At 69.3% G+C, this 54,409-nt stretch carries 58 protein-coding genes and 2 tRNA genes (2 of these 60 only partly in view); 19 read left to right on the top strand and 41 right to left on the bottom strand.

What is annotated here, in order from left to right; all coding sequences use genetic code 11:
- The 22 genes from BOQ54_RS06725 to BOQ54_RS06620 form a co-directional block, all read right to left on the bottom strand.
- On the bottom strand, nucleotides 1-593 hold the 5' portion of the coding sequence (locus BOQ54_RS06725; protein WP_063187890.1) for a response regulator transcription factor. 91 nt of this gene lie to the left of the window's left edge; only the first 593 of its 684 coding nucleotides appear in the window; the start codon lies at nucleotides 591-593; its stop codon lies off the left edge, out of view.
- A gap of 123 nt (nucleotides 594-716) precedes the next feature.
- Complete coding sequence (locus BOQ54_RS06720; protein WP_063187892.1) at nucleotides 717-2,252, bottom strand: Do family serine endopeptidase; 1,536 nt, start codon at nucleotides 2,250-2,252, stop codon at nucleotides 717-719.
- A gap of 112 nt (nucleotides 2,253-2,364) precedes the next feature.
- Nucleotides 2,365-3,537: a M20 family metallopeptidase gene (locus BOQ54_RS06715; RefSeq protein WP_071923570.1), complete on the bottom strand. Its 1,173-nt coding sequence runs from the start codon at nucleotides 3,535-3,537 to the stop codon at nucleotides 2,365-2,367.
- A gap of 156 nt (nucleotides 3,538-3,693) precedes the next feature.
- The gene (locus BOQ54_RS06710) at nucleotides 3,694-4,167 is read right to left on the bottom strand and encodes a cytochrome c-type biogenesis protein (RefSeq protein WP_071923569.1); all 474 of its coding nucleotides are present in this window, start codon (nucleotides 4,165-4,167) and stop codon (nucleotides 3,694-3,696) included.
- 4 nt (nucleotides 4,168-4,171) lie between these two features.
- Nucleotides 4,172-6,145, bottom strand: coding sequence for a heme lyase CcmF/NrfE family subunit (locus BOQ54_RS06705; RefSeq protein ID WP_063187900.1), 1,974 nt, complete (start codon nucleotides 6,143-6,145; stop codon nucleotides 4,172-4,174).
- 6 nt (nucleotides 6,146-6,151) lie between these two features.
- A complete protein-coding gene (gene ccmE, locus BOQ54_RS06700; RefSeq protein ID WP_071923568.1) occupies nucleotides 6,152-6,631 on the bottom strand; it encodes a cytochrome c maturation protein CcmE in 480 nt (159 codons plus the stop codon).
- Nucleotides 6,628-7,734, bottom strand: a complete 1,107-nt coding sequence (ccmI, locus tag BOQ54_RS06695; RefSeq protein WP_071923567.1) for a c-type cytochrome biogenesis protein CcmI — start codon at nucleotides 7,732-7,734, stop codon at nucleotides 6,628-6,630. The genes ccmE and ccmI overlap by 4 nt, the downstream gene beginning before the upstream one ends.
- 87 nt (nucleotides 7,735-7,821) lie before the next feature.
- Nucleotides 7,822-9,204, bottom strand: coding sequence for an ATP-binding protein (locus tag BOQ54_RS06690; protein ID WP_063187904.1), 1,383 nt, complete (start codon nucleotides 9,202-9,204; stop codon nucleotides 7,822-7,824).
- Between the two features lie 7 nt (nucleotides 9,205-9,211).
- A complete protein-coding gene (locus tag BOQ54_RS06685) occupies nucleotides 9,212-9,877 on the bottom strand; it encodes a response regulator transcription factor (RefSeq protein WP_071923566.1) in 666 nt (221 codons plus the stop codon).
- 32 nt (nucleotides 9,878-9,909) lie between these two features.
- A complete protein-coding gene (locus BOQ54_RS06680) occupies nucleotides 9,910-10,221 on the bottom strand; it encodes a PepSY domain-containing protein (protein WP_082464798.1) in 312 nt (103 codons plus the stop codon).
- A gap of 83 nt (nucleotides 10,222-10,304) precedes the next feature.
- The gene (locus BOQ54_RS06675) at nucleotides 10,305-11,084 is read right to left on the bottom strand and encodes a glycoside hydrolase family 108 protein (RefSeq protein WP_063187909.1); all 780 of its coding nucleotides are present in this window, start codon (nucleotides 11,082-11,084) and stop codon (nucleotides 10,305-10,307) included.
- Nucleotides 11,085-11,118: 34 nt separating this feature from the next.
- The gene (locus tag BOQ54_RS06670; protein ID WP_071923565.1) at nucleotides 11,119-15,048 is read right to left on the bottom strand and encodes a baseplate multidomain protein megatron; all 3,930 of its coding nucleotides are present in this window, start codon (nucleotides 15,046-15,048) and stop codon (nucleotides 11,119-11,121) included.
- Nucleotides 15,048-15,491: an NlpC/P60 family protein gene (locus BOQ54_RS06665; protein ID WP_071923564.1), complete on the bottom strand. Its 444-nt coding sequence runs from the start codon at nucleotides 15,489-15,491 to the stop codon at nucleotides 15,048-15,050. The genes BOQ54_RS06670 and BOQ54_RS06665 overlap by 1 nt, the downstream gene beginning before the upstream one ends.
- A complete protein-coding gene (locus BOQ54_RS06660; protein WP_071923563.1) occupies nucleotides 15,488-16,381 on the bottom strand; it encodes a DUF2163 domain-containing protein in 894 nt (297 codons plus the stop codon). The genes BOQ54_RS06665 and BOQ54_RS06660 overlap by 4 nt, the downstream gene beginning before the upstream one ends.
- A gap of 22 nt (nucleotides 16,382-16,403) precedes the next feature.
- Nucleotides 16,404-17,045 carry a DUF2460 domain-containing protein gene (locus BOQ54_RS06655; RefSeq protein ID WP_055459100.1) on the bottom strand — a complete coding sequence of 214 codons (642 nt, stop codon included), beginning with the start codon at nucleotides 17,043-17,045 and terminating at the stop codon, nucleotides 16,404-16,406.
- A 10-nt stretch (nucleotides 17,046-17,055) separates the two neighbouring features.
- Complete coding sequence (locus tag BOQ54_RS06650) at nucleotides 17,056-17,628, bottom strand: phage tail tape measure protein (RefSeq protein ID WP_055459101.1); 573 nt, start codon at nucleotides 17,626-17,628, stop codon at nucleotides 17,056-17,058.
- On the bottom strand, nucleotides 17,625-17,873 hold the full coding sequence (locus BOQ54_RS06645) for a rcc01693 family protein (protein WP_019401027.1): 249 nt from the start codon (nucleotides 17,871-17,873) through the stop codon (nucleotides 17,625-17,627). Before BOQ54_RS06645 ends, BOQ54_RS06650 begins: the two co-directional genes overlap by 4 nt.
- Nucleotides 17,870-18,202: a gene transfer agent family protein gene (locus BOQ54_RS06640; protein ID WP_055459102.1), complete on the bottom strand. Its 333-nt coding sequence runs from the start codon at nucleotides 18,200-18,202 to the stop codon at nucleotides 17,870-17,872. The genes BOQ54_RS06645 and BOQ54_RS06640 overlap by 4 nt, the downstream gene beginning before the upstream one ends.
- 7 nt (nucleotides 18,203-18,209) lie before the next feature.
- Complete coding sequence (locus tag BOQ54_RS06635; RefSeq protein WP_063187544.1) at nucleotides 18,210-18,617, bottom strand: phage major tail protein, TP901-1 family; 408 nt, start codon at nucleotides 18,615-18,617, stop codon at nucleotides 18,210-18,212.
- Between the two features lie 35 nt (nucleotides 18,618-18,652).
- Complete coding sequence (locus BOQ54_RS06630; protein ID WP_071923562.1) at nucleotides 18,653-19,069, bottom strand: DUF3168 domain-containing protein; 417 nt, start codon at nucleotides 19,067-19,069, stop codon at nucleotides 18,653-18,655.
- Nucleotides 19,066-19,401 (bottom strand): phage head closure protein, encoded by a 336-nt coding sequence (locus BOQ54_RS06625; RefSeq protein ID WP_071923561.1) that lies wholly within the window; start codon nucleotides 19,399-19,401, stop codon nucleotides 19,066-19,068. Before BOQ54_RS06625 ends, BOQ54_RS06630 begins: the two co-directional genes overlap by 4 nt.
- 1 nt (nucleotide 19,402) lies before the next feature.
- Nucleotides 19,403-19,957, bottom strand: coding sequence for a head-tail connector protein (locus tag BOQ54_RS06620; protein WP_071923560.1), 555 nt, complete (start codon nucleotides 19,955-19,957; stop codon nucleotides 19,403-19,405).
- Between the two features lie 123 nt (nucleotides 19,958-20,080).
- Here BOQ54_RS06620 and BOQ54_RS06615 point away from each other — a divergent pair, with 123 nt between their 5' ends.
- Nucleotides 20,081-20,824: a S1 family peptidase gene (locus BOQ54_RS06615; RefSeq protein ID WP_055459107.1), complete on the top strand. Its 744-nt coding sequence runs from the start codon at nucleotides 20,081-20,083 to the stop codon at nucleotides 20,822-20,824.
- A gap of 288 nt (nucleotides 20,825-21,112) precedes the next feature.
- On the opposite strand, the gene BOQ54_RS20440 is transcribed toward BOQ54_RS06615, so the two are convergent.
- From BOQ54_RS20440 to BOQ54_RS06575, 8 genes are all read right to left on the bottom strand, one after another.
- Entirely contained in the window at nucleotides 21,113-21,415 is a 303-nt protein-coding gene (locus BOQ54_RS20440) for a type II toxin-antitoxin system PemK/MazF family toxin (protein ID WP_432431527.1), read from the bottom strand.
- Nucleotides 21,416-21,624: 209 nt separating this feature from the next.
- Nucleotides 21,625-22,863: a phage major capsid protein gene (locus tag BOQ54_RS06605; RefSeq protein WP_055459108.1), complete on the bottom strand. Its 1,239-nt coding sequence runs from the start codon at nucleotides 22,861-22,863 to the stop codon at nucleotides 21,625-21,627.
- Nucleotides 22,860-23,420: an HK97 family phage prohead protease gene (locus BOQ54_RS06600; RefSeq protein WP_245316314.1), complete on the bottom strand. Its 561-nt coding sequence runs from the start codon at nucleotides 23,418-23,420 to the stop codon at nucleotides 22,860-22,862. Before BOQ54_RS06600 ends, BOQ54_RS06605 begins: the two co-directional genes overlap by 4 nt.
- Entirely contained in the window at nucleotides 23,417-23,596 is a 180-nt protein-coding gene (locus BOQ54_RS06595) for a hypothetical protein (protein WP_063187556.1), read from the bottom strand. The genes BOQ54_RS06600 and BOQ54_RS06595 overlap by 4 nt, the downstream gene beginning before the upstream one ends.
- Entirely contained in the window at nucleotides 23,593-23,784 is a 192-nt protein-coding gene (locus BOQ54_RS06590; RefSeq protein WP_055459110.1) for a hypothetical protein, read from the bottom strand. The genes BOQ54_RS06595 and BOQ54_RS06590 overlap by 4 nt, the downstream gene beginning before the upstream one ends.
- Before the next feature lie 8 nt (nucleotides 23,785-23,792).
- Nucleotides 23,793-25,004: a phage portal protein gene (locus BOQ54_RS06585; protein WP_186438032.1), complete on the bottom strand. Its 1,212-nt coding sequence runs from the start codon at nucleotides 25,002-25,004 to the stop codon at nucleotides 23,793-23,795.
- A gap of 21 nt (nucleotides 25,005-25,025) precedes the next feature.
- A complete protein-coding gene (locus BOQ54_RS06580; RefSeq protein ID WP_432431521.1) occupies nucleotides 25,026-26,294 on the bottom strand; it encodes a DNA-packaging protein in 1,269 nt (422 codons plus the stop codon).
- Nucleotides 26,266-26,652 carry a hypothetical protein gene (locus tag BOQ54_RS06575; protein ID WP_055459112.1) on the bottom strand — a complete coding sequence of 129 codons (387 nt, stop codon included), beginning with the start codon at nucleotides 26,650-26,652 and terminating at the stop codon, nucleotides 26,266-26,268. Before BOQ54_RS06575 ends, BOQ54_RS06580 begins: the two co-directional genes overlap by 29 nt.
- 444 nt (nucleotides 26,653-27,096) lie before the next feature.
- On the opposite strand from BOQ54_RS06575, the gene BOQ54_RS06570 reads away from it, so the two are divergent.
- Together BOQ54_RS06570 and BOQ54_RS06565 are read left to right on the top strand one after the other, a co-directional pair.
- Entirely contained in the window at nucleotides 27,097-27,873 is a 777-nt protein-coding gene (locus BOQ54_RS06570; protein ID WP_055459113.1) for a L,D-transpeptidase, read from the top strand.
- Between the two features lie 56 nt (nucleotides 27,874-27,929).
- Nucleotides 27,930-28,388, top strand: a complete 459-nt coding sequence (locus tag BOQ54_RS06565) for a GFA family protein (RefSeq protein WP_071923557.1) — start codon at nucleotides 27,930-27,932, stop codon at nucleotides 28,386-28,388.
- 57 nt (nucleotides 28,389-28,445) lie between these two features.
- Here the strand turns inward: BOQ54_RS06565 and BOQ54_RS06560 are convergent, their stop codons facing one another.
- Nucleotides 28,446-28,934, bottom strand: coding sequence for a YcgN family cysteine cluster protein (locus BOQ54_RS06560; RefSeq protein WP_071923556.1), 489 nt, complete (start codon nucleotides 28,932-28,934; stop codon nucleotides 28,446-28,448).
- A gap of 192 nt (nucleotides 28,935-29,126) precedes the next feature.
- Here BOQ54_RS06560 and BOQ54_RS06555 point away from each other — a divergent pair, with 192 nt between their 5' ends.
- From BOQ54_RS06555 to BOQ54_RS06545, 3 genes are all read left to right on the top strand, one after another.
- Nucleotides 29,127-31,307 (top strand): transglycosylase domain-containing protein, encoded by a 2,181-nt coding sequence (locus BOQ54_RS06555; protein ID WP_245316332.1) that lies wholly within the window; start codon nucleotides 29,127-29,129, stop codon nucleotides 31,305-31,307.
- A 116-nt stretch (nucleotides 31,308-31,423) separates the two neighbouring features.
- The gene (locus BOQ54_RS06550; RefSeq protein WP_055459117.1) at nucleotides 31,424-31,993 is read left to right on the top strand and encodes a DUF1214 domain-containing protein; all 570 of its coding nucleotides are present in this window, start codon (nucleotides 31,424-31,426) and stop codon (nucleotides 31,991-31,993) included.
- The gene (locus BOQ54_RS06545) at nucleotides 31,990-32,550 is read left to right on the top strand and encodes a DUF1254 domain-containing protein (protein ID WP_141659674.1); all 561 of its coding nucleotides are present in this window, start codon (nucleotides 31,990-31,992) and stop codon (nucleotides 32,548-32,550) included. The genes BOQ54_RS06550 and BOQ54_RS06545 overlap by 4 nt, the downstream gene beginning before the upstream one ends.
- Nucleotides 32,551-32,666: 116 nt before the next feature.
- Here the strand turns inward: BOQ54_RS06545 and BOQ54_RS06540 are convergent, their stop codons facing one another.
- Nucleotides 32,667-32,897, bottom strand: a complete 231-nt coding sequence (locus BOQ54_RS06540) for a hypothetical protein (RefSeq protein ID WP_055459119.1) — start codon at nucleotides 32,895-32,897, stop codon at nucleotides 32,667-32,669.
- A 178-nt stretch (nucleotides 32,898-33,075) separates the two neighbouring features.
- Here BOQ54_RS06540 and BOQ54_RS06535 point away from each other — a divergent pair, with 178 nt between their 5' ends.
- On the top strand, nucleotides 33,076-34,200 hold the full coding sequence (locus BOQ54_RS06535; protein ID WP_071923554.1) for a DUF2336 domain-containing protein: 1,125 nt from the start codon (nucleotides 33,076-33,078) through the stop codon (nucleotides 34,198-34,200).
- A 27-nt stretch (nucleotides 34,201-34,227) separates the two neighbouring features.
- On the opposite strand, the gene BOQ54_RS06530 is transcribed toward BOQ54_RS06535, so the two are convergent.
- The 3 genes from BOQ54_RS06530 to BOQ54_RS06520 are packed head-to-tail and all read right to left on the bottom strand — an operon-like array spanning nucleotide 34,228 to nucleotide 37,062.
- Entirely contained in the window at nucleotides 34,228-34,572 is a 345-nt protein-coding gene (locus BOQ54_RS06530) for a DUF1491 family protein (protein ID WP_071924413.1), read from the bottom strand.
- A 5-nt stretch (nucleotides 34,573-34,577) separates the two neighbouring features.
- A complete protein-coding gene (locus tag BOQ54_RS06525) occupies nucleotides 34,578-35,264 on the bottom strand; it encodes a peptidoglycan-binding domain-containing protein (protein WP_071923553.1) in 687 nt (228 codons plus the stop codon).
- A complete protein-coding gene (locus BOQ54_RS06520) occupies nucleotides 35,257-37,062 on the bottom strand; it encodes a sensor histidine kinase (RefSeq protein WP_071923552.1) in 1,806 nt (601 codons plus the stop codon). Before BOQ54_RS06520 ends, BOQ54_RS06525 begins: the two co-directional genes overlap by 8 nt.
- A gap of 383 nt (nucleotides 37,063-37,445) precedes the next feature.
- Between BOQ54_RS06520 and BOQ54_RS06515 the strand changes: the two genes are divergently transcribed.
- Nucleotides 37,446-37,790, top strand: coding sequence for a hypothetical protein (locus BOQ54_RS06515; RefSeq protein ID WP_063187572.1), 345 nt, complete (start codon nucleotides 37,446-37,448; stop codon nucleotides 37,788-37,790).
- 117 nt (nucleotides 37,791-37,907) lie between these two features.
- Entirely contained in the window at nucleotides 37,908-38,339 is a 432-nt protein-coding gene (locus BOQ54_RS06510) for a SufE family protein (protein WP_071923551.1), read from the top strand.
- Between the two features lie 21 nt (nucleotides 38,340-38,360).
- On the opposite strand, the gene BOQ54_RS06505 is transcribed toward BOQ54_RS06510, so the two are convergent.
- Nucleotides 38,361-39,218 carry a DUF6456 domain-containing protein gene (locus BOQ54_RS06505; RefSeq protein ID WP_071924412.1) on the bottom strand — a complete coding sequence of 286 codons (858 nt, stop codon included), beginning with the start codon at nucleotides 39,216-39,218 and terminating at the stop codon, nucleotides 38,361-38,363.
- A gap of 389 nt (nucleotides 39,219-39,607) precedes the next feature.
- Here BOQ54_RS06505 and BOQ54_RS06500 point away from each other — a divergent pair, with 389 nt between their 5' ends.
- Complete coding sequence (locus tag BOQ54_RS06500) at nucleotides 39,608-40,876, top strand: GGDEF domain-containing protein (protein ID WP_055459125.1); 1,269 nt, start codon at nucleotides 39,608-39,610, stop codon at nucleotides 40,874-40,876.
- Nucleotides 40,877-41,015: 139 nt separating this feature from the next.
- On the opposite strand, the gene BOQ54_RS06495 is transcribed toward BOQ54_RS06500, so the two are convergent.
- Both BOQ54_RS06495 and BOQ54_RS19700 read right to left on the bottom strand, forming a co-directional pair.
- Nucleotides 41,016-41,447: a MucR family transcriptional regulator gene (locus BOQ54_RS06495; protein WP_055459126.1), complete on the bottom strand. Its 432-nt coding sequence runs from the start codon at nucleotides 41,445-41,447 to the stop codon at nucleotides 41,016-41,018.
- Between the two features lie 81 nt (nucleotides 41,448-41,528).
- Nucleotides 41,529-41,831 (bottom strand): hypothetical protein, encoded by a 303-nt coding sequence (locus tag BOQ54_RS19700; RefSeq protein WP_141659675.1) that lies wholly within the window; start codon nucleotides 41,829-41,831, stop codon nucleotides 41,529-41,531.
- Between BOQ54_RS19700 and msrB the strand changes: the two genes are divergently transcribed.
- Entirely contained in the window at nucleotides 41,830-42,282 is a 453-nt protein-coding gene (gene msrB, locus BOQ54_RS06490; RefSeq protein ID WP_055459370.1) for a peptide-methionine (R)-S-oxide reductase MsrB, read from the top strand. The genes BOQ54_RS19700 and msrB overlap by 2 nt on opposite strands.
- Complete coding sequence (locus BOQ54_RS06485) at nucleotides 42,279-44,375, top strand: S9 family peptidase (RefSeq protein WP_071923550.1); 2,097 nt, start codon at nucleotides 42,279-42,281, stop codon at nucleotides 44,373-44,375. Before msrB ends, BOQ54_RS06485 begins: the two co-directional genes overlap by 4 nt.
- A 121-nt stretch (nucleotides 44,376-44,496) precedes the next feature.
- On the opposite strand, the gene BOQ54_RS06480 is transcribed toward BOQ54_RS06485, so the two are convergent.
- A tRNA-Pro gene (locus tag BOQ54_RS06480) sits at nucleotides 44,497-44,573 on the bottom strand.
- Nucleotides 44,574-44,838: 265 nt separating this feature from the next.
- Between BOQ54_RS06480 and BOQ54_RS06475 the strand changes: the two genes are divergently transcribed.
- A tRNA-Gln gene (locus tag BOQ54_RS06475) sits at nucleotides 44,839-44,913 on the top strand.
- Between the two features lie 63 nt (nucleotides 44,914-44,976).
- On the opposite strand, the gene BOQ54_RS06470 is transcribed toward BOQ54_RS06475, so the two are convergent.
- Together BOQ54_RS06470 and BOQ54_RS06465 are read right to left on the bottom strand one after the other, a co-directional pair.
- Complete coding sequence (locus BOQ54_RS06470; protein WP_245316313.1) at nucleotides 44,977-46,320, bottom strand: HTH domain-containing protein; 1,344 nt, start codon at nucleotides 46,318-46,320, stop codon at nucleotides 44,977-44,979.
- A 109-nt stretch (nucleotides 46,321-46,429) separates the two neighbouring features.
- The gene (locus BOQ54_RS06465; RefSeq protein ID WP_063187579.1) at nucleotides 46,430-47,548 is read right to left on the bottom strand and encodes a Gfo/Idh/MocA family protein; all 1,119 of its coding nucleotides are present in this window, start codon (nucleotides 47,546-47,548) and stop codon (nucleotides 46,430-46,432) included.
- A gap of 86 nt (nucleotides 47,549-47,634) precedes the next feature.
- Here BOQ54_RS06465 and BOQ54_RS06460 point away from each other — a divergent pair, with 86 nt between their 5' ends.
- The 6 genes from BOQ54_RS06460 to iolD form a co-directional block, all read left to right on the top strand.
- Nucleotides 47,635-48,453 (top strand): MurR/RpiR family transcriptional regulator, encoded by an 819-nt coding sequence (locus BOQ54_RS06460; protein WP_055459130.1) that lies wholly within the window; start codon nucleotides 47,635-47,637, stop codon nucleotides 48,451-48,453.
- Nucleotides 48,454-48,643: 190 nt separating this feature from the next.
- Nucleotides 48,644-49,588, top strand: coding sequence for a sugar ABC transporter substrate-binding protein (locus tag BOQ54_RS06455; protein ID WP_055459131.1), 945 nt, complete (start codon nucleotides 48,644-48,646; stop codon nucleotides 49,586-49,588).
- A gap of 186 nt (nucleotides 49,589-49,774) precedes the next feature.
- On the top strand, nucleotides 49,775-50,872 hold the full coding sequence (locus BOQ54_RS06450; protein ID WP_055459132.1) for an ABC transporter permease: 1,098 nt from the start codon (nucleotides 49,775-49,777) through the stop codon (nucleotides 50,870-50,872).
- Entirely contained in the window at nucleotides 50,872-51,651 is a 780-nt protein-coding gene (locus BOQ54_RS06445; RefSeq protein ID WP_055459133.1) for an ATP-binding cassette domain-containing protein, read from the top strand. The genes BOQ54_RS06450 and BOQ54_RS06445 overlap by 1 nt, the downstream gene beginning before the upstream one ends.
- The gene (locus BOQ54_RS06440; RefSeq protein ID WP_071923548.1) at nucleotides 51,651-53,564 is read left to right on the top strand and encodes a bifunctional 5-dehydro-2-deoxygluconokinase/5-dehydro-2-deoxyphosphogluconate aldolase; all 1,914 of its coding nucleotides are present in this window, start codon (nucleotides 51,651-51,653) and stop codon (nucleotides 53,562-53,564) included. The genes BOQ54_RS06445 and BOQ54_RS06440 overlap by 1 nt, the downstream gene beginning before the upstream one ends.
- Nucleotides 53,561-54,409, top strand: partial view of a 3D-(3,5/4)-trihydroxycyclohexane-1,2-dione acylhydrolase (decyclizing) gene (iolD, locus tag BOQ54_RS06435; protein WP_063187583.1) — the 5' end (the start) only. Its footprint extends 981 nt past the window's final position; 849 of the gene's 1,830 nt are visible here — the first part of the coding sequence; the start codon lies at nucleotides 53,561-53,563; its stop codon lies beyond the right edge, outside the window. The genes BOQ54_RS06440 and iolD overlap by 4 nt, the downstream gene beginning before the upstream one ends.

The following is a 54,409-nucleotide window of genomic DNA, read 5'->3' as shown; positions in this document are numbered from 1 at the left end:
CGCGAGACGTGCACGTCGATGACGTTCGTCTGCGGGTCGAAGTGATAGTCCCACACGTTCTCGAGCAGCATGGTGCGCGTCACCACCTGGCCGGCGTGCTTCATGAGATATTCGAGCAGGCGGAACTCGCGCGGCTGCAGTACGATCTCCTGCCCGGCGCGGGTTACCCGATGCGACAGGCGATCGAGTTCGAGGTCGCCGATCTGGTAGCTCGTGGGCTCGCCGTTCGCCCCCTTGCTGCGACGGGCGAGAACCTCGACGCGCGCCAGCAGCTCGGAGAAGGCGTAGGGCTTCGGCAGGTAGTCGTCGCCGCCGGCGCGCAGGCCCTTGACCCGGTCGTCCACCTGTCCGAGAGCGGAGAGGATGAGCACAGGCGTATCCACCTTCTGCTCGCGCAGGGAGCGGATGAGCGACAGCCCGTCGAGCTTCGGCAGCATGCGGTCGACGACGAGGACGTCGTAGCCGCCCTCGCGCGCCATGGCATAGCCATCGAGGCCGTCGGCCGCATGGTCCGCCACGTGGCCGGCTTCCCGGAAAGCCTTGACCATGTAGGCGCCGGCCTCCTGATCATCTTCGATGACGAGAATCTTCATGGCGCTCATGGTAGCAACTCCGCAACGCAAACGGCAGGCCGGACGCGGGGGTGTCCGACCTGCCGCCATGCGAGGAGGAGCGACGGGCCCGTGGCGACAGGCGGCCCGCGGCCCTCCCCGAATTCAGGCAAGGGGCAGCGCGACGAAGCGGGCGCCACTCGCCGTCTCGACCTGCATCAGCACGGCTTTGCGCCCCTCCTTGCGCAGCTCCGTGACCGCCTGCCGCACGTCCTGCGGCGTCTCGACCTTCTTGCCACCGACGGTAACGATGACGTCTCCGGTGCGCAGACCGCGCTCCTCGGCCGGGCTGCCGGGCTCGACCCCGACGACGACGACGCCGTCCTTGTCGACGCCGTCGACCGAGCCCGAGGGCGCCAGCGAAAGACCGAGCCTTCCGGCCTGCTCCTCGCCGCTCTCGGCGCTCGCGGTCTTCTCGCCGGGCATCGTCGCCAGCGTGACGGAGATGTCGCTCTTCTTGCCGCCGCGCCAGACGGTGATGTCGACCGTCCGCCCCGGCGCGAAGCCGGCAATGTCGCGGGCGAGCTCGCGGGCGTTCTTCACCTCCTGCCCATCGACGGCGAGGATGGCGTCACCCGACTTGATGCCGGCCTTCGCGGCGGGGCTGCCGTCCTCGACGCGGGCGACGATGGCGCCCTTGGCCTCCTTGAGGCCGAGCCCTTCGGCAATGCCCTCGTTGATCGGCTGGATCTGCACGCCGAGGTAGCCACGGCGCACCGTGCCGTGGTCCTTGATCTCGGCGACGACCTTCTGCACCGTCTCGGCGGGGATGGCGAAGGCGATGCCCACGTTGCCGCCCGACGGCGAAGCGATGGCCGTGTTGACGCCGACAACCTCGCCGGATGTGTTGAAGGTCGGCCCGCCGGAATTGCCGCGGTTGACGGCCGCGTCGACCTGCAGGAAGTCGTCATAGGGGCCGGCGCCGATATCGCGCCCGCGGGCCGAGACGATGCCGGCCGTCACCGTGCCGCCGAGGCCGAAGGGATTGCCGACGGCGAGCACCCAATCACCCACGCGGGGCGTGCCGCTGGCGAAGCTGACGTAGGGGAACTTGCCGCCCTCGTCCACCTTGAGCAGCGCCAGGTCGGTCTTGGGATCGGTGCCGACCACCTTGGCCGAATAGGTCTTGCCGTCGTCAGTCTGGATCTCGACCTCGCGGGCCTTTTCGACAACGTGATTGTTGGTGACGACATAGCCGTCGGCCGAGATGAAGAAACCGGACCCCTGTGCCTCGCCGAAGCGGCGCGGCGCCGGGCGCTGACCGCGCTGGTCCTCCTCGCCGAAGCGGCGGAAGAAGCGCTCGAAGGGACTGCCCTCGGGCAGGCCGAACTGGCGCAGGTCGAGCCCTTCGGCGCTCGCGCCCTCGACCGCGACCTTGACGCGCACCGACACGACGGCCGGCTTCACATGGTCGACGACGTCGGCGAAGCCGGCAGGATTGGCGGTCGGCACCTGGGCCGACAGGTTCTGCGCATAGGCCGGCGCCGGGCCGACGTCGAAGGTGCTCTGCAGCAGCGCACCGGTCGACAAGGCGCCGAGCGCTACGGCACCCAGCAGCATCGACACGCGCCGGCTGGCGCGCTTCGGCGACTTGATGCGGGCCTTCAAGGCTTCGCTGTGGTCATTCTCGTGCATGGCCATCTCCGTTGGCGAACTTTCGGGCCGAACCCGTTATCGCCGCCGACGATGGCTCGCCGCGCCTTACGACAGCCTCACGAGCGCATGAAAACTTCGTAATGGAGGCGGGAGGCCCTCAGCGACCCGCTTCGCAACGCAGCACCGCGCGCGCCAGCGCCTGGGCACGCGGCACGAGCGAGGCCACCTCCATGTATTCTTCCGGGGAATGGGCCTTGCCGCCCACCGGGCCGAGACCGCACAGCGTCGGCGTGCCGACCGCGGCCGAGAAGCCGGCGTCGGAGCAGCCGCCGGTGAACTCGCCGTCGACGTGAAGGCCGGAATCCGCTGCGGCGGCCTTGTAGGTCGCCATCATGCGCTCGCTCTCGGGCGAGGCGACGAGCGGCAGGAAGTCCCCGCGCGTCGTGAAGCGCGCGTGGGTACCGGGAATGGTGGAAGCCGCGACGATCCGCTCGACCGCCGTAACGAGCGCCGCGCGCTGCTGCGGCGTCACATAGCGCAGATCGACCTCGGCCTCGGCGAAAGGCGCCGTCGTGTTGACGGACTGGCCGCCGCGCACGGTACCCACGTTGACGGTGATGCCGGCCTCGAGATCCGTCAGCGCATGCAGCGCAACGATCTTGTGGGCGAGCTCGCCGATGGCGCTCGCACCGTCGGCGAAATTGGCGCCCGAATGGGCCGCCTTCCCGAAGACTTCGAGATTGAGGAAGATGCCGCCCTTGCGGCCGCTGACGATGTTGCCGGAGGCGCGGCCCGGCTCGCCGTTGAAGGCGGCGCGCGCGGCGGCCGCCTCCTCCTCGATGATCGGGCGCGAGAAGGGCGAGCCGATCTCCTCGTCACCCGTCATCAGCGCCACCACCGGGCCGGGGGCAGCGTCCTGCGCCGCAAGCGCGGCGAGGACGAAGGCATTGACGACGAGCCCGCCCTTCATGTCGGCGACACCCGGACCATAGGCGCGACCGTCGACGATCCTGAACGGCCGGCGCCCCGCCTCACCCTTCGGGAAAACCGTGTCGCGGTGCCCCATGAGGAGGACGGGCTTGAGATTGCTGCCGGGGCTGGCGAGCTCGGCGCGCAGGGCGTCGCCATAGGTGTCGCCGCGCCGCCAGGACGTCGGGATGCCATGATCCGCGAAGAAGCGGGCGAAGCGCTCGCCGACCGCATCGACGCCGGCCTTGTCGTAGCTGCCGCTGTCGATGTTCACCACCTCTTCGAGGAGGGCGAGCATCTCGCCCTCCCGCTCCGCCAGCCAGCGGCAGACGGCCTCCTCGGCCTCGGTGCCTCGCGTCATCGCTCCACCCCCGTCAGCGGTGCCGCGCGAGGTGAATCACGCAGCCGGTCAGGGGCGGCAGCATGCGCCATCGCGCCCGCCGGCGCATCTGCCGACAGCGCATGGCGAGGGCCGGGGCCATTCGGGAGAGGATGAGCGCGGGCTCCGCGTCCGCGGTCACAGGTCCTTGTCGCGCCCCTCGAGGAGAGCGGCGAGCCGGGCTTTTTCCTCGTCGCTGAGCGGCGCCGTGGTCGAGACCTCCACGCGTCGGCGGCGCGCCGCGATGGCGATCGCCACAATGCCGGCGAGGAGCACGAGGAACGGCCCGCCCCACAGCAAAGCGGTCTGCCAGTTGACCGGCGGGCGCAGCAGCACGAAATCGCCGTAGCGCGCCACGACGAAGTCGCGCACCTCGCGATCGCTGTCGCCGGCGGTGAGGCGCTCGCGCACGAGGATGCGCAGGTCACGCGCGAGCGGCGCATCGGAATCGTCGATCGACTGATTCTGGCAGACGAGGCAGCGCAGCTCGGCGGAGATCGCCCGCGCCCGCGTCTCGAGCGCCGGATCGCGCAGCACCTCGTCCGGCTGCACCGCGAGCGCGGGCAGCGACAGGGCGAGAGCGACGACGAAGGCAGGCAGGAGGCGCCGCATCGCCCTACTCCGCCGGAACGAGCCGACCGCGCGCGGCAACGGGCGCGGCGACGCGCAGGCGCCGGTCGGTCAGGGACAGAAGCCCGCCGAGAGCCATGATCACGGAGCCGAGCCAGACGAAGATGACATAGGGCTTCCAATAGATGCGCACGCCCATGCCGCCGGAAGGCTGCGGCTCGCCGAGGCTGACATAGAGCTGGCTCGGCCCGAGCGTCATGATGCCGGCCTCGGTCGTCGGCATGCCGCGCGTCACGTAGATGCGCTTCGAGCCCTCGAGCGTGCCGATGATACGCCCGTCCCTGAGGACCGTGAAGCGCGCCACGTCCTCGCGGTAGTTGTGGGCGGTGCGCGGGAAGATGGCGTCGAGCCGCAGGGTATAGGCGCCGGCGTTGACGAGATCGCCGCGATTGACCACGGCCAGCGTCTCGGTGCTCCAGGCCTGGGCGGCGATGCCGAGCACGGTGATGCCGACGCCGGCATGGGCGATGGCGGTGCCCCAGGCCGAGCGCGGCAGGCCGGCGGCACGGCGCAGCATGACGCCGGGCGCGACCCGGCCGCCGCCAGCGCGGTGGTAGATGTCGACGGCCGAACCGGCGAGGAGATAGACACCGAGCCCGATGCCGAGGAGGGCGAGCACCGGTCCGCCGCGGACGAGCGCGAAGATGATGAGCGCCCCGGCAAGGCCGGCGGCATAGGCGGCCCACAACCGCTGCACCGTGCCGAGCAGGTCCCCCCGCTTCCAGGCGATCGTCTGGCCGATCGGGATGAGCGCGAGGAGCGGCATCACAATCGGCAGGAAGGTCGCGTTGAAGAAGGGCTCGCCGACCGAGATCTTGGCGCCCGTCAGCGCCTCGAGCGCCAGCGGATAGAGCGTGCCGATGAACACGGTGGCGCAGGCGGTGACGAGAAGGAGGTTGTTGGCGACGAGCGCGCCTTCACGCGAGATCGGCGCAAACAGCCCGCCCTGGCGCAGGAGCGGCGCGCGCCAGGCGAAGAGGGCGAAGCCGCCGCCGATGAAGACGACGAGAATGGCGAGGATGAAGGCGCCGCGCGTCGGGTCCGTGGCGAAGGAGTGCACCGAGGTCAGCACACCCGAGCGCACGAGGAAGGTGCCGAGCAGCGACAGCGAGAAGGTGAGGATGGCGAGAAGGATCGTCCAGATCTTCAGCGCATCGCGCTTTTCCATCACGATCGTGGAATGCAGGAGTGCCGTGCCGGCAAGCCACGGCATCAGCGAGGCGTTCTCGACCGGATCCCAGAACCACCAGCCGCCCCAGCCGAGCTCGTAATAGGCCCAGTAGGAGCCCATGGCGATGCCGAGCGTGAGGAAGACCCAGGCCGTGAGCGTCCAGGGCCGCACGGCACGCGCCCAGACGGCGTCGATCCGCCCCTCGATGAGCGCCGCGAGCGCGAAGGCGAAGGAGATCGAGAAGCCGACATAGCCGATGTAGAGCAGCGGCGGGTGAATGGCGAGGCCAAGGTCCTGCAGGATCGGGTTGAGGTCCTGCCCCTCGAACGGAGCCGGGTTCAGCCGCAGGAAGGGATTGGAGGTGAACTCGACGAAGGCGAGGAAGGCGAAGGCCACCGCCCCCTGCACGGCGAGCGTCAGGTGGCGCAGGCGTGACGGCACGGCCCGGCGCGACAAGGCGACCATGGCGCCGAAGAGGGTGAGGATCAGCACCCAGAGCAGCATGGAGCCCTCGTGGTTGCCCCACACGCCCGTGAGCTTGTAGATGAACGGCTTCAGCGAGTGCGAGTTCTCGACGACATTGACGAGCGAGAAATCCGAGGTCGCATAGGCATAGGTGAGCGCGGCGAAGGCCAGCGTCACGCAGGCGAAGGCGCCGAGCGCCGCCGGCGCGGCGATGGCCGCGAGCGCCTCGTCCCGCACCGTGGCCGCCCACAGCGGCATGAGGAACTGCACGAGCGAGAGCCCAAGGGCGAGGGTCAGCGCGTAGTGCCCTGCTTCGACGAACATCGGCCCTCACTCACTCGCGACGGTCGCACCGCCACCTTGCGCATCCGTCTTGCCGCCGTGCTGCCACAGCCCCTGCGCCTTCAGGCTGTCGGCGACCTCCCGCGGCATGTAGTTCTCGTCATGCTTGGCGAGCACGCTGTCGGCCCGGAACAGCCCCGCGCTCTCGAGCACGCCTTCGGTCACAACGCCCTGCCCTTCGCGGAAGAGATCCGGCAGCAGCCCCGTGTAGCGCACGGTGATGCTGCGGTTCATGTCGGTGACGGCAAAGGTCACGTTCTGACCTTCGCCCTTCTCGACCGAACCCTCGGCGACGAGCCCGCCGAGACGCAGGCGCGTGCCCGGCGCCACCGTCTTGGTCTCCAGATCCGTCGGCGAATAGAAGAACACGATGTTGTCGCGCATGGCGAACAGCACGAGCCCGAGCGCCACCCCAAGCACGGCGAGAGCGGCTGCGATAAGCGTGAGCCGTCGTTGCTTGCGAGTCACTGTGCTGCTCCGGTCGCATCGGTTTCAAGTGACAGCTGGCGCGCCAGCGCCGCCAACATATCGAGCGAGGCAGGGTCGGCCGCAAGCTGGCGGCGCGCCTTGGCAAGCGCCTCGCGGGCCTTCTCGTGCTCGCCGAGAACGACATAGGAGCGCACGAGCCGCGCCCAGCCGGCCGCGTCCGATCCGTCGGCGTCGAGGCGCGCGGCGAGCCCCTCCACCATGCCGCGGATGGCGAGCGCCTGCTCGCCCTCAGGCAGGGACGTGATCGCGCTCGCGCCCTCGCTCATCGACAAGGCCGCGAGCCGCTGCTCGACGGCGCCGCGCCAGGACGCGTCGGCCGGCGCATCGGCCAGGAGCTTCCGTAACATATCGATCGCCTTGGCGTTGTCGCCGTCCTGGCCCGTGGCGACGGCGAGGTAATACCGCGCCTTGGCATTGGCAGGATCGAGCACGAGCGCCCGCTCGAAGGCTGCGCGGGCCCGTGCGTCGACGATGCCGCCGGCCTCGGCCGTCACGGCCTCGCCGAGATCGGTCAGCCGCGCCGGGCTTTCCCCCAGGATATCAAGGGCGGACTGATAGGCGCGCACGGCATCGCCGAAGCGCCCGGCCCGCAAATAGACCGGCGCCAGTACCTCCCAGCCGCGGCCGTCGCCCGGATGCTGCGCAAGATGTGCCTCGATCTTGGCAACCGCCGCGCCAACGTCGAGCTGGCCGCCGTCCATCCGCGCGGCACGCGGCGCCTGAGGCAGGTGCGGCGAGCCCATGGCCCCATAGATGGCGAGCGCAAGAAGCGGGATCGTGGACAAGGCGATGGCCGAGGCGGCGCGGCGCCGGCGCAGGGCGGGCTCGCCCTCCGGGCCGCTGCGTCCCTCAGCGCGCGCCGCCCGCAGCAGGCGCCGGCCGATCTCGGCGCGCAGCGCCTCTGCTTCACGCTCGGAGACGAGGCCGGCTTCACGGTCGCGTTCGAGGTCCGCCATCTGCTGGCGAAAGAAAGCGGTATCGCCGGTCTCGACCGCGACGGCCGCTTCGGCGCGCGACAGCGGCCACAGCACCGCGAGCACCGCCGCGCCGGTCATCAGGGCAAAGATCAGCCAGATCAACATGGGCATTGTTTAGCGCAAGGCCCGGGGCCCGCTCATGTCACGATACGGCGACATAAGGTCACGCGGCGGGTGCGGCATTGATCGGCCTCAAATGCGCGGGAGCCGCAGGCTGGCGCGCAGGCCACCTTCCGGCGCCACGCCCAGCTCCAGAGCACCGCCGTAGAGCCCCGCCAGCTCGCTGACGATGGCAAGGCCGAGGCCGGACCCCGGCTTGCTCTCGTCGAGCCGGCGGCCGCGCTGCACGGCGGCCTGCCGCTCGGCCTCCCCAAGGCCCGGACCGTCGTCGTCGACGACGATCAGCATCACCGGCGGCTCGCTGTCCGGTACCGCGCTCGCACCGATCCGGACCCGTCCGGCCGCCCATTTGCAGGCGTTGTCGGCAAGGTTGCCGACCATGTCCTCTAGGTCCTGCCGCTCACCGCGGAAGCGCAGGCCGGGCGCAACTTCAAGCGCGAGAGAAAGCCCGCGCCGTTCGTAGATACGCTCCAAAGCCCGCACGAGGCCGGCGACTGCCGGCTGGACCTCCGTCACCGTGCCGAGCGTGCCGGCGAGCGCTGCCGCGCGCGCGCGCTCGAGGTAGTAGTTGACCTGGTCGCGCATCACGAGGGCCTGCTCGCGCACCTTGGCGGCCAGCGCGTCGTCCCGGACGTCGGCCTCGTTGAGGATGACGCTGAGCGGCGTTTTCAGGGCGTGGGCGAGGTTGCCCACCTGCGTGCGCGCCCGCTCCAGAATCTCGCGGTTGCTGTCGATAAGAAGGTTGAGCTCGCCGGCAAGTGGCGCGATATCGTGCGGGAAGGTGCCCGCAATGCGCTCCGCCTCCCCGCGGCGGACGGCGCCGACGGCGCGGCGCAACCGCACGAGCGGGCGCAGGCCGTAGCGCACCTGGAGCAGCGTCGTGAGCCCGAGAACGAGCGCGAGCGTGAGGAACGTGGCAGCCACGACGATTTCGAAGCTGCGGATATCGGCCTCGATGGCATCGGCGGGCGCCGCCACCGCGACGAGAAAGCGCTCGCCCTCGCCGAGGTCGATGACGCGCTCGACCGCCCGCAGCCGGCGCCCGTCCACACCGTCGTAATAGGCCTCGCGCGCACCGCCCTCCCGCGCGGGGGCCCCGAGTTCGGCGAGCGGCGGCAGCCTGCTGCCGAAGAGGGACTTGGAGGCGCGCATCTCCCCCTTGCCCTCCGGATCGACGCGCGTCACCTGCCAGTACCAGCCGGAGAGCGGCAGGTCGAAGCGCGGCTCGCCCAAGGTGCCGAGCGACTTATCGTCGAGCGGCTCGGGACCGGCAAGGTCGGCGACGATATCGGTGAGATAGACCTGCAGGCGCTCGTCGAAGGCTCGCTCGCTGGTGCGGCGATAGACCTGCGACAGCGCCAGGCCGCCTAGGAGCAGGACAAGGACCGTCCACAGCGCTCCGAAGAGCAGCAGGCGCGCGGCGATGGAGCGGCGTTCGAAGAAGCCTGCCGGCACGGGGCGGCTACTCCGCCGGCGGCTCGAGCCGGTAGCCGAGCCCCCGCACCGTCTGGATGACATCGACGCCGAGCTTGCGCCTGAGGCGGCCGATGAAGACCTCGATCGTGTTGGAATCGCGGTCGAAATCCTGGTCGTAGAGGTGCTCGACCAGCTCGCTGCGCGACACCACGCGCCCCGTGTGATGCATGAGATAGGCGAGAAGGCGGTATTCGTGCGAGGTCAGCTTGACGAACTCGCCATCGACCGTCACCCGGCTCGCCCGCGTGTCGAGGCACACGGGCCCGCAGACGATCTCGCTCGAGGAATGGCCCGCAGCGCGACGCAGGAGGGCCCGGACCCGAGCAAGCACCTCCTCCATGTGGAAGGGCTTCGTCACGTAATCGTCGGCGCCGGCATCGAAGCCCTGGACCTTGTCGCTCCAGCGGTCGCGGGCGGTCAGGATCAGCACGGGCATGTCGCGACCGGCCTGCCGCCATTTCGTCAGCACCGACTGGCCATCGAGCTTCGGCAGGCCCATGTCGAGGATGATGGCGTCATAGGGCTCCGTCTCGCCGAGGAAGAGGCCCTCCTCGCCATCATAGGCCCGATCGACCGCATAGCCCGCCTGCACGAGCGCATCGGCGAGTTGCCGGTTGATGTCCCTGTCGTCCTCGACAACCAAGAGCCGCACGCGCGCCCTCCCATCAACAAGCCCGCCGACGCTCAGCGCCCTTCCAGAACCCTGCCGCTGCCGCCGTCAACCACGATTCGCGCGACGCGGCCGTCGCGGCGCAGAACCGAGATCCGGTAGACATAGCTACCGCCCTGCCGGCAGAGCTCGGCCCTGACGACCTCGCCACCCGAAGCCGCGTCACGCGCGGCGGACACGGCCCGGGGCGGCGCGACCACCCCCCCCTGTGCCACGGCGGTGCGCGTCTCCTCCGGCGACAGGCACGTGCCCTGAGCCGCCGTTTCGGACGAGGCGAGTCCAGCAACAAGCACGCTCGCGGCAAAGATGGTCCTAGCTCCCCACATGGCGCCGAAATATGGCGGCCAAGGCCTGAACATTCCCTGAATGCATGGCCGCCACGGACCGATCCGGCAGCGCCGGATCGGCCTCATCGTTCGAGGCGATTGGTTGCCATAACGCGGAAGACGGTGGACGCCACGAAGCTGACGCCGGCGACGATCTGAAGGAGCGCGTCGGTCAGCGCACCGGTGTCGACGCCATCCGTTTCAACTCCGAAGAGCGACAGGAGGATGGCAGCCATGCCGACGGCATTGGCCCAGACCGTGCGGCTCGTGAAGATCGATTTCGTATCGGACATGTCGCTTCCTTTCCTTGCTGGGTGACTGGGTATCGTGCCAGGCCCGACGTCGGCCTGCGTGGCAAGCCGCTTCGCCCGCTCCTCGACGCGCTCGACCCGGCGGCGCCAGCCGCGGCCGAAGACGTGGAAATGGCGCAGCCGCTCCAGAAAGCCGAGGCGCGCGGCGCAGTAGCGCTCGATGAGAAGGTGCGGCACCTGCGCCTCGACCGCCGCGAGCGTCACCGGCCCGATGCGGCCGTCCACGGTGACGCCCGCTGCCTGCTGCAGCAGGCGGACAGCGCGGGCGGGGCCGGAGTTGACGGCGGTGTCGAAGACAGCGAGATCGATGCCGGCGGGCAGTTCGTCGGCGCGCACGGCGTGCCAGTAGTGCTCGCGGTAGATCACCGCCGCCTCGTGCCGGGTCAGCGCCATCACCTCGGCAATGGCGACATCACGGCCGCGCGCCCGTTTCAGCGCCGCCCGCGTGATGCCGAACTTGGTGGCGCCGCCGGGATCGAACGGATGGTTGACGTAGCCTCCCTCGAAGCCGAGGACGGCCTCGAGGGCTTCGTCGAAACTCGCGATGGCCATGGCCGTATCTCGCAAAAGGCGGTCCCGGGAAAGCTCAGCGCACGTCGATTTCGCCGCGCCGGGCAAAGCCGCGGCCGACGACGGCGCTGAGCTGGGCGACGGCGATATCGAGACGGTGCTGAGGACCGCCGAAGTCCGCCAGTTCCTGCTCCGCCGCGTAGAAGACACGCTGCTCGGCTGTGCGCAGTCGGCGCACGAGTTCGCCATCCCGGAACAGGTCGATCTCGTAGGCCTCAACATCCTCGCCGAGCGGCACCTCGACGAGTTCCCACCCGTCGCCGTTGGAGCGCGTGCGCCTGATGAAGGAGATCACGATACCCTCGGCCATGCGCCGCGCCTTCAGGTGCACCGGCGCTAAGGGCCGCAGCGCGAGATCGGTCGCCCCCGCGCCGAAGGCAGCATAGGCAGGATCGCCGTGATCGAGCGTTGCCGGGCCGGCGCGGTAGTAGGCAAAGCGGCCAATGTCATCGAGGCGGCTCGTCAGCGGCACGAGGGCACGATCGAGGAGCACGACCGTCGCGCCAGCAGGCACGGTCCTCGCCGCCAGAAGGTCGGAGCCGGCGAGCCCGCGCAGGAGACGGCCGACGCGGTAGACGTCGGCATCGATGAGCTCGACATCGGCCGCGGCGATGATCTCCCAGGCACCATCCGGGCCGCGCACGGCCATGAGGTTCGCTCCGGACAGGGCCGCGCCTTCGCCGACGCTGGTGAGGACGCCCCCGCCGAGCCGCATGGTCAGCCGGTTCTGCCGGTCCCAGCGCCAGACCGGGCCGGCCGGCAGCGGGTCGATCGTCTCGCCGATGACGGCAGGAAGATCCGCCGCCAGGTGTGGCGCAAAGCTCGCTCCGTCGCTCGACCGCCAGACGGCCACCTGCCCCGGCCACGGATCGGCGACGGCGGCGAGATATTGCAGAACCGGCGGGTCCTGCATCGCCGCCGGCAGGTCGAGCACCACGACATGCGGTCGGCCGGGCAGCACCGGCGGCGGTTTTCCCGGCAAGGGCTGGAAGACGGCCGGCAGGGAGAAGACGGATGGCTCCAGCCTACGGGCCGCCGCGCGCCGGGCCGTGCCGTCTGTGAGCCTGGTGATCTGGTAGGTGCGCGGCGCCGGCGCCGTCGGCAGGGCGACGATATCACCGACTTCGAGGCCGGCGAGCCGCGGCGAGAGCGAGAACTCCGCGCTCTCGCGCCCCACCCACAGGTCCTGCAGCCAGACCTCGGCGAGGCGGGCCGCTTCGCTTGCGCGCGTGACCAGCGCCAAGTCCGCGCTCGCCTCGCGCTCACTTTCCCCGGCAAGCCGGCGCGACCGGGCGGCAGCACGGCGGAAGTCGCGCTCGCTGTCGCTATAACCAATACGCACCTCGCGCGGCAGTTCCGTCTCCTGCTGGCGGTGCAGGACGATGAGGGCGCCGTTCTCGTCCGGCACCAGATCGTCTTCCCCGAGGGTCGCCGCCACGCGACGCGCATGCATAGCGAAACGCAGCACGCCGCCGCTCGCCAGCGCATCGAACCCGAAGGCCTGCGCCAAAGGCTCCAGCACCTGCCGGGCCGCCATCGTCCGGTCCACCACATAGCCGTCGACCATGCCGTCGATGTCGAGCCGCTGCGGCAGATCGACGGAGAAGTCGCGCAAAACGGCGGCGACGAGCCGGTCGAGCGGCACGCTCTCCAGCCGTCCCGTCAGCCAATGGCCGGTCTGCCAGTTGTGCCCGTCGGACCAGACGCCGGTGAGTTCGGGAAAGGCGGGGAAAGGCCGCGCGTCCCAGGCCCAGACGAAGGCATGGCCGGGCGCGACCATGGTGCCGCCATAGACCGGCGAGAGCGGGTTGGCCTCTCCCGGCGCGCCATAGACGGCGAGCATCGCCTCGACCCCGCGGACCTGGATGAGGTCGTCGCGCCCGCCCGAGGAGAACGGCGGGCGCCCGCCGTCGATGGACTTCGGATCGGGAAAGACGTTCGGCGCATTGGTGCCCTTGTCGACGGCGGGGACGCCGAGCTCCGTCAGCCAGACGGGCTTGGCGCCCGGCTGCCAAGCGGTGCGGCCGGTCTCGACGCCATTGACGCGCTCGACGTGTTCATTCGCCCACCAGCCGGCCAGATCCTTCTGCCGGAACAGCCACGGCTTGCCGTAGGCGCCGTCCGTGATGGGGCTGCGGCGCTGGGAGATGCGATCCGCCTCGCTCGCGTAATACCAGTCGTAGGCCTCGCCGGCGGTGAGCCGTCCGCGCAGGTAGTCGCGGTCATAGATGGCACGCGCCTCTCCCGCGTCGGCATGGTCGGTGCCGTCGCGCCAGTCGCTCAGCGGCGGGTAGAAATCGATGCCCACCGCGTCGATGGCGGGCGAGGCCCAGAGCGGATCGAGCGGGAAGCGCACCTCCCTGCCGTCGTCGCGCACATGGGCGCCGTATTCCGTCCAGTCGGCCGCATAGGTGATGGCGGTGCCCGGACCGACGACCGCGCGCACCGCTTCGGCCAATGCGATCAGCGCGGATGTCGCCGGATAGTGGCCCGAGGCGGCGCTCAGCCGCGTCAGGCTCACGAGCTCCGAGCCGATGACGAAGCCGTGGACGCCGCCCGCCGCCACCGCGAGATGGGCATAATGCAGGATCTGCCGGCGCAGGGACCACTGCGGCGGCCCTTGGTAGGAGATGACGTCTCCCGAACGGGTGAAATGCTGCGGCTGGGCATGGCCGAAGAAGGCCTGAACCTGTGCCGCGACGGCGGGGCCGCCGTCCGGCGATCCCGGCCGGCCCGGGGCCGGGTGGCACGTGAGGCGCCCGCGCCAGGGATAGGCCGGTTGCCCGGCGGCGCCCGTCCAGGGATCGGGCAGGCCGTTGCCGGCCGGCACGTCCATCATGATGAACGGATAGAGCACGACCTCGAGACCGCGCGCCTGGAGGTGACGGATGAGGGCGATCACACTGTCGTCCGACGGCGTGCCGCCATAGGCCGGCCGGCCGTTCACATGGCTGACAAGACGCGCCGCCTCGCGCGTGAGCGAAGAGACCCGCCACGGGAGCTGGCCGCGCCCGTCCTCGGTCGCCTTGGCCGCCGTCTCGACGCGCGGCGCAATGGTGCAGGAGCCTACGCGCAGGTCGTCGCCGAACCAGCTGACGACGAGCGCGACGCGCTCGAGGTTGGGGCACAGCGCTGTCAGCATGTCGAGCGAGGCGACCACATCCACGCTGTTCATCAGCTGGTGGCGGTTCTCCGAGCGCGACGCGCCGAAGCCGAGCACCTGCGTGACATGGCCCGGCATGTAGCCGAACTCGCTCGCCCCCGGGATGAGGTTGACCGCCCGGATGGCGCTGCCGAGCCCCTCGACCGGCCGCACCACCTCGAAGGAGAATTGCGGAATGCGGTTGCCGTAGGCAGCGAGCGACAGGTGGTCGAAGACGACATAGGCAAGGCCGCGGTAGGCGGGCGCGTTCGCCGCGCCTTCCTTGGCGATGATGAGCGGATCGGGCGTCTGGCTCTCGCTGCCGCGGTGGACGCGCATGTTGACCCGCGTGAGGTCGATCTCCTTGCCGTCCGCCCAGGCGCGGCGAATGTAGGCGACAGGCCCCTCGCACAGGCCGATCGCGATATTGGCGTAGTAGCTGTAGGTCGTCTCGATCGTTGTCGTCTTCGGGGGCGACCCCTTGCCGCCGGACGAAGGGGTGCGCGTCACGGTGGTGACGGCCTCCTCCTTCAGGCGTGTGGCCCAGATGAGCTGGCCACCGACGCGGGCGCGGCCATAGACGCGGGGGATGGGCGCGCCTTCCGTCGAGGTGATGCCGTCGACATCCTGAAGGCGCGGCCCTTCGACGACACGCCGGGTACCGCCGCCGGTGCGCGAGAGGAGCGCACCGTCGATGGCGGCCCCGGCGAGGCCGCCGAGCGCCCGCCCGACCATGGCGCCGACGGGCCCGCCGACGAGCCCGCCCAGAGCGGCGCCAGCAACCTGCAGGATGATGGTGGCCATCAGTCGGTCACTCCTGGAAAGCGGAAGGCGAAGGCGAGATGGCGCCGCCACCAGCCGCTCAGCGGCACCTCGGCGACGGCGGCGCCGTCATGGGCATGCACCATGCCCGCCGCACCCGTCACGATGGCCGCATGCTTGGCCGGCAGATGCGCGCGCCAGCGAAACAGGAGGACATCGCCCGCGCCGGCATCCGCGGGGGCGATGCGGACGAAATGACGCTCGCCGGCCTCGGCCATCATCTCGCGCAGGCCGGCCTCGGCCCAGTCGGGCGTATAGGGCGGCACCGCCTCCGGTTCCGGGCCTATCACTTCGCGCCAGACACCGCGCACGAGGCCGAGGCAATCGCAGCCGATGCCCTTGAGCGATGCCTGGTGGCGGTAGGGCGTGCCGATCCAGCCGCGCGCCGCGGCGACGATGGCGGCCCGGGCGACGCCCCCGCTCATCGAAAGAAGCTCCCGCCGTCATGCCCCTCGCCCTCGCGCGGATAGGTGACGACGAAGTCGTTGCCCGGCATGTGGGGGAAACCCCGGAAGTTGACGGTGTTGGAGAAGCGGTCCCGGCAGGTGGCATGGCGCTTGTCGCAGCCCGCTGTCACCGTGAAGGCGTCGCCCTCGCCGATGGTCGCAGGCGCCGCGTGCCAGAGCGTCAGGAGATGCCCCCCCTGGTCACGGCGATGGTGCTTGACCTCCACGGCGGCACCGGCGTTGGCGCCGCCCGTCCAGACCAGCCGCCCGCCGGTGAACCAGCCGTCGGCATGGTCGCCGAGGTCGCGCGCCTGCACCACGAGGCGCCCGTCCGTCGCCGTCACGGCGCCTTCGGCCCGGAAGGCCGGCAGGGTCAGGTCGACGCCGCAGCGGGCGTCGCCGAGATCGGCGGCGCAGGCGAGCGAATAGAGCCGCCCTTGGGGCTGATCGAGGCGATGCATGATGCCGCGCAGTTCGGCGAGAAAGGCATGGTCGGTGCGCTTGATCTCGCCGATCGAGGCGACGTCGACGAGGAGGCGCTGCGCCTCCGGATCGGCCCAGTTGACGAGCCAGGTCTCGACGGTGGCATCGTCATAGAGCCCGCCGACGATATCGGCCTCGGTCAGCGACACCGCGCTCAGCGCGCCGGCGACCTCGCTCGTCGCGACGGCGAAGCCGAGCTCCGCCGAGACTTCGGACGGCTCGAGCCCGCTGCGCGCCGCGAAGGTGACACCGCCGAAGGCGAGATCGCGGTCGTGATCCGTGAAGCCGAAGACGGCACCGTCGCGGCGCAGCAGCTTCCAGCAATGGCTGAGCGTCGTCGCGCTCGCCGCAAGATGCTCGGCGAACGCGGGGTCGATGTCGCGCATGGCAATGTCCTTGAAGGCCCTGTCAGGGGACGATCTCGATCACCGGCAGTTGCGGGATGGCGCCGGCGGAGAAGGCCGCGAAATCCACCTCGAGCCGGTCGGTATCGAAGCGGACCGGAACGTCGAACAGATAGCCGGCCGTCACCGCCGTATCCGGCGCCGGAACGCTTCCCTCGGCGAAGGTGACGAGGCCCGTCGTTGCATCGCAGGTGAACTCGAGACCGGCCGTCAGTTCCTGTCCGTCGACGGCAATGCGGACGCTGCCGTCGACGGGTTTGGCGATGGGGCGCACATAGGGCGCATGGGCGCCGCCGTATTGTTTGACGAGCTGGAAGCTCGCCCTCTCCCCATCCCCGGTCCCGATCGCCTGGTCGGTCGGCGCAGGCTCCTGCGACGGCAGGCACGACTTGAAGTCGAGCCGGTCGCGCCAGCGGAAGCCGTAGAGCCGGCCGCGCCGCTCCTCGAAGAAGGCGACGGCCGCCGCCAGCGCGTCGAGCGTCTTGATGCCATAGCCGGCCTCGTAGCGCCGGCGCGCGTGGTGCCAGCGCGCATTGCGGCTCTCGCGTCCGGAGCCGAGGAGGACGATGTCCGTGCGCCGCTCCGGGCCGCCGCTGCTCGCGAGCGAGATGTCGACGGGGAACCTAACTTCGTGGAACGAGCTCATCGCTTCTCCCTCACAGCGCACGCTGGCCGCGCGCGACGGCACGGGCGAGCGCCGCGGACACCTGCGCTTCCGAGCGCCGGAAGCTCTCGGCATCGTTGGTGCTGATGTTGACGGTGACCTGCGCCACGGGTCCGCCCTGCGAACCGGCCGCGCGCACGCCGAGCCGGCCGTCCGGTCCGCGCGCCAGCGGCATGATCGCCTCGGCGCCGCGCTCGCCCATGAGGCCGAGCCCGCCGGCGAGCGGGAAATAGGTCGGTGCGGCGACGACGCCGCCCTGGGCGAAAGGCTGCACGAGACCGCGCGAGATCACGCCGCCCTTGGCAAAGGGCAAGGCGCTCGACAGGCCCGAGAACAGGGATTCGAGGCCGCTGCCCAGCGCGCTTTCCAGCGGTTTCGTGGCGGCTTTGAGGGCAATGTCGATGAGGCGCTGGCCGATGCTGCGCAGCACGTCCTCGAAGCGCCGGCCCTCGACGACGCTCGACGAGAAGGCCTTGACGAGCGCCGCGCCGAAGCTCGTCGCCAGCCGGTTGGCCTCGCGCAATTCGTCAAGGTCGATGCGCAGGTCCTGCGGATCACTCGTCATGGCGTTATGGCTCCCGTTGAGGCGGCCGTGTCGGGAAAGGCGCGCATCAGCGCGGCGAGATCCCGACGCGCCGGGGTGGCGCTGCGGCCGAGGCCGAGGGCACGCGCCGTCGCCGCGATCTCGCGCGGCGTCAGGCGCCAGAAGGCGTCCGGACCGAGCCGCAGAGCGCCGAAGCCGAAGGCCTGCACCTCGTCCCACGGAAAGGGCGAGGCGGCCGTGGCTTCAGGGCGCCCTGCGGCGGTCAAGGGTTTGGCGGCGTGGCCTCCCCGGGGCCGAAGGTGACGGCGAGCAGCCGGGCGATGATGGCGGCGAGGTTCTCAAGCCCCTGCCCGATCGGCAGGGCTGCGACCTCGCGGTCGCTCATCGCCCCGCCACCGCCGCGGATGGCGGCGCCGATGAGGCGGATCATGTCGCCGGCCGACAGGCGCCCGCGCGCGAAGCGCTCGCCGAGCCCGGCGAGATCCTCGACCCCGAAGGCGTCCTCCAGCTCGGCCAGCGCCCCGAGCGTCAGGCACAGCACGAAGGTCTCACCGCCGATCTCGGCCGTGATTTCGCCGCGTCTCAGATTGGCCATGGCCGCCTCACAGGGTTGAGAAGGCGAGCGCGCCGGCGGATTCGAGCGCGAGCTCGAAGGTGACCTCGCCGGCGTGGTCGCCGCGGTATTCGAGCGCGGTGACCTGGAAAGGCCCCTCGATCGTGCCGAAATCCGGCACCACGACCTGCCAGGGGCGGATGTCGTCGTCGAAGAAGAGCTCGCGGACATAGGCGTCGGACGCCTCGTCCTTGAAGATGCCGGAGCCGCTGATGCCGGCCCGGCGCACGCCGGCACCGGCGAGCAATTCGCGCCAGCGGCCTGCCGATTCCGCGTGCGTGACGTCCACCGTCTCGGCGTTGAAGGCGATCTGCCGGGCCCTGAGGCCCGCGACCGTGACGAAAGTGCCGCCGATGTCGAGCTTCAGCAGCAGGTCCTTGCCTTTCTGGGCACCCATGTCGTGTCGTCTCCGATTGGTCGATGGCACCGGCGTCACGGCGCCGGCAGGCGCTCCGTCACCGCCCTGAGGCGCAGCGTCACGCGCGAGCGGTCGGCGCGCTCGTCGCGGCGCGCCTCCGTCTCGACGGTGCGCAGGTTCACGAGCCGGTGGCCGTCGAGTGGCAGCGATATTTCGCTGAGCAGCGCGTCGATGCGCCCGGCGCTTTCGAGGGCGCTGCGTGCGCCGCCGGCCCGAGCCCAGACGGTGAGCGTGATGTCGTGCTCCTCACCTCGATCGGTGCCGGTCGACCAGTCGCGCGCCTTCCAGGAACCGATGACGCAGTAGAGCCCGTCGAGGCCGCGCGGCGTCTCGTCGAAGATGCGCGCTCCGCCGAGGCGGGCGACGAGGTCGGCGTCGCCAGTGAGGCGCGAGACGATCGTCTCGCGCAGCGCGATGTGGGATGGCTTCACGGCATCACCTCCTGCAGCATGCACACGAGCCGGCGCCGGCGCCCGTCGGGATCGACGGCCGACAGCACGGCGAAGGACCGCCCGCCGATGGCGAAGCGGCAGGTGCCGTCGACATCGCCGCGCCAGCGCATCTCGGCCCGGAAGCGGGCGGCGAGATCGCGTCGGTCGGCGTGCTCGCGCTCGTCGCTGCCCGCCGTCACGCCATCCAGCGAGCACCACAGATGACCGGCCGGCTCGAAGGCGCGAACCACACCGCCGGTACCGTCCGGCGTCTCGCGTGGCCGCAGCAGCGCCGCACGGCGGCGCAGGCGGCCGAGGGGAAGGTCGGCCATGTCACAGCCTCATCCGGCGCCAGGGGGTGAGAAGGGCGACGACATCCGGCGGCAAGGGCGGCTTGCCCGCCGCCGGCGCATCGCCCCGGTTCTCGAACCAGTGGGCGGTCAGTAGGCGCACGGCCTGGCGCAGCGGCCCGGGCACATCGGCGGCGGCGCCATAGCCCAGCCGCACGTCGACCTCGACGGCGGCGGGCGAAGCTGCGAGCCGACCGAAAAGAAGGGCGTCGCGCTCGACGGCGGCGGCAGGCGCAACGATGCCGTCCGGCAAGGCGAGCGGGGCACCGCCCGCGTCGCGACCGTGCACGGCCAGCACGGCATCGACCGGGGCCATCGGCAGGCGCAGCACGCCGGCCCCGGGCCAGGCACCGAGCACGAAGCGCCAGGTCTGGGAGACGAGCGCGAGCCCGCTCACGGCCTCGACCGTCAGCCGCGCCGAAGTGACGAGCGCCGCGAGGAGCCCGTCCTCAGCCGTGTCGTCAAGGCGCAGGAAGGCCTTTGCCTCGTCGAGCGGCACCGGCTCCTCGGCCGGCGGCTGCAGCAGAATGGGTGTCATGGAAACCTCAAAACTGTATGCACCCCCTTGCGCCGGCCGGAGCCGCCGCTAAGGCTGGCGCAGCCAACGAAAGGACTGCTCGTGCAACGGCTCTTGCCCCGCGCCGCCCGACGGCTCGCCTGGATGACCTGCGTGTTCGCCGGCCTTCTGGTCTCCGCACGGATGCCGGCCGAAGCCGTCATCGGCGGGCGGGAGGATGCGGGACCGCTCGCTGACGCGAGCGTCATGGTGCTGAACGCGCGCGGCGGCGTGTGCAGCGGCATCGTGCTCGCGCCCGATGCGGTGCTGACCGCAGCCCATTGCGTGACGGGGGCCGACGCCTATCGCGTGCATTATCGCGACGAGGCCGGCGAGCCGGTGCTGATCGTGCCGCGGGAGGTCGTCGTCCATCCGCGCTACGACCGTGACGCCATCAAGGCCCGGCGGCAATCGGTCGATCTCGCCCTCGTGCGGCTGCCGGAGCCGCTGCCGGCCACGTTCGCGGCGGCGACCCTGTCGCGCGCGGCGGCGCCACGCGAGGGCGCCCGGATGACGCTCGGCGGCTGGGGCGTCGCCGCCGAGGGCGACCACCGCAGCACCGGCACCTTCCGCGCGCTCGACATGTCCGTCGTGGAGCCCTACGGGCCGGGGCGGATTCTCGTCTGGCTCGGCAACGGGCCGAAGCGCCGCGCCGGTGCCTGCGACGGCGATTCCGGCGGCCCCATCGCCGATGCCGCAGGGCGCGTGGTCGCCGTGACGGGCTTTGCCCGCGGCGAGGGCCGCGACCGCTGCGGGCTTATGACCCAGGGCACGCTCGTCGCGCCCGAGCGTGCCTTCATCGACGGTACGCTCAGGCACTGGGGACGCGAGGCCAACTGGGCCGAGTGAGGTAGCCAGTTTCGCAGGTCGCCGGGATGAGCCGTGATGCCTCTGCTTGCGGCCTGGAAAGGCAAAGCCCCGCCGTGATTAGCGGCGGGGCCTCAAGGTCGTGCAGCGAGCTTGTCATCGCCCGTTCGCACGACCGCCTCCGAAGAGGTCTTGAAAGCCTGATGCCATAGGCAGCGCAGGAACGATGTAAAGATGGCTACTCGGACCGCTTTGTCAATCCGGAAAGCCCGAGAGCGACAAGCACGCAGTGCTGAATTCTCGCCAGTTCCACCGGGGCAAGCACAGGCGTTAAGTATTTGCGTTTCCGTATTGATCACGTCCCGTACGGACGAGCTCAAGCCTCTGGAAACCAACCGTATAGGGCATGTCGGCTTTCACCCAAGCGGTCGGTGAATCGAAGGGCGTCGGCAGGGGTGGCTCCATCCGAACTTCGCAATGATAGTCCTCGATGGGATCGGGCGGCGTCGTGCTTAGCGGCACCACGGAAACCAATCCGGTACGCCGTTTCAGCCGCGGGGAAATGACCACAACCGGCCGGCGTTTGACCATTTCAGGCTCGCGAAATCCACTATCGAAGTCGCAAATTAACACTGTACCCGGCTCAGGGTGAAACTTCAGCGGCAAGGCGCCCCTCGACGAATCGAATAAACTATCGCAGCCAGTATGGCTGAAGTCTCACGTTCAATACGAGACAGGTAAACCTCCTGTAACTTGCTCTTCGCCCGCCCCTCAGCTGCGCCGATGATCGGCCAGTTATGCCAAGCGAGGAAGCGGGCGATGCGCAAAACGCGCCTGTCCTCTTACGCCGAGAAGGTCAACAGCTTGATGGCGTCGAAATCCTGCACGCCGCCGCCGACACGCTTCGTCGTGTAGAAGAGCACGTAGGGCTTGGCGGAATAGGGATCGCGCAGCACGCGCACGCCGGCACGGTCGACGACGAGATAGCCGCGCCGGAAGTCGCCGAAGGCGACCGCCGCGGCATCGGCCGCGATGTCCGGCATGTCCTCGGCCTCGACGACGGGGAAGGACATGAGCGACGCCTGCTGGCCGGCACCGGCCGGCGGCTGCCAGAGATACCGGCCCTCCTCGTCCTTCATCTTGCGGATAACGCTCTGCGTCTTGCGGTTGAGCACGAAGGAGGCGTTCTGACGGTAGCCCGCCTTGAGCGCGTGGACGAGGTCGATGAGCACGTCGGCCGGCGCCTCTTCCCAGAAGGCACCGGCGACCCCGGTCGCGATGGTGCCGATACGGCCCCAGCTCCAGTTCTGGTTGGCGACGCGGTCGTAGGCGAGGAAGCCCTTCGGCTTGTTGATGCCGTCGCCGTTGACGAAGGCCGCCCCCTCCTGCTCGGCGAAGGCCGTCTCCACCTCCTCGGCGAGCCAGGCGTCGATGTCGACCACAGCGTCGTCGAGCAGCGTCTGTGTCGCGGCCGGCATGGCGTAGAGCTCCATGGCCGGGAAGGACTGCTCGGCGAGCGTCGGGCCGCTCGTCTGCGGCCGGGGCGCCTCTTCGCCCACCCAGCCGGTGGCCGGCCCCGCCGCGGCAACGGCGCGCTTGTAGGTGCCGGTCGAGATCACGCGCACCGAGGCGATGGCGCGGATGGGGGAGACGGCAGCGAGGCGGCGCAGCACCTCGCTTTCCACCTGCGCCGGCACCAGATAGCCGCCGTCGGGGCCGGAGCCGGCGCTGAGCGCCTTTTCCTCCAGTGCCTTGAGGCCTCCGGCCTCGCCGGTACGGACATAGGCATCGAAGGCGCTCTTGTGCTCGCCCACCAGGGGCGCCGTCGGCTCGCTCGTGCCGCCGAGCGGCGGCCGGCGTGCATCGAGGGCCAGCCGGTCGAGCCGGCTCCGGGCCTCATCGAGCGCCGCATCGATGCGGGCGAGTTTCTCTTCGACGAGCACGTCGACCGGGCGCCGGGTCTCCAGCGCGGCGAGGCGCTGGTCGTTGGTCTCCTTGAAAGCCTCGAAGGCGCGCGAGAAATCCTCGAAGGCCGCGCCGACATCGATGCCGAGCGCCTTCGTTTCCGGAGCGTTGTTCATGCAAGGGTCCTTTCGCTTGGATTGATGCGGCGTGCGGCATCCCGGACAAGGCGCGCGAGGCCGCCGGCATCGGCGCCCTGCGCCGCGGCCTTGTGGTAGCTGGGGCGCGCGATGACCCGCGCCCCCAGTTGCATGGGAAACGTGACGAGCGAGATCTCCCACAGGTCGAGCTCGAGGATGCGGCGCACGCGGCCGGGCGCATCGTTGACGGCCCGTCGTGTGCGGAAACCGATGGAAAGACCGTCGAGAGCGCCCTCCGCGATCAGGCTCGCAATCTCGCGGGCGCGGGCGACACCGGCATTGAGCCGTCCGCACACGAAGAGGCCGTGCACGTCCTCGCGCAGGGCCAGCCAGGTGCCGACGGGCTGGGCGGCATCGTGCTGGAAGAGCATGCGGATGCCGCCGGCACCGCGGCGGGCGAGGCTCGCCGCGAAGGCACCGCGCTCGACGACGTCCCGGCCGAGGTCAGGCACGCCGAAGCGGCTCGCATAACCCTCGAAGACCAGAGGATCGTCGTCCGGCCGGGAGGGGCCCGGCGCGATCACGCCGGCGCTCACGTGGCCGGTCCCGGTTGAGCGGGAGGCGTCGCGCCGCGACGGCGCTCGCCGTCGAGCCTCTCGAGCGTGCGGACGAAGCCGGCGATCGTCTCCTTGAAGCGCGCCTCCCCGGCGCGGGCCGTCACCTGCGGCTCGGCGCGCGGGCGCGCCGGGCCGTTCGATCGCTTGCGGCTCATGGATCGTCTCCCGAATAGCGTCTGTTGAAGCGCGCGAGCTCGCGCACGAAATGGTCGAAGCGCCGGTTCGCCGCCGCGAGCTCGCGCAGCACGATGGCGAGCATGGCGGAGGCGCCGCTCGCCCACAGGAACAGCGCCAGATGGGCGAGGTCGCCGCGCGCGATGATGCTGTCCGTCACGGCGTCCATCGCAGGCCTCATTCGTTCTGGGGAAGGCGCTCGCGCCGCCCGTAGCCGACGGCCTCGCGCTTCTCGTCCTCGCTCAGGAAATCGGCGGAGGAGATGCGCCGCCACAGGGCCTCGCGCTCGCCCGCCAGGGCGTCGATGCGGTCGAGGTCGATCTCGAAGCGCAGTTCGCCGCCGAAGGCGGGGGCGAGCCAGTGCGCGACGCTCGCCGCCGCGCGCTGCGCGAGCGGGATGACCGTCTGGCGCCAGAAGGAGCGGTTGGCCTCGGCGAAATTCGCGTAGGTGTTGTCGCCGGGCAGGCCGAGCAGCATCGGCGGCACACCGAAGGCGAGCGCGATCTCCCGTGCTGCCGCCGCCTTGGCCTCCACGAAATCCATGTCCTTGGGCGACAGCGACAGCGGCCGCCAGTCGAGACCGCCGTCGAGCAGCAATGGCCGGCCGGCATTGTCGCGCCCCTGGAACTGCTGCTCGAGCTCGCCCTTCAGGCGCTCGAACTGCGCGTCGGTGAGGCCGATACCGTCCGGCCCCTTGTAGACGAGGGCGCCGGAGGGGCGGGCTGCGTTGTCGAGGAGCGCCTTGTTCCAGGCGCTTGCGGCATTGTGGATGTCGATGGCACCGGCCGCCGCCTCCATCGGCGAAAGGCCGTAGTGGTCGTCGACGGGATTGAACAGGCGCAGATGCAGCACGGGCTCGACGGGACTGCCCTCGCGGCGCGCCAGGCGCACCGTGCGTCCACCCACCGTATAGTCATAGGCCGCGGGCCAGCCGTCGCCGCCGGGCACCACGCGCACGCGGTCCGGCCGCAGCACGTAAAGCTCCCGCGGCGTTTCGCCGATACAGACCGCCTCCGCATAGGCATTGCCGGCGACGAGCAGGTGGCTGAACAGGCTCTCCAGGAACGAGCCGCCGTCCTCGCGCGGGTTCGGCCGCCGGACGAGATCGAGCAGCGGGTGCCGCTCGGGCTCCGTGGCGCCGTCGTGCAGGACCCACGGCACCGAGGCGGCAGCCTCCGCCACCAGCTTCACGCAGCGGTGCACGACGGGATTGCGCGAAAAGCCCTCGCGGGCAAGCGCCTCGAACTCGCGGGGTGTCCAGACCGGCCGGCCGACGCCATAGATGGCGAGGAGCGGTGCAACGCGCGAGGCTTTCGTCTCGGGAACTGTGGCGGCAGGGCGCGCGGGGGCGCGCCGCCGCGTCCAGCGGTCGATCCAGGCTGCCATCATGTCGTCTCTCGTTCGGTAGCGTCAGATGCGGCGTACGCGCGGCCCCGAGCCGCTGGTGCCGATGAGGGCGGTCGCCGCCCAGACCATCGCGTCGAGCCGGTCGGGTGAGCGCCCGCTCGTCAGGCCGCCCGGGCCGAAATCGGTCATCTCGTCCTCGAGCGCCGGAAAGGCGCCACAGAATTTCAGCCGTCCCTGCGCCGACAAGGCGGCGATGGGCTCGGCCCGCAGGTACTTGCCGCGCGTCGCCCTGACGCTGGTGACCGGAACGGTGGGATCGACGTCGCGCAGCACGGCGGCGGCCATCTCGCCGCCCTGGTTGACCTCGACGACGAGGGCGTCGGCCTCATGTCTATGATAGGCGGCGATGGCGGCTTCGGCCCAGGCGAGCGGCCTCGCGCGCGGCAGCGTCGCATCCTCCAGCACATAGATCGTCCGCGCGGCATCGCAGCCGGCGGCTACGATCCCGCAGGCATCCGCCCGCCGGCCGGACGAGGCCGGCGGATCGACGGCGACGACGACCCGTTCCAGGGGCGGCGTCTCGTCGATGCGCGCGGCCTCGATCATGGCGCGCGACCAGAGGGCGTCGGCCCTCTCCTCGATGAGCTCACCGTCGAGCTCCTGCCGTCCGAGGCGGGTGCCAGCGTAGCGGCCGACCACCGCCTCCAGGAAGGCAGGCGCAAGGTTCAGTGCGTTTTCGTGCGTCGCCGCGCGGGAGAGCGCCGTGCGCGCATCGCCCATCAGCCGCTTCAGGAGCGGCATGGCACGGGGCGTCGTGGTGACGACCTCGCGCGGGCGCGTCCCGAGGCGCAGGCCGAACTGCAGCATGTCCCACGTCTCCTCGGCATGGCGCCATTTGCACAATTCGTCCGCCCAGGCCGCGGCGAACTGCGGTCCCCGCAGCGCGTCCGGATCCTCCGCCGAGAAGACCATGGCCAACGCCCCGTTCGGCCATTCGAGCCGGCGGCGGGTGGGGATCCAGTGCGGTCGCTCGTCGCGCGGGTGCACGGCAAGCAGGCCGGAGACGCCCTCGACCATGACGTCGCGGACGTCGGCCATCGTCTCGCCGACGAGGGCGATCGGCGAGACGGATGCCCCGTTGCGGCCAAGGGCCTGCGCCCTCACCCATTCGGCGCCTGTGCGCGTCTTGCCCGCGCCGCGCCCGCCGAGCACCAGCCAGACCGTCCACTCGCCGGGCGGCGGCATCTGGTCCGGCCGGGCGAAGAAGGGCCAGTGATGCGCGATCCAGCGCAGCAGCGGCTCGTCACAACGGCTGAGCAGGGTCGGCAGCACCCCGCTCCTCGCGCAGTCGATCAAGCTTGCGCGCAAGCTCGCGTCGGAAATCGTCGAACTCGCGGAATGCAGCGCCATCCTCGTCCCTTTCCCGCCCGGCCGCCACGCCGCCGGGCTCGGCAGAGAATTCCGTCAGTTCGCGCAGGGTGCGGGCCAGCGTCGCCAGTGCCCGGGCGTCGCGCTCGGCCCCGGCGGCGTCGCCGCGCACCGTCTTCGCTCGCGCCTCGATCTCGCGCACCTGCCGCTCGGCAGCGCGCCACAGCCGTGCCACAAGCGTCGAGCGCCGCCTCGTCTCGCCGGTACGGCGGCTTCTGCCGGCGCTCCTCCGGCCGGCAGCGTCATCATCATCTGTCGTCATGCAGGTTCGGCCTCCGCGACGATGCTCGACCGCCCCCCGGAGGGCAGCGAAGCGGCATCGGCGATGGGAAAGGAATGAACCGCCCGGAGGAGCGCCGTCGGGCGCAGAACCGGAGCATGCTTGAACACTATCCTATCACCGCGCGCAAGTCAATGATTAAATTCCTATCAAGCAATCGCGCGTTCACGTTCGGGTGAATCCACGATGGTTTGGACTTGCGCGACGAGCGCGCCGCAAGGTTCGGTCAATGCGCGACGTTCAAAGGTCATCAGCGCTCGGTGCAATGTCGCGGCATTCGGTGAGGGGCATGGTTCGAGCCGCCACGGCCTGGAACTTTCCCGCGGCGTGGGCCATTCATCATCCCGGCCGGGCCTCCACCCGGCCCCATTGTCGGCATTTTCACGTTCGATACGAACCGAAAGCAATGATCGAGGTGACAATCACATGCATTCCATCAGCCGCCGCTCGTTCCTGATCGGCGCGCCCGCAGCGCTGGCCGCCTGCACGACGACGGCTCCGCCCCCCGTCGCTCAAGGGCCCCGCATCGACCCGATGTACTTCGACATGTACGACGAGATCACCACCGAGCCTTATTCGGTTCCGGCGGTCGACCTCACGCAGATCGACCCCATCTTCCTGCGCCAGGTGGTGCCCTTCGCCGGCCCTCAGGAGGCCGGGACGATCGTCGTCGATCCCTATCGCCACTTCCTCTACCTCGTGATGGAAGGCGGACAGGCCATGCGCTACGGCGTCGGCGTGGGACGCGAGGGCTTCGGCTGGAGCGGCAATGCCACCATCCGCCGCAAGGCCGCCTGGCCGACCTGGACCCCGCCCGCCTCGATGATTCGCCGTCAGCCGGAACTCGCCGAATGGGCCAGCGGCATGCCCGGCGGCATGGACAACCCCCTCGGCGCGCGCGCCCTCTATCTCTATCAGGGGGACCGCGACACGCTCTACCGCATCCACGGCACCAACGAGCCGTGGTCGATCGGCCAGTCCGTATCGAGCGGCTGCATCCGTCTCATCAACCAGGATATCATCGATCTGCACCGCCGCGTCCCCATCGGCACGCGCGTCACGGTGCTTGGCTCGGGCAGCCCACGGGTGGCATCGCACGACGCTGTGGCGCCCTTCCCCGGCGACGATGGCGTCAACCCCGACCTCGCCGTCACCGACCTTCCCGAGATCGACGGCCAGGCGCAGATCGCCGTCTGGCGTTGAAGCCGCAGCAAGGTGGCTCGGTAGGCTATACTGGTCGCCCACATCGGGAGATTGCCATGAAACCGATTCCGTTGCCGCTTTCCGGATCGTGCCGCTGTGGGCGCGTGGAAGTCCGCTTGACGAAGCCGCCGCTCGCAACCGGCGCCTGCCACTGTCGGGGCTGCCAGAAGATGTCGTCCTCGGCCTATTCCCTGACGGCAATCATGCCTGCCGACGGCTTCGCGGTGACGAAGGGCGATCCGGTGATCGGCGGCCTGCACGGGCCCGACGTCCACCATTATTTCTGCGGCCACTGCATGACGTGGATGTTCACGAAGCCGGAGGGCATGGACTGGTTCGTCAACGTGCGGCCGACGCTGTTCGACGATACCAGCTGGTTCCGGCCGTTCATGGAAACCTACACATCGGCGAAGCTGCCGTTCGCGGAGACGGGCGCCGTGGAGAGCTTCGAGACCTTCCCGGAAATGGACCGGTATCAAGGGCTGGTGAAGGCCTATGCGGAATGGGCGTCGTGAGGAGGGTCGCAAGCCTTCATGCCGCCTGATTTCCGCGCCGGTCAAGGCGACTTTCCATCATGAGCGCGGCCCGGACCCACAGGCCGCCCTGGGTACGCGCATCGGCCACGTCACGATATGATCGACCATGTCGTCGAGGCTGACGTCGTCCTCGCTGGCCGAGACGCGGCCGCGCACGGAGACGCCGGCCAAGTGCACCGTCTCCGGATCGCCCGAGACGAGCGGATGCCACCAGTAGAGATCCCGGCCTTCGCGCACCAGCCGATAGGCGCAGGTCGGCGGTAGCCAAGTGAGCTTGCGCACCACCTCCGGCGTCAGGCGCACGCAATCGGCGACGATGCCCTGGCGCTGGGGGTAGTTGCGGCACCGGCAGCTCTCACCGTCGAGCAGCGTGCAACCGACATCGGTGAAGAGAATCTTGCCGCTGTCCTCGTCCTCCAGCTTGACGAGGCAGCAGCGACCACAGCCGTCACACAGGCTCTCCCATTCGCCGGCCGTCATCTCCTCGAGCGTCTTGAGGCGCCAGAATGGCGTGTCGTCCTTCATGCCTGTCCGGCCGGCCTCTGGCCGCCCCCTTCGTTGTCCTGAATGTGCGAATGCACCTTTTGCTTTAGCCTCCGTCGCGCAATACGATTAGCGCTACTGTCAGCAGCATGGGGCGCCCGATCGGCGCCTCCCATCTGCGCCCGGACTTAAGAGTAGACCATCGTGGCATTCTTCGGCGAGACGACGCTTCTGATGCGCATCAAGCGCGCCGCGCTCGCCGTCGATTCGTGGATCGACGCTTCCCTTTACACCGCCGGCCAGCGCGCGGGCGAGGCATGGGTGAATTTTTCCGGCCTCTTCGACCGTTTCGCCGTGCGAGGCGGCTGGCGCCTTGCGTTCGAAGGGGCCAGCGAGGCCGTGAACATCGGCACGGCCGGTTGCGTCGTCATGCTGGCGCTCGCCATACCCGCCTTCCGCGAGACGAGCGAGGACTGGCTTAAGCAGCAGGAGCTCGCCGTCACATTCCTCGACCGCTACGGCAACGAAATCGGAAAGCGAGGCATCCTGCACGACGATTCCCTGAAGCTCGAGGAATTGCCCGACCACCTCATCAAGGCGGTGCTGGCCACAGAAGACCGGCGCTTCTACAGCCATTTCGGCATCGACGTCATCGGCACCATGCGCGCCCTGTCGGCGAACGCCCGCGCCTCCGGCGTGGTGCAGGGCGGCTCGTCCATCACGCAGCAGTTGGCCAAGAACCTCTTCCTCAACAACGAGCGCTCCATCGAGCGCAAGGTCAAGGAAGCCTTCCTCGCCGTCTGGCTCGAGACGCGCCTCACCAAGAACGAGATCCTCAAGCTCTATCTCGACCGGGCCTACATGGGCGGCGGCACATTCGGCGTCGCGGCGGCGGCCGAATTCTACTTCGGCAAGAATGTCAAGGACATCAGCATTGCCGAAGCCGCGATGCTGGCGGGCCTCTTCAAGGCGCCTACGCGCTTTGCGCCACACGTCAACCTCCCGGCGGCACGCGCCCGCGCCAACGACGTGCTCGCCAACATGGTGGAAGCCGGTTTCATCTCGGAAGGCCAGATGCTGTCGGCGCGGCGCAATCCGGCGACCCCCGTCGACCGGCAGCGCGACCTCAGTCCCGACTACTACCTCGACTGGGCTTTCGGCGAAGTGCAGAAGATGGCGCGCGACGGCCTGTTCGGCCATGAGCGCGTGCTCACCGTCAAGACGCCGCTCGACCCGGCCATCCAGAAGCGCGCGGAAGAAGCCCTGGAAAACGGCCTGCGCCAGCACGGCAAGACCTATGGCGCGAAGCAGGGCGCCATCGTCGTGCTCGACCCGGATGGCGCCGCCCGCGCCATGGTCGGTGGCCGGGACTACGGCACAAGCCAGTTCAACCGGGCGACGGATGCCCTCCGCCAGCCCGGGTCCGCCTTCAAGCCCTTCGTCTACACCGCGGCGCTCGCCGCGGGGCTCTACAAGCCGAACAGCACGGTCGTCGACGCGCCGGTGTGCATCGGCAACTGGTGCCCCAACAATTACACCCGCTCCTATGCCGGGGCGATGCCGCTCACTTCGGCCCTGGCGCGCTCGATCAACACCATCCCGGTGCGCATGTCGCTGGCGCTCGGCAAGGGCAATGCCAAGGCCGGGCGCGCCAAGATCATCGAGATGTGCCGGGCCATGGGGCTGACGACCGAGCTGAAGGATACGACCTCCCTGCCGATCGGCGCCGCCGAGGTAACGGTCCTCGACATGGCGGCCGGCTATGCGGTCCTCGCCAATGGCGGCCGACGCGCCCGGCCCTATCCCGCGCTCGACGTGCGCAACAACCATGGCGAGACGATCTGGCGTCACGATGCCAATGCGAAGCCGGCCGAGCAGGTGGTGGCGACATCCGTCGTGGCGGACATGAACTTCATGCTGAACAAGGTGGTGGAGGCCGGCACCGGCCGCCGCGCGATCATCGAGGGCGTGCAGGCCGCGGGCAAGACCGGCACGACCAACGCCTATCGCGACGCCTGGTTCGTCGGCTACACTCGCCGCCTCGTCACGGCCGTCTGGTTCGGCAACGACGACTACACGTCGACCAACCGAATGACGGGGGGCACGCTGCCGGCAATGACCTGGCACGAAGTCATGGCCTTCGCGCATCAGGGAACCGAAACCGGCCCGCTGCCCGGCCTCGAAGGAACGGCGGGCGCGGTCGCCCAGGCTGGCGACAACCGCGACGCGGATGCCGCGCAGTCGAGCGGCGGCAATCTCTCGCGCCGCTCCTTCGAGGTCATCGAGAGCATCGGCAACCTCCTGCGCCGGCCGGCACGTCCCGACCGGCAGGCCACAGGCGGGGGGAACGGATACCCCGCCCAGATCGCCCAGGACGGCGTGCGGGCGCTCGGCGGCCGCATCGCGTTACCCTGAGAGCTGCGGTGATCACCCGAGCCGATGCCGGAAAGGCCCCTGCGAGGCGGTTGACGAGGAGCCGTTCCACGGGCTGGTATGCGCACCTCTTCGCCGTCCCTCACGCCACGAGACCCGTGCCCGCCATCCTCTGCATCCTCGTCGCTTTCGCGATCGGCGCGCTGACCGGCGTCACGAGCGCGGACTGGGCGACATCTGGCCGCCCGCCGCTGGGCGCCCTGACGATCGGCTCCTGGGTCACGTGGCCCGCCCTCGGCGGGCGCGACGTCGACCCCTATGCTCGGGCGATCACGGTCCGCTCGGGAACGCTGCCGCTCGGTGCCGGCGAGGGCCTTGAGTTTCTCGCCGCACGGGACGATGCGGGACGCCCTCTGCAGGCCTCTTGCAGTTACACGGTCGCCGGCGCCATGCCGGCCGCCCGCGCCTGGACGCTGACCGTCTACGATACCGCCGGCAAGGCATATGGCGAGCGCGCCGGCTTCACGTCGGCAGAGGTGCTGCGGGCGCCAAACGGCGAAGCGCAGATCGTGCTTTCGCGCCGCGCATCTCCGGGCAACTGGCTGCCGCTGCCGGCCATCGGACGCTTCGTCCTCGCCCTGAGGCTCTATGACTCTCCCCAGTCGGCCGATGCAGCGGCCATCGAGCCGGCAACCATGCCGCGCATTATCCGCGGGGATTGCTCGTGAGGCGCCTGGCCGGCTCCCTCGGGATCGCGCTCGCGGCCGGGCTCCTGCTCGGCGGCATGACCCATCTGGCGATCATCCTCGCCATGCCGACGCTGGCAGGCAACAGCGCGTTCGACCGCCATGCCGCCGCCCTGGCACCCGGTGAGACCCGGCTGCTCGCCGCCCAGCAGAACGAGACGGCTGTGCCCTTTGCCGATCCTGCAATGGCAATGGCGGTGTGCGCGTTCGATATCAGCGACGCGCCCTTACGCGTGGAGGCGCCGATGCCCGAGGGCTTCGGCTCGCTCTCCGTCCATGGCCGCGACGGCACCGTTCTTTATTCCGTGACGGACCGCACAGCGGTCGACGGGGTCGTGACCCTCATCGTCATGACGCGCCAGCAGCACGACGAGGCACTGGCCAGAGGGCGGGGCGATGACGCCGGCTCGGAACTGCGCTTTGTCTCGCCGCGAGTGCAGGGGCTGGTGCTGGTGCGAGCGCTCGCCGCCTATCCGAGCGGCCTGCCCGAGGCGCGCGAGCGCGCGGCGGCGATGGAATGCCTGAGCGAGTCGGACTAGACCCGGATCCGATCGGGTTGGGCCAACCTGATCGGTCGATCCGTCTCTGAACGCCAAGAAACAGACCGTTCTGCGGATCGGATTGCACAGCAATGTGATCCGAACGGGCTTACGACTCAAGATCCGCGAACGAGACTGCGCCCGGCCCGCTGCGAGCGACCCGTCGTCGCACCGCCGCCGGAGCGGCCCGCCGGGTCGGCATCGTCGCTGCCCCAGCGGCTGTAGCGCACACCCGTGAACAGCAGGACGGTACCGCACTCCTCAGGCGGAGCCGGAGCCCGTTCGAGGCGGCGCGCCATCGGAAAGGCGACGAGGTTGTCTCCACTGTGGCCGGCGATGTCGCTCATTTCGCCCTCCAGGCCGGTTCGAGGATCCCTACGCCGACATCCTCGGCATTAAGCCTTCGTCAAGGTTAACAAATCGTTGACACGTCTCGTGTGGCAACCGGGCCCGCGATGGTTAACCCGACGCTAAGCAGCAGGCTGCCATTATCGAACGCCGCGTTCACCGTTTTGTTTCACGCTCATGGATAAGGCTTCGCTGCGCGATCGTGACCTGTCGGGCCTGGCGGATCTCGCCGGCTCCGGCGCGGCCGAGGCGCGCCCGACATTGCTGCGTGTTCGTACACGGCTGTTTCTCGACGCTGCCTCCCATTCGCGAGACGACATCGCGACCTTCACCACCCTGGCATGCGGCCTCGTCCCCCTCGTCGACGCCGACACCCGCGCCTTCGTGGCACAGGCGCTCGTCGGCCATCCGGCTGCGCCGGCAGCGGTGCTTGAAGCGCTCCTGCGCAGCGGCGGCGATGCGGCGGCAGCCGTCATCGCGGCGATGCCCACACTGCCGGAACGGTGGCGCGAAGAGGTGCTGGCGTCGGGAGACCGGCAGCTTCTCGCCGCGCTGGCGACGCGCGCCGACCTGCCAACCGCCGTGGTCCGGGACCTTGCCGCCCGGAGCGACGAAGCGATGATGCTGGCCATCGCGCGCAACAGCGCCACGCCTCTGCCCGACGCCGTCATCCGGGACCTGACCATCCGGGCGCGCCGGCACGTCCCGCTCGCCCGCGCCCTGCTCGCGCGGCCCGATCTGCCGGCAATGGACGCAGCCTCGCTTCTGCCCTTGGCTCCAGTCCGCCAGCGCAAGGCCATTCTCACACGGCTCGCCGAACAGGCGCGTGTCGCGCCACGCCGTGCCCGCCCCGCAGGCTCGGCCGTGACCCGGGCGCTCATCGATCACGCCGCCGACCACGACAGGCTCGGGTTCGGCGTTCTCATCGCGAGAGCCATCGGGCTTGATGCGGAAGGAGCCGCGCGGGTACTGACGGACCCGACCGGCGAGCTTCTGGCGCTGGCTCTCATCGTCGCCGGTCTGACGCCGGACGAGGCAGTGCGCATCTTCCTCACCCTGGAGCCCGCCATCGCCCGTTCGGTGGAAACGGTCTTCACCCTGACGGAGCGTGTTCGCACCACCGACGCCGAAACCGCCCTCCTCGCGCTCGAGGCGTGCCTCGGCAAGCGCCTCGACCGCGCCGGCGGCCGCGGCGCAGGCCATGTGCCGGCGATGGCGCCGTCGCGATCACCGGAGCGCGCGGCGGCAGACGCCTCGCCGTCTGTGAAGGGCGAAAGGGAATCGGTGCGCCGGCAGGGCTGACCGCCCGCGCGTCGCCCGGTGAATGCCTCAGACTTCGACGACGTTGAGGAAATGGCGCCCGGCCCGATCCTCGACCTCGACCACCCACAGGTCGGGATCGAAGGAGATCTCGCGCTGCAGCTTCTCCTCCGCCGCCAGCGCCGGAATGTCGCCCTTGAGCGGCAACTCGACGAAGAGCCGGTCCGCGCCCTTGTCCTCGACGGCATGTTGCGGCGCCGGTCCGAAGAGCCGCACCGAGCCGTCGAGCGAATCGAGCTTGATGAAGATGGCGCCGGCCTCCTCCGCACCGCGCCGGCGCAGATAGGCGAAGGCCCCCTCGGTGCGGCAGCGGCGCATATAGGCCGAAACCCAGATGTCGCTGCGTAGCCGCACGCCGCTCACCGGCCGGCGTTGCCGGCTGCCGCCGCGAGCAGGGAACGCATCTTGTCGGTGAGCTCCCCGGCCACGGGCAGGCCGCGCTCGCGCTCGAACTGCTCGATGGCCTGACGGGTCTGTGGCCCCCACAGGCCGTCCGGCGTCACGCCGTAGCCGAGCTTGGCGAGCGCTTTCTGGGCGTCGAGAACGGCCGTGTCCCCTCCGCTTGCGCCCGCAAGGCCCGTGCGTATGAGATCGCCGATCGGATCGGCCGGCCGCGGGCGCGGCATGACCTCGCCGGCTCCTTCCATGAGATGCTGCGTCAGGGCCGAGGGGCGCGATGGCGGCGCGGGCTCCGCCACGGCGGCGGGCGCCGGCGCAGCCGTGTCGACGACGGCCGCGGGCTGCGGCATGGGCCGTGCAGGCGGCGCCATGCGGACGGGCGCTTCGCTTCCCCGTGCCGTGAAGAGTGGCGCCGGATGTGGCCGCGGCTGCATGACAAGCGCATTGACCGCGACGGCAACGGCAAAGCCACCCGCCAGCACGACACCGAAGGTGCGGCTCGGGCGGCGCAGCACGAGCCCCATCAGGCGGCCGGCAAAGGCCTTTCGCCGCGAGGCGGCAACGATCCGCCCGCGCTGCTGCGTCCGCCCCTGCGGGCGCTCATAGAGCACCAAATCGTGATCCGAACGGGCGAGGGCTTCACGCACTTTTCTTCATCTCTTCCTTGAAGGGGTGAACCGAGCCGCGCGGGCGGGCGAGGGTCTCGACAACGGCCGCCGGCGCAGGCCGGGCGCCTAGGCCGTCGCGCGGCAGCGAGACCGTCACCGTCGTGCCTTCGCCGCTGCGGCTCGTCACCTCGACCGTGCCGCCATGCAGGGCCGCGAGCCCCTGTACCACGCAGAAGCCGAGGCCTGTGCCTTCGTGCGGCCGATCATAGGACGAATGCGCCTGAAAGAAAGGCTTGCCGAGCTGGGTCAGGTCGCTCTCCGCCATGCCGACGCCGGTGTCGCTGACCGTGAGCGTGACATGGGAGCCACGATGGGCGAGCCGCACGGCGACCTCCCCCTGCGGGGTGAACTTGAGGGCGTTGGCGAGAAGATTGAGGAGGATCTGCCGGCAGGCACGCTGATCGGCCACGATCGTGCATGCATCCGTCCCGAGTTCGCGGCGGATCAGCACTCCGGCTGCCCGGGCCTTAACCTCCATCATGTCGCAGCATTCGCGCGCGAGCGCGGCAAGGTCGAACGGCTCCGGCGCGATGGTGAAATTGCCCGATTCGATGCGCGAGACGTCGAGCAGCGCATTGACCACGTCCAGCAGGTGCCGGCCGGACCCGGCGATGATGCCGGCATATTCGCGCCGGCGCACCTCATCGGCCGGGCACAGTGAATCGCTCGCCAGCATTTCCGAGAAACCGATGATGGCGTTGAGCGGCGTGCGCAATTCGTGGCTGACGACGGCCAGGAAGCGATCCTTGGCCTCGCTCGCCGAAACGGCTGCGCGACGCGCGTCCTCAAGCTCGCGCTCGCGCTGGCGCTGGTCGCTCACGTCGCGCGTCACTGCGATCACGGCGCAGCCGTCGGGCGCCTGCGCATCCGCCGGTGCGGCCCGCATCTCAACCCAGCGCACCGTGGGCGCGCCACCCCCTTCGGGGGACGGTGTCATCAGCCGATAGCGGACTTCCACCGGCCGGGCCGTGTGGCGGGCGTCCGCCAGCGCCTTGAGGAAGGCAGGCCGGTCCGCCACATGCACGCGCTCGAACAGGCCACGGCCACCGAGGCCTTCAGGCGCCGCGCCGAGAAGAGACCGCGCCGCCTCGCTGGCGAACACCACCTGCCCGGCGGCATCGTGCCAGGTGACGAGATCGTTCAGCGCACCGAGGACGGCCCGGTCGCGCATGTGACGCGCCGCTTCCCGCCGCCGCCCCTCTCTGTCACGCCCTTGGGCGAGGAGCACGAGGGCGGTGGCGTAGGCGATCGCCGTGGCGGCCGCGAGCGGCCATCCGACCCATGCGGACAGGATGCTGGCGGCGGGACCGGCGAGCGATTCGGCGGCGAGCACGACGCCGGCCGTCGCTGTCGCGATCGCCGCGGCGGCGAGGGCGGCGCCCCGATCGCCCCAGGCGAGTGCCGCGAGCGGCATCAGCGGCAGGAAAATGAGCGCCGGCGAGGCCATCCCGCCCGTACCGCGGCTGACGGTCAGGATGAAGCCGGCAAGCGCCAGCGACGAAATGGCATGGGCGGGCAGAAGCCGTCCGGTGCGGGAGAGGACGGCGGCGGCGACGACCGGCAGCGCAAGACTGGACAGGGCGAGTGCAGCCAGGCCTCCCGGTGCCCCCCAGACGACGAGATAGACCGGCACGAGCGCAAGGGCGGCAAGGCCGGTGGCAAGGCGCGTCAGCATGAAGTCGATGTGGCGCAGACGCTCGGCCTCGTCCTCGACCGCCGGATGGACGAGGACGCCGATGCGCGCCCGAAGGATCGACAGGATCTGCGCTGCAACCACTCTACACACGTCCGCACGAGACCCCTCGCGCGCTCCTTCCAACTCGTGCCCGCAGCTTGCCACCCTGCGATTAAGCGAACCCTAAAGGCGGCGGCGAAAATGCGCCGCCACGACGGCCGGCCGCGTCACGTTCCTTACGGCGGCGGAATTGGGAATCGGTTGCGGACTCATATCGCTGTTAACGAAGGGTGAACATGCGGGAGATCCTGCCCGACAAGGGATTGGCCAGTACCGCCCGGCCCGCTGCAAGGGCTGTCACCCCAGCGCGGCCAGGATCGGTCGAATTGTAACAATCCCGTTCACCGGCCCTTGCGGAACGGGTGGCAGGCTCGGCGGATCAGCCGCGCGAGACGACGGACACAAGACGACGGACGCATGATCCCATGACCTTCCTGCTGCGCAGCGCGCTCGTCATCGGCGTGATCTTCCTTCTCTCTCCCGTGCGCGAGGAAGCCGATGACGGACGCTCCGCCGCAGCGTCGGGTTCGGGATTCCCCGCTGTCGCCCAGCCCCTGCCGGGGCAGGTTGCAAGATCGGCCGACGCGGCCCAGCGGGCGCTCGCCCTTTGGCAGATGCTCGACGACGATACCCGCAGCCGCCTCGTCGAAGCCCTGACCGGCCAGACGGCGACGAAGGCCCCCCCGGCTGCTGCAGCCGGCAGCCGTGACACGCTGAACGAAGGCGATCGCGACGTTCCGTGGCGGGGACCCCACGCCGGCAGGGGTTGACCCCAGTCGCTGCCCGCGACCCTGCGCACCGTGCAATCCGCCGCCGATCGTCTATATAAGTCTCGGTGACAGAAAGCCTGCACGGATTGTGACGGGCCGGGCAATGGACGATTGGTGATGCAGCCTTCTCTCGACGAGATTCTGGACAATTTCGAACTGCTCGACGAGTGGGATGATCGCTATCGCTATCTGATCGAACTCGGCCGCGCGCTCGAGCCCTTGCCGGAAGAGGCGCGCACCGACGCCAACAAGGTGCGCGGCTGCGCCAGCCAGGTCTGGCTCGACACCCGCGTGGTGCGGGAGCCGGGCCGGGAGCCGGTGCTCGACTTTCGCGGCGATAGTGATGCGCATATCGTGCGCGGGCTTGTCGCGCTTGCTTTCGCGATCTTCTCCGGCCGCCCGGCGACGACGATCATCGACACGGATGCGCTCGCCATCTTCAAGCGGCTCGGCCTGTCGGAGCACCTGACGCCGCAGCGCTCGAACGGCCTGCGTTCCATGGTCGAGCGCATCAAGGGCGAGGCCCGCGCCGCGCTGGCCGCCGCCTGAGCGCCGAGCGTCGGCACCGGCCTAGATCGGGGCTGCGGTACCTTCGTCACGCCACAGCCGCAGAGACCGGGCGCGCGCCGGACCCCGCGCCTCCACGGCAAGACCATAGTGCTCCGCGAGACGCGCGAGCGCCATGCCCAGCACGAGCTTGGCGGAGCGCGCCGGCCAGCCTCGCTCGCGCTCAACCGTCTCGAGGCCCTTGAGAAAGCCGCAGACGTCGAACAGGAGATCGGCGAATTCCGGCCCGACCGCCTTCATGGCGCGCCGCACGCGCTGGCGGGCGGCGATGACGGCATCGCTGGCGCTCGCCGGATCGCGCATCCCCCCACTCCCCTGCCCGCCGACGGGATGCCAGCGCGCGCTGACGCTCGGCAGGAGTTGGCCCATGGTGATGTCCCGTCGCAGACGCTCTCCCGCCTCGAGCCCTGCCGCATCGACCAGTGGCGTGCCGCAGCGCCCGCGCCGGCGCGCCAGCGACTGCAGCGGGCTCTCGGCCGCATTCACGCGCAACCGGCGCGCCTCGTCGCCGGCCGCCGGCCGCTCGACCCTCTCGACCAGGTCCCGGTGCTGGGCCTGAAACCCCTCCGCTCCATCGCCGGCCCGCAGGCGCGCGGCGCGGGCGTGACCGGCACCGGTGGCGACCAGCAGGCGGCGACCACGCGACGGGCGCTCCCAGCAGGCAAGGTCTTCCGCTACCAGCCGCTCGGCCGCCGCGATGGGGACACGGCCTGCACCGAGGGTGGTCGCGCCGCGCCGCGCATAAAGCGCGACATGGCCGGCGTCGTCCACGCTCGCCTGGGCGAAGGCGCCCTCCGCCTGCGCGAGGTGCAGGAGCAGGCGCTGACCGGCCGCGCTCAGGTTCTCAACATGTCGGGTCATCATCCGATCCTTCCTGTCAGGGGCAAAGCCAGCCTGCGCCGGTGCGACAGGGAAAGATGCCGCCATCGCTACCGAAACAAGGGCGTTGCGCCAAACCGCAGATATGTTCACTATATGTTCTCTCCAACCGCCGCCTGATCGGGAGGAAGGGGAGTGTTTATAGGTATACATTCCTATATTTGTTCAGGCAAGCCCCCGTTGGAAGGCCGCCCGCGGCCGGCCCCGATGAGGCGCGCCGGTGCGAGCCTTTTCATGCCGCGCGGCGGCGCACGCCGTGCTCCATGAGGCACAGGAGACCGCAGAATGCGGCCGGCACCACCGGAGACAGTTGACAGGCGCGCCCGTCACCGTGCTGTAAAGGCATTGCCTTCCTTGCGCAGCCGCAATCCATGTCGGGTACCGTCCTTCTTCTCTCGCAGGCGCTGATCTATTTCGGCGTGATGGCGGCCCTCTTCCGGTTGCGGCACAGGATGGGCCTCGGCGCCTTCCTGTGCGCCCTCGGTGTCATGCACTTCCTCGAGACCTATCTCGCGGCGGTCTTCTTCATCGAGCTACCCTTCGGCCTTCTCTCGCCTGGCTCGACGGTCCTGTTCTCGGGCAAGCTGGCGATCATCCTGCTGTTCTACATCCGCGAGGATGCCGAGACGGTTCGCCAGCCGATCTATGGCCTCCTCATCGGCAATTTCCTGATGGTCGCCCTCGTGGCGACGCTGCGGCTCGCCGGCCCGCCCGTGCCCCTGCCGGGCTACAACCCCGATCTCGTGCTGATAGACCAGATGGGGGCGCTGATGGTGTGGGGCACAACGCTGCTGTTCATCGACGCGATCGCGCTCATCCTGCTTTACGAGAAGATGCGATCAGTCCTGAGGGGATCGGTCGTACTGCGGGCCTGCGCCACCCTCGCGGTGATCCTGACCTTTGACCAGATCTTCTTCTTCATCGGCCTGCGTTTCGTGACTGGTACGCCCTTCGACGCACTAATCGGCGGCTGGATCGCGAAGATGGGCGCCGCTGCCGTCTACAGCGGCCTGATCGGGCTATACCTTGCGCTATTCGAGCGGGAGGCGCGCAGCGTGGCGCCCCAGGCCATATCGGACGTCTTCTACAAGCTCACCTACCGCCACAAGTACGAGGAGCTTCTCGGCAAGACCCGTTATGATGCCCTGACCGGCGCGCTGACGCGCGAGCGCTTCGAGACGCTGGGTCAGGTGATTCTCGACCGCAATGCGGCAACCCGACGGCCCGTCAGCCTGGCCCTCGTCGACGTCGATCATTTCAAGGGCATCAACGACCGCTACGGGCACGTCACCGGCGACGAGGTGCTGCGGCGCGTGGTCGCGTGCCTGCGGGCGGAGATCCGGACCGATGACCTCGTCTTTCGTTACGGCGGCGAGGAATTCGTCATTCTTTGGGAAAACATGCCGCATATGGCGGCCCTAGCCTCGGCTGAACGCATGCGCCTCTCGCTGCATCAGACGCTGGCCCGGGAATTCGCGGCCGCGCCGACTGTCAGCATCGGCATCGCCACCTTTCCCGATGACGCGCACACGGTTCGCGACCTCGTCGCCCATGCCGATGCGCATCTCTACGAAGCAAAGCGACAGGGGCGAGACCGCGTGGTCGGCAATCACCCGCTCGCCCCGCAGCACAGCGCCTGACGCCGCTTGCCGCCGACGCAAGAGACCATGCCGGGCCGTCGGAAAGCATCATCCGACGGACAAAAGCAAACGGGGCAAACCCATCGGTTGCCCCGTCCATTCATTGCCGATCCGCCGCTCGCCGCGCGGCGAAGCCGCATCAGCCGCGGCTCGAGGTGCGCCGCTTGCGGCGCTGCTGGCCGAGGCCCATCTCCTTGGCGAGTTGCGAACGGGCCTTGGCATAGTTCGGCGCCACCATCGGATAGTCGGCCGGCAGGCCCCACTTCTCGCGATACTGCTCGGGCGTCATGTTGTACTGCGTGCGCAGGTGACGCTTCAGCGACTTGAACTTCTTGCCGTCTTCCAGGCAGATGATGAAGTCGGGCGTAACCGACTTCTTGATCGGAACGGCCGGCTTGGGAGCCTCGACCGGCACCTCGACGACACCGCCGGCAACGCGCATCAGTGCGCCATGGACTTCGCTGATCAGCCCGGGCAGGTCCGCGGAGGCGACAGAATTGTTACTCACGTAGGCGGAAACGATATCGGCCGCGAGCTCGATATAGTTCGCTGACGCTGCATTGTCGTTCATTGAACCCGAATTCCTCTCTTTGTCCCGATCATCCGGTTACCAGCCAATGCCGGCAGGTAACCGGCGACAACACCAAACCGCCTACCGTTGCGCCGGCGAGAGCTTGAACAGCCACCCTGCGAACACTGGCATTTTCGTGTTCCAATCACACTCATGAAGTATGGCAAAGTTGAGAATTTCGCAAGACAAGTTTTTCACTTCTTTGAAATTCTCGTAATCAGGCGCAGCTGTGTGAACAACCCTGAATAGCTGAAGCTCCAGCAGGCGCGCGCGCCCCGCGCGTGCGCTGTCCCGCGCCGAGCATTGCGAACTTTGCGCGCGCCGGCTTGCGCCGGCCTTGGCGCGGGAACATATCGTCAGCACGATCAAGGAGGGAAAATCCATGCCAGCATCGGACGGCAACGGCAAGGTGGAGAAGAATGCGGCGCAATGGCGCGCCGAATTGTCGCCCGAGCAGTTTCGCATCGCCCGCCTCGGCGGCACGGAGCCACCGTTTTCGAGCCCCTACAATACCGAGAAACGGCCGGGCCTCTACCGTTGCGTCTGTTGCGGCGAGCCCCTGTTCGCGAGCCATGCCAAGTATGAATCCGGTTCTGGCTGGCCGAGCTTCTTCGAGCCGGTTGATCGTCGTGCCATCGCCGAAGCGCCCGATCACAAACTTGCGATGCCGCGCACGGAGATCCGATGCGCCCGATGCGACGCCCATCTCGGCCACGTCTTTCCCGACGGACCGCAGCCGACGGGCCTGCGCTATTGCACCAATGGCAGCGCGCTTGTCTTCGAGCCAGAAGGGACCGAGAGAGGAGCCGGCGAGAAGACACGGAACGAGCGATGACACAGCCCCTTCCCCCCCGTGCGCCGGCCCGACCGGTCACCCGGACAGTCCACGGGACCGACATCACCGACGCCTACGGCTGGCTGCGGGCCGACAACTGGCGCGACGTGCTGCGCGATCCCACTCTCCTGCCGGCCGACATCCGCGACCATCTCCGCGCGGAGAACGCCTATGCGGACGCGATCCTCGCCCCGGCCGGAGACTTGCGGCGCCGGCTCGTGGCCGAGATGCGCGGGCGCATCAAGGAGGATGACTCCTCCGTGCCGAGCCCGGACGGGCCCTACAGCTACTATGTGCGCTTCCGGGAAGGCGGGCAGCATCCGCTCGTCTGCCGCCGGCCACGCGACGGCGGCGAGGAGACGATCCTTCTGGACGCAGATGCGCTGGCGGCCGGCAAGACCTTCTTCGACCTCGCCGAGGCGCAGCATTCGCCTGACCATCGCCTGCTCGCCTGGAGCGCCGACGAGACGGGCGGCGAACTGCACACGATCCGCCTGCGCGATCTGGCGACCGGCGCAGATGCCGCCGGCGCGGTCGAGTGGACAACGGGCGAGGTGGTCTGGGCTGCCGATTCGCGCAGCTTCTACTACGTGCGCCTCGACGAGAACCACCGGCCCTCGCGCGTCTTCCGCCACATCCTCGGGACGGATCCGGCGAATGACAAGGAGATCTACCGTGAGGACGACGCAGGCTGGTTCGTGCACCTGTCGCGCACCCAGTCCGGCGCGTTCGGCCTCATCAGCGTCTCCGACCACGAGACGAGCGAAGTATATCTCATCGACCTCGCCGATCCTTCCGCCCGGCCGCGCCTCGTCGTCGCCCGCGAGACGGGCCACCGCTACAGCGTCGAGCACATGGGCGATGATCTCGTCATCTCGACCAACGCGGACGGGGCGGAGGATTTCAAGCTGGTCACGGCGCCGCTCTCCGCCCCCGAGCGCGAGAACTGGCGCGAGCTCGTGCCGCATCGGCCGGGCATCATGCTGCTGAAGCACACCGCCTTCCGCGACTTCCTGGTGCGGCTGGAGCGGGAGGACGCCAACCCGCGCCTCGTGGTGCGGGCGCTCGCCACGGACGATGAACACGCCATCGCCTTCGATGAGCCGGCCTACGGCCTGCGCTACGAGCCGGGCTACGAATACGACACGCCGGTCGTGCGCTTCACCTATTCCTCGATGACGACGCCGGCCGAGACCTATGCCTACGACATGGCGAGCCGCGCGCGGCAGCTTATCAAGCGGCGCGAGGTGCCCAGCGGCCACGACCCGGCCCGCTACGTGACGAAGCGCCTCTTCGCAACGGCCGCGGACGGCGAAACGGTGCCGATCTCGGTGCTGCACCGCCGCGACCTCGCGCTCGACGGCACGGCGCCGTGCCTGCTCTACGGCTACGGCGCCTACGGCATCGCCATCCCCGCCGATTTCGAGAGCAACCGGCTGTCGCTGGTCGATCGCGGCTTCGTCTATGCGATCGCCCATATCCGCGGCGGCACCGAGAAGGGCTGGCGCTGGTACACGGACGGCAAGCGCGAGAAGAAGACCAACAGCTTCAGCGACTTCATCGCCGCCGGTCGGCACCTCGCGGCGCTCGGTTACACGGCGCCGCGGCGGCTCGTCGCCCATGGCGGCAGCGCCGGCGGCATGCTGATGGGCGCCGTCGCCAACGACGCGCCGGACCTGTTCCGCGCCATCCTCGCCGAGGTGCCGTTCGTCGACGTGCTCAACACCATGCTCGACGACAGCCTGCCGCTGACGCCGCCCGAATGGCCGGAGTGGGGCGATCCGATTCGCGACGAGGCGGCCTTCCGGCGAATCCTCGCCTATTCGCCGTACGACCAGGTGAAACCGCAGACCTATCCCGCCATCCTCGCCGTCGCCGGCCTGTCGGACCCGCGCGTCACCTATTGGGAGCCTGCCAAATGGGTGGCGCGCCTGCGCGAGCGCATGACCGGCGGCGGCCCCGTGGCCCTCCACACCAACATGGAAGCCGGCCACGGCGGCGCCGCCGGACGCTTCGAACGGCTGGAAGAGGTGGCGCGGCTCTATGCCTTCGCCATCGTGCAGACGGGGGCGAGCGAGGAGCCTCTCGCCTGAGAAGGCTTTCGTCTCGGCACGGCCGGCTTCAGGCCGGGCCGGGGCATGGCACCGGCGTACGCACCCTTGCGAAAGGCGCGTCACCGGGATGTCTACTGTGATGTCGTGAAGAGCTGCAAAATGGTCGGAGTGGCAGGATTTGAACCTGCGACCCCCTCGTCCCGAACGAGGTGCGCTACCAGACTGCGCTACACTCCGACATGTGCCCGTCGGCAGGCGGTCTTATAGACTCGACGCCTGCGGCCGGCAAGCGTCCTCGCGCAACTTCTTTTCATGCATCCACATGCCGCCGTGGGAGCAAGTGCTGCAACGGCCGCGAAGCGGGCGCGCGGTCAGTCGCCGTTCCGCTCCGCCCGCCGCTTGTGGACAACGCTAGGCCGGCGCCATCCGCCCGGCCCGGCCGCCGCATCGGCGTTGCGTCAGGCCGTCGCTCGAATTATGGTCCGCCCCGCCTGAGTGCTGTTGGGGCGTCGCCAAGTGGTAAGGCAGCGGTTTTTGGTACCGCCATTCGCAGGTTCGAATCCTGCCGCCCCAGCCAGATCGGCCCGCCAGGCCACGCTGTCCCGCCGCCAGGCGGCGGGACTCATGTTGTTATCCATCCTCAGGCCGCCGACCACGCCTTCTGCGCTTCGAGCTTCTTGACTTCGGTGTCGGCGCGCTCGGCCGCCGGCCGGGAGACGAGCGGCGCGCAATAGGCCTCGAACTCGGGGCGCTTCTCGATCATGCCGACCATCATGCCCCACTGCAGGTGGCTCGCGAGATAGACATCGGCCGCGCTGAAGCGGTCGCCAGCGATATAGCGCCGCCCCTTGAGCGCGCCCGCCAGCGTCTCGAGGACCATCTCGTAGGAGCCATAGCCGAAGCTGCGCTGCTGTTCCGGCGAGGGATTCCAGCCTGCCGCATGGTTGGAGGCCGCCGGCTCGAGACAGGCTGCAGTGAAGAACAGCCAGCGGTAGTAGGCGCCGCGATGCTCGGGCGCCGGCAGCAGGCCCGCGTCCGGGAAGGCATCGGCGAGATAGGCGCAGATCGCGGCGGCTTCCGTGACGACCTGGTTGCCATGGACGATCGCCGGCACCTTGCCCATAGGGTTGATGGACAGATAGTCCGGCGCCTTCATCGTGGTGCCGAAATCGAGGACCTTGACAGTGTAGGGGCAGCCGACCTCCTCCAGCATCCAGTGCACGATATAGCCGCGCGACTGCGGATTCGTGTAGAAAATCAATTCCTTGCTCATGTGGGTCTCCTCGCGGTCTCTGGTGACGTCGGTTGACGTAACCCCACGATAGGACGGCTCACTGACAGTTTTTGTCAGCATGGTTTGCCGCCATTCCTGCACCATCTGCCGGCGCGGCCGCGGCGACCGATCGGGAAGGATTTCAGCGGCGAGCATGCGGTCGGCGCGGAAGCTGCGGAAGGCATTGCGCAGCTCGCACCAGGCCACCAGCACCCGCTTCGTCTCGAAGAAGCCGAGCGTCACGGGCCACACGACGCGCTCGGATTTCGCGCCGGCTTCGTCGACATAGGTGAGCGCCAGCTTGCGCTCGGTATTGAGCGCCTGCCGCAGGAGCGCCAGCGCGACGCCTTTGGGACGTTCCCAGCCGGCGCCGATGACGAGCGCATCGTCGTTCATGCGTTCACCAAGATCCGGCGGAAGGACGGCAGCGAGCTTGGCCATCGCATCGCGCGCCGCCGCGCCCATGCTCTCGTCCGTACGCCCCGCCACCCATTTGAGGCCGAGTGCCAGTGCCTCGATCTCTTCGGGAGAGAACATGAGCGGCGGCAGGAGAAAGCCCGGCTTCAGGACATAGCCCACGCCCGGCTCGCCATCGATCTCGGCGCCCATGGCCTGCAGCGCGGCGATGTCGCGATAGAGCGTGCGCAGGCTGACGCCGGCCTCCTTCGCGAGCGCCGCCCCGCTCACCGGCCGGCGGTGGCGACGGAGCATCTGCAGCAAATCGAACAGGCGGTGCGCGCGCGACATGGCGCCAGCATAGCATCGATGCTGACGGTTTCTGTCAGCATGCATTCCAATCCGCGAGGGCTCGCCGACGATGTTAAATCACCACCCGCCGGTCGGTGTGGGCCGCCTCCGCGATGGCGTGGATCACGCGCTCGAAGGCGAGCGCGGCGACGAAATCAGGCTCGGGCCGGCTGTCTTCGGCGATGGCACGCAGGAGGGCGGCAGCCTCGATGACCTTGAGGTCGTTGAAGCCGAGTTGGTGGCCCGCCGCCGGCACGAAGGCGCCGAAGGGTGGGTGGGCGGGGCCGGTCAGGATGGTCTTGAAGCCCTGCTGCGCGCCGGGGCCTTGATTCTCGTAAAGCTGCAGCTCGTTCATGCGCTCCTGGTCGAAGATCAGCATGCCCCTCGTGCCGTGCACCTCCCAGCCGAGGCGGTTCTTGCGGCCCCAGGCGCTGCGCGAGGTGGCGAGGCTGCCGTGGAAGCCGCCCTTGAATCGCACGAGGGCGGTAGCGACGTCCTCGTTTTCCACCGCCGCCTCGCCCGAGCCGTCGGCGAGCGGGCGCGTGCGGTGGACGGTCTGCATGTCGGCAACGAGGCTCTCGATCGGCCCGGCGAGGCCGTAGGCCATGGAGACGAGATGGCAGCCGAGGTCGCCGAGCGCCCCGAGCCCGGCCTCCGCGTGGCGCGCGCGCCAGGTCCACGGCAGGTCGGGATCGGCCTGATAGTCCTCGTCCACCCAACCGCGGAAGTGGACGATGCGGCCGATGGCGCCCTCCTGCACGAGGCGCTGCGCATGCATGAAGGTGGGGTTCTTGATGTAGTTGTAGCCGACGATGGTCTTGACGCCGGCCGCGCGTGCTGCCGCCGCCATCTCCTCGGCCTGGTGCAGCGTCAGCGCCATGGGCTTTTCGCAATAGACGTGCTTGCCCGCCGCGATGGCCGCCATGGCGATCTCGTGGTGCAGGCGATTCGGCGTCGTGATCGAGACGATGTCGACGGCGGGATCGGCGACGAGCGCGCGCCAGTCGTCGGTCGCACGGGCGAAGCCGAACTGGCCGGCCATGGCCGCCGCCTTGTCGGCCGGCGTCTCGCACAGGAGCTCGAGCCGCGGCGTCGGCACGTCTCCCATCACCGCCTTGACCGCGCCGAAGGCGAGTGCATGGCACTTGCCCATGAAACCCGTCCCGATGAGGCCGATGCCCAGGCTTTCCATTTTCCGGCTCCCCTCCCGAGCAAATGGAATATATATTCCATTCAATCGATGAATATAGAACGACGGTTCTGTCAAGGAACAATGTCATGAAGAAGCCGGCCGCACCCGCCTCCGTCGACGAATTTCAGGAGCGGCTCGTCCAGATCGCGGACACGCTGCCCAAGCGCCTGCGGCAGTGCGCCGATTTCGTGGCACACAACACGGACAGGATCGCCCTCTCCACCGTCGCGGAACTGGCGGCGGGCGCCGGCGTACAGCCGTCAGCTTTCATGCGCTTCTGTCAGTTGCTCGGCTTTGCTGGTTTCAGCGACATGCAGCGCCTGTTCCGCGACAGCTACGGCCAGCGCTGGCCCGATTATGCCACGCGGCTCGACAACCTGCGCGCGGAGGGCGGGCAGAGCCCGTCGGCGCTGCTCGCCGAATTCATCGAGGCGGGCCGGCTGTCGCTGGAGCGTCTGGCTTCGACGGTCGATTCGGAAGCGCTCGATGCCGCTGTGGCCGCGCTCGCCGCTGCGCCCACCATCCACGTTATGGGCATGCGCCGGGCCTTCCCGGTGGCCACCTATCTCAGCTACGCCTTCGAGAAGATGGATATCCCTTCCATCCTGCATGACGGCGTCGGCAAGCTGGGGCGGCGCCACGCCATCCGCCCGGGCGACGTCGTCATCGCCATCTCCTTCGCGCCCTATACGCAGGAGACCATCGACCTTGCCGCCTATGCGCGCGAGCGCGGCAACGAGGTTGTCGCCATCACCGACACCGTCACCAGCCCGCTCAGGCGCCTCGGCGTCCACGCCCTCGATGTCTCGGAAGTGGATGTCGGCTCGTTCCGCGCCCTGTCGGCCACCCTTTCGCTCGCGATCGCGCTGGCCGTGGCCGTGGGGGCGGTGCGGCAATCACGATGATATGGAATTTTTTTATTGCATTCTGATTTTTTTGGAACAAAATTTCCATCCAAGAGCCTGCGAGACGGCCCATGACCAATGGCGGCCGCAGCTCCCGGACGCACGGAGACGCCGCGCCAAGCGGGACTGCGCCGGGCGGGATCCGCGCAAGCTCGATGGCCTGACACTTCTGAAGTCTGGGAGAGGAACCATGAGAAAGACACTTGCGGCGCTCGCCGTCGCATCCCTCGCGCTCGCGGGCAGCCTGGCGACGCCGGCCCACGCGGAGGGCGAGCGCTTCGTCTTCGTCAGCCACGCACCTGACAGCGACAGCTGGTGGAACACCATCAAGAACGCGCTCAAGGTGGCGAGCAGCCAGATGGGCGTGACGGTGGAATACCGCAACCCGCCGACCGGCGACCTCGCCGACATGGCCCGCATCGTCGAGCAGGCCACGGCCTCGAACCCGGCTGGCATCATCTCGACCATCGCCGACTTCAACGTCCTCAAGGGCCCGCTCGCCAAGGCAGTCGAGCAGGGCATCCCGGTCATCACCGTGAACTCGGGCACCATCGAGGAATCGAAAGACATCGGCGCGCTGCTGCATATCGGCCAGCCCGAATATGCGGCGGGCTTCGCCGCCGGCGAGCGGGCGAAGGCAGCCGGCGTCAAGAAGTTCCTGTGCGTCAATCACTACATCACCAATCCGGCCTCCGTGCAGCGCTGCCAAGGCTTCGCCGACGGGCTGAACGTGCCGCTCGGCAACCAGATGATCGACACTGGCCTCGATCCTTCCGAGGTCAAGAACAAGGTCTCCGCCTATCTGCGTGCCAACGCCGACACCGACGGCATCATCGCCCTCGGCCCCAACTCCGCCGAGCCGACGATCGCGGCGCTCAAGGAGAACGGCATGGCCGGCCAGGTCCACTTCGGCACCTTCGACCTGTCGGCCGGCATCTCTGCGGCCATCAAGGACGGCACCATCGCCTTCGCCATCGACCAGCAGCCTTACCTGCAGGGCTATCTGCCGGTGGTGCTCCTGACGAACTATGCCCGCTACGGCGTCATACCGCCGAACGCGATCAACTCCGGCCCGGGCTTCATCACCAAGGACAACATCGCCCTCGTCGAGAAGCTCGCCGGCGAATACCGCTGAAACATTGGTCGATGCTGCGGGGCGCCGCCGAGCGCCCCGCATGCGAAACACCGCGGCGGGGCGCGTCTCGCGCCCCGGCGTTTGAGGACTGCGGCGGGGCGCGCCTCGCGCCCCGGCGTTTGAGGACTGCGGCGGGGCGCGCCTCGCGCCCCGCATGCCAAGCACCATCGAAAACGGGGAAACGTCATGACGGACGAGCGGCTCATGCCCGTCTCTTCGCTGCGCCGCGCCATGATCCGGCCGGAACTCGGGGCGATCTGCGGGGTCATCCTGGTCTTCGCCTTCTTCCTGATGGTCGCGGGCGACAGCGGCATGTTCGCGCCGGCCGGCTTCCAGAACTGGCTCGTCGTCTCGGCACAGTTCGCCATCATCGCGGTCGGCGCCTGCCTCCTGATGATCGCGGGCGAGTTCGACCTTTCCGTCGGCTCCATGATCGGCTTTGCCGGCGTCATCGCCGCCATCCTCACCGTGCAGTGGGGCTGGCCGGCGTGGCTCGCCATCCTCGTCACCTTCGCCGTGTGCATCGGACTGGGCGCCATCAACGGCCTGCTCGTCATTCGCACCGGGCTGCCGAGCTTCATCGTCACCCTCGCCTTCCTCTACATCCTGCGCGGCCTCACGATCTGGCTATCGATCCTGACCACGCGCCAGACCATCATCGGGGGTGTGCGCGAGGCGGCTGAGGGCGACTGGCTCGCTGCCCTCTTCGGCGGGGTCATCTTCAAGGGCTTCTTCCAGTGGCTCGGCGACGTGGGCCTCATCGACACCTTCACGCGCGGCGCACGGGCCGGCCAGCCGGTGGTCGAGGGCGTGCCGATGCTCATCGTCTGGGCGATCGGGCTCATCATCTTCGGCCACTGGCTCCTTGCGAAGACGCGCTTCGGCAACTGGATCTTCGCCTCGGGCGGCGATGCACAGGCCGCGCGCTACGTCGGCGTGCCGGTCAACCGCGTGAAGGTGCTGATGTTCATGTTCACCGCCTTCTGCGCCACGGTCTTCGCGATGTGCCAGGTGATGGAGTTCGGCTCGGCTGCCGCCGACCGCGGCCTCCTCAAGGAGTTCGAGGCCATCATCTGCGTGGTCATCGGCGGGGCGCTGCTCACCGGTGGCTACGGCTCGGTCATCGGGGCGGCGCTCGGGGCGCTCATCTTCGGTGTCGTGCAGCAGGGCCTGTTCTTCGCCGGGGCGGAGAGCTCGCTGTTCCGCGTCTTCCTCGGCACGATCCTGATCCTCGCGGTCATCATGAACACCTACATCCGCCGTCTCATCACGGGAGAACGCTGATGACCGCTCCCATCATCGAGATGCGCAACATCGAGAAGCATTTCGGCCCGGTGATCGCGCTCGGCGGCGTCTCCTTCGACGTGCGTCCGGGCGAGTGCCACTGCCTGCTCGGTGACAACGGCGCCGGCAAGTCCACCTTCATCAAGACCATGTCGGGCGTGCACAAGCCCTCGCGCGGCACCATGGTGGTAGAGGGCCAGGAGGTCGTCTTCGACAGCCCGCGCGACGCCATGGCAGCCGGCATCGCGACGGTCTATCAGGATCTGGCGATGATCCCGCTGATGAGCGTGACACGCAATTTCTGGATGGGCCGCGAGCCGGAGAAGGGCTTCGGCCCCTTCAAGACCATCGACTTCGCCAAGGCGAACGAGGTGACGATGCGGGAGATGGCGCGCATGGGCATCAACCTGCGCGAGCCGGAGCAGGCGGTCGGCACCCTCTCGGGCGGCGAGCGCCAGACGGTCGCCATCGCCCGCGCGGTCTATTTCGGCGCCAAGGTGCTCATCCTCGACGAGCCGACCTCGGCGCTCGGCGTGCGTCAGACGGCCAACGTGCTCGCCACCATCGACCAAGTGCGCAAGGCGGGCATCGGGATCGTCTTCATCACCCACAACGTACGCCATGCCATGGCCGTCGGGGACCGCTTCACCGTGCTCAACCGCGGCAAGACGCTGGGCACGGCCGTGCGCGGCGAGATCACGGCCGAGGCGCTGCAGGACCTGATGGCTGGCGGCCAGGAACTCGCGGTGCTCGAAAGCTCGCTCGGAGGGACCGTGTGATGCTCGATGTCATCACCATCGGCCGCTCGTCGGTCGACCTCTACGGCGCGCAGGTCGGCGGGCGGCTGGAGGACATGGCGAGCTTCCGCAAATATATCGGCGGCTCGCCCACCAACATGGCCGCAGGCACGGCGCGGCTCGGCCTCAAGTCGGGCCTCATCACCCGCGTCGGCGACGAGCACATGGGCCGTTTCATCCGCGAGCAACTCATCGCCGAGGGTGTCGACGTCACGGGCGTCAAGACGGACCCGGAGCGGCTCACCGCCCTCGTCATCCTGGGCATCCGCGACCAGCACCAGTTCCCGCTCATCTTCTATCGCGAGAACTGCGCCGACATGGCGCTGAGCGAGGATGACATCGACCCCGCCTATATCGCCGGCAGTCGCTGCGTGACCGCGACCGGCACGCACCTGTCGCATCCGCGTACCGAGGCGGCTGTGCTCAAGGCCGTGCGGCTCGCGCGGGACAACGGGGCAAAGACGGCGCTCGACATCGACTATCGCCCCAATCTCTGGGGCCTCGCCGGCCACGGCGCTGGCGAGAGCCGCTACATCGCCTCCGCAGCGGTGACACAGAAGCTGCAGTCGACCTTGCATCTCTTCGACCTCATCGTCGGCACGGAGGAGGAGTTCCACATCGCCGGCGGCACGACCGACACGGTCGCAGCGCTCCGCGCCGTGCGCGCCGTTTCCAACGCGACGCTCGTGTGCAAGCGCGGGCCGATGGGCGCTGCCGCCTTCGAGGGCGCCATTCCCGACAGCCTCGACGACGGCATCTCCGGGCCGGGTTTTCCGATCGAGGTCTTCAACGTGCTCGGCGCCGGCGACGGCTTCATGTCGGGGCTCCTGCGCGGCTGGCTCCGCGGCGAGGACTGGGTGACGAGCCTCACCTACGCCAATGCCTGCGGCGCCTTCGCCGTCTCGCGCCACGGTTGCACGCCGGCCTATCCGAGCTGGGAGGAGTTGCAGTTCTTCCTGAAGCGCGGCATCGTCACTCCGGCGCTGCGCCACGACACCGAGCTCGAGCAGATCCACTGGGCGACGACGCGCAAGGGCCAATGGCCGCACATGCGCGTCTTCGCCTTCGACCACCGCATGCAGCTCGAGGACATGGCCGACCAGGCGGGTGCGCCGCGCGAGCGCATCGGCCCCTTCAAGTCCCTGTGCCTCAGGGCGGCGCAGCGCGTCGCCGATGGAAAGGCGGGTTACGGCATCCTGTGCGACGGCCGCCTCGGACGCGAAGCGCTCCATGCCGCCGCCGGCACGGGCCTGTGGATCGGCCGCCCCGTGGAACGGCCGGGGTCGCGTCCACTCGAACTCGAAGCGGAACTGGGGCTAGACTATGGCACGGCGCTCGCCGAATGGCCGGTCGAGCATGTCGTCAAGGTGCTGTGCTTCTATCATCCGGACGACGACGCCGGCCTCAAGGCACGGCAGGAGGAGACGGTGAAGCGTCTCGCCGAGGCGGCCCGGCGCAACAACCTCGAATTCCTGCTGGAGATCATCGCTTCGAAGGCGGGGCCGGTGGACGACACGACCACGGCGCGCGTCATCGAGCGTTTCTACGAGATCGGCGTCTTCCCCGACTGGTGGAAGCTCGAGCCGCTACGCAGCGAAGCCGCCTGGCGCAATGCGGTCGAGGCCGTCTCGCGCAACGATCCCCATACGCGCGGCATCGTCGTCCTCGGGCTCGATGCGCCCCTCGAGGAGCTCTCGGCGAGCCTTCGCATGGCGGCGGCCTTCGATCTCGTGAAGGGCTTCGCCGTCGGCCGCACCATCTTCGGCGACGCGGCACGACGCTGGTTCGCCGGCGAGACCGGCGACGAGGAGGCCGTCACGGAGATGGCCGAGAAATACCGCATGCTGTGCGACATCTGGGACCGCGTCCGCACGCAGAAGGAACAACCGTCATGAGCACCATCCGCCTCACGGCCGCTCAGGCCATGGTCCGCTGGCTCGCCGCCCAGAAGACGGCCGACGGCGAGCCCTTCATCGCCGGTTGCTGGGCCATCTTCGGCCATGGCAACGTGGCGGGCATGGGCGAGGCCCTGCACGGCGCGGGCGATGCCCTGCCGACCTGGCGCGGCCACAACGAGCAGACCATGGCACATGCGGCCATCGCCTATGCCAAGGCGCTCAATCGCCAGCGGGCGATGATGGTGACGACCTCCATCGGCCCGGGCGCCCTCAACCTCGTCACCGCCGCGGCGCTCGCCCACGTCAACCGCCTGCCGGTGCTGCTGGTGCCCGGCGACGTCTTCGCCAACCGGGCGCCCGACCCGGTGCTGCAGCAGGTGGAGGATTTCGGCGACGGCACGGTGAGCGCCAACGACTGCTTCAAGCCGGTCAGCCGCTATTTCGACCGCATCGCGCGGCCGGAGCAGTTGCTCACCGCTCTCCCCCGCGCCATGGCAACGATGACCGACCCGGTGGACTGCGGGCCGGTGACACTCGCCTTCTGCCAGGACGTGCAGGCCGAAGCCTATGACTGGCCGGAGACGTTCTTCACCCCGCGCACCTGGCACATCCGCCGCCCGCAGCCGGATGCACGCGAGCTCGCCGAGGCGGCCGAGGCCATCCGCGGCGCGCGCAAGCCTCTGATCATCGCCGGCGGCGGCGTGCTCTATTCGCTCGCCACGCAGACACTCACCACCTTCGCCGAGACGCACCAGATTCCGGTTGCCGAGACGCAGGCGGGCAAGTCGTCTCTGCCGTGGGACCATCCGCTCAATCTCGGCGCCATCGGCGTCACCGGCTCT

It is taken from the genome of Chelatococcus daeguensis, from assembly GCF_001887265.1.
GTDB lineage: Bacteria > Pseudomonadota > Alphaproteobacteria > Rhizobiales > Beijerinckiaceae > Chelatococcus_A > Chelatococcus_A sambhunathii.
This window is presented reverse-complemented; position numbering and strand designations above follow the sequence as displayed.

Bases quoted from the DNA above. Each gene is read 5' to 3' on its own strand.
- BOQ54_RS06720 (WP_063187892.1), bottom strand. From the start codon at position 2,252: ATGGCCATGCACGAGAATGACCACAGCGAAGCCTTGAAGGCCCGCATC.
- BOQ54_RS06715 (WP_071923570.1), bottom strand. From the start codon at position 3,537: ATGACGCGAGGCACCGAGGCCGAGGAGGCCGTCTGCCGCTGGCTGGCG.
- BOQ54_RS06710 (WP_071923569.1), bottom strand. From the start codon at position 4,167: ATGCGGCGCCTCCTGCCTGCCTTCGTCGTCGCTCTCGCCCTGTCGCTG.
- BOQ54_RS06705 (WP_063187900.1), bottom strand. From the start codon at position 6,145: ATGTTCGTCGAAGCAGGGCACTACGCGCTGACCCTCGCCCTTGGGCTC.
- ccmI (WP_071923567.1), bottom strand. From the start codon at position 7,734: ATGTTGATCTGGCTGATCTTTGCCCTGATGACCGGCGCGGCGGTGCTC.
- BOQ54_RS06680 (WP_082464798.1), bottom strand. From the start codon at position 10,221: ATGTGGGGAGCTAGGACCATCTTTGCCGCGAGCGTGCTTGTTGCTGGA.
- BOQ54_RS06675 (WP_063187909.1), bottom strand. From the start codon at position 11,084: ATGGCCATCGCGAGTTTCGACGAAGCCCTCGAGGCCGTCCTCGGCTTC.
- BOQ54_RS06670 (WP_071923565.1), bottom strand. From the start codon at position 15,048: ATGGCCACCATCATCCTGCAGGTTGCTGGCGCCGCTCTGGGCGGGCTC.
- BOQ54_RS06665 (WP_071923564.1), bottom strand. From the start codon at position 15,491: ATGAGCGGGGGCGTCGCCCGGGCCGCCATCGTCGCCGCGGCGCGCGGC.
- BOQ54_RS06660 (WP_071923563.1), bottom strand. From the start codon at position 16,381: ATGCGCGACATCGACCCCGCGTTCGCCGAGCATCTTGCGGCGAGCGCG.
- BOQ54_RS06655 (WP_055459100.1), bottom strand. From the start codon at position 17,045: ATGAGCTCGTTCCACGAAGTTAGGTTCCCCGTCGACATCTCGCTCGCG.
- BOQ54_RS06650 (WP_055459101.1), bottom strand. From the start codon at position 17,628: ATGACGAGTGATCCGCAGGACCTGCGCATCGACCTTGACGAATTGCGC.
- BOQ54_RS06640 (WP_055459102.1), bottom strand. From the start codon at position 18,202: ATGGCCAATCTGAGACGCGGCGAAATCACGGCCGAGATCGGCGGTGAG.
- BOQ54_RS06635 (WP_063187544.1), bottom strand. From the start codon at position 18,617: ATGGGTGCCCAGAAAGGCAAGGACCTGCTGCTGAAGCTCGACATCGGC.
- BOQ54_RS06625 (WP_071923561.1), bottom strand. From the start codon at position 19,401: ATGGCCGACCTTCCCCTCGGCCGCCTGCGCCGCCGTGCGGCGCTGCTG.
- BOQ54_RS06620 (WP_071923560.1), bottom strand. From the start codon at position 19,957: ATGACACCCATTCTGCTGCAGCCGCCGGCCGAGGAGCCGGTGCCGCTC.
- BOQ54_RS06615 (WP_055459107.1), top strand. From the start codon at position 20,081: ATGACCTGCGTGTTCGCCGGCCTTCTGGTCTCCGCACGGATGCCGGCC.
- BOQ54_RS06605 (WP_055459108.1), bottom strand. From the start codon at position 22,863: ATGAACAACGCTCCGGAAACGAAGGCGCTCGGCATCGATGTCGGCGCG.
- BOQ54_RS06595 (WP_063187556.1), bottom strand. From the start codon at position 23,596: ATGAGCCGCAAGCGATCGAACGGCCCGGCGCGCCCGCGCGCCGAGCCG.
- BOQ54_RS06590 (WP_055459110.1), bottom strand. From the start codon at position 23,784: ATGGACGCCGTGACGGACAGCATCATCGCGCGCGGCGACCTCGCCCAT.
- BOQ54_RS06585 (WP_186438032.1), bottom strand. From the start codon at position 25,004: ATGATGGCAGCCTGGATCGACCGCTGGACGCGGCGGCGCGCCCCCGCG.
- BOQ54_RS06575 (WP_055459112.1), bottom strand. From the start codon at position 26,652: ATGACGACAGATGATGATGACGCTGCCGGCCGGAGGAGCGCCGGCAGA.
- BOQ54_RS06570 (WP_055459113.1), top strand. From the start codon at position 27,097: ATGCATTCCATCAGCCGCCGCTCGTTCCTGATCGGCGCGCCCGCAGCG.
- BOQ54_RS06565 (WP_071923557.1), top strand. From the start codon at position 27,930: ATGAAACCGATTCCGTTGCCGCTTTCCGGATCGTGCCGCTGTGGGCGC.
- BOQ54_RS06560 (WP_071923556.1), bottom strand. From the start codon at position 28,934: ATGAAGGACGACACGCCATTCTGGCGCCTCAAGACGCTCGAGGAGATG.
- BOQ54_RS06555 (WP_245316332.1), top strand. From the start codon at position 29,127: ATGCGCATCAAGCGCGCCGCGCTCGCCGTCGATTCGTGGATCGACGCT.
- BOQ54_RS06540 (WP_055459119.1), bottom strand. From the start codon at position 32,897: ATGAGCGACATCGCCGGCCACAGTGGAGACAACCTCGTCGCCTTTCCG.
- BOQ54_RS06535 (WP_071923554.1), top strand. From the start codon at position 33,076: ATGGATAAGGCTTCGCTGCGCGATCGTGACCTGTCGGGCCTGGCGGAT.
- BOQ54_RS06515 (WP_063187572.1), top strand. From the start codon at position 37,446: ATGACCTTCCTGCTGCGCAGCGCGCTCGTCATCGGCGTGATCTTCCTT.
- BOQ54_RS06510 (WP_071923551.1), top strand. From the start codon at position 37,908: ATGCAGCCTTCTCTCGACGAGATTCTGGACAATTTCGAACTGCTCGAC.
- BOQ54_RS06505 (WP_071924412.1), bottom strand. From the start codon at position 39,218: ATGACCCGACATGTTGAGAACCTGAGCGCGGCCGGTCAGCGCCTGCTC.
- BOQ54_RS06500 (WP_055459125.1), top strand. From the start codon at position 39,608: ATGTCGGGTACCGTCCTTCTTCTCTCGCAGGCGCTGATCTATTTCGGC.
- BOQ54_RS06495 (WP_055459126.1), bottom strand. From the start codon at position 41,447: ATGAACGACAATGCAGCGTCAGCGAACTATATCGAGCTCGCGGCCGAT.
- msrB (WP_055459370.1), top strand. From the start codon at position 41,830: ATGCCAGCATCGGACGGCAACGGCAAGGTGGAGAAGAATGCGGCGCAA.
- BOQ54_RS19700 (WP_141659675.1), bottom strand. From the start codon at position 41,831: ATGGATTTTCCCTCCTTGATCGTGCTGACGATATGTTCCCGCGCCAAG.
- BOQ54_RS06485 (WP_071923550.1), top strand. From the start codon at position 42,279: ATGACACAGCCCCTTCCCCCCCGTGCGCCGGCCCGACCGGTCACCCGG.
- BOQ54_RS06470 (WP_245316313.1), bottom strand. From the start codon at position 46,320: ATGCTCCGTCGCCACCGCCGGCCGGTGAGCGGGGCGGCGCTCGCGAAG.
- BOQ54_RS06465 (WP_063187579.1), bottom strand. From the start codon at position 47,548: ATGGAAAGCCTGGGCATCGGCCTCATCGGGACGGGTTTCATGGGCAAG.
- BOQ54_RS06460 (WP_055459130.1), top strand. From the start codon at position 47,635: ATGAAGAAGCCGGCCGCACCCGCCTCCGTCGACGAATTTCAGGAGCGG.
- BOQ54_RS06455 (WP_055459131.1), top strand. From the start codon at position 48,644: ATGAGAAAGACACTTGCGGCGCTCGCCGTCGCATCCCTCGCGCTCGCG.
- BOQ54_RS06450 (WP_055459132.1), top strand. From the start codon at position 49,775: ATGACGGACGAGCGGCTCATGCCCGTCTCTTCGCTGCGCCGCGCCATG.
- BOQ54_RS06445 (WP_055459133.1), top strand. From the start codon at position 50,872: ATGACCGCTCCCATCATCGAGATGCGCAACATCGAGAAGCATTTCGGC.
- BOQ54_RS06440 (WP_071923548.1), top strand. From the start codon at position 51,651: ATGCTCGATGTCATCACCATCGGCCGCTCGTCGGTCGACCTCTACGGC.